54 protein-coding genes, 5 tRNA genes and 1 pseudogene (2 of these 60 running past the window's edge) are annotated in these 57,671 nt (G+C 43.3%); 25 read left to right on the top strand and 35 right to left on the bottom strand.

Annotated features, from left to right (window positions below; all coding sequences use genetic code 11):
* Positions 1-368: the 3' portion of a sterol desaturase family protein gene (locus B1L02_RS04180; protein WP_088530036.1), read on the top strand. Its footprint begins 481 nt before the window's first position; only the last 368 of its 849 coding nucleotides appear in the window; its start codon lies beyond the left edge, outside the window; it ends in the stop codon at positions 366-368.
* Between the two features lie 4 nt (positions 369-372).
* On the opposite strand, the gene B1L02_RS04175 is transcribed toward B1L02_RS04180, so the two are convergent.
* Positions 373-1,284, bottom strand: a complete 912-nt coding sequence (locus tag B1L02_RS04175; protein WP_088530035.1) for a LysR family transcriptional regulator — start codon at positions 1,282-1,284, stop codon at positions 373-375.
* Positions 1,285-1,380: 96 nt separating this feature from the next.
* On the opposite strand from B1L02_RS04175, the gene nfsB reads away from it, so the two are divergent.
* The 3 genes from nfsB (at position 1,381) to B1L02_RS04160 (ending at position 4,719) form a co-directional block, all read left to right on the top strand.
* Complete coding sequence (nfsB, locus tag B1L02_RS04170; protein WP_088530034.1) at positions 1,381-2,040, top strand: oxygen-insensitive NAD(P)H nitroreductase; 660 nt, start codon at positions 1,381-1,383, stop codon at positions 2,038-2,040.
* Between the two features lie 387 nt (positions 2,041-2,427).
* Positions 2,428-3,540, top strand: coding sequence for a M35 family metallo-endopeptidase (locus B1L02_RS04165; protein WP_088530033.1), 1,113 nt, complete (start codon positions 2,428-2,430; stop codon positions 3,538-3,540).
* A 117-nt stretch (positions 3,541-3,657) separates the two neighbouring features.
* On the top strand, positions 3,658-4,719 hold the full coding sequence (locus B1L02_RS04160; RefSeq protein WP_088530032.1) for an endonuclease/exonuclease/phosphatase family protein: 1,062 nt from the start codon (positions 3,658-3,660) through the stop codon (positions 4,717-4,719).
* Positions 4,720-4,827: 108 nt separating this feature from the next.
* Here B1L02_RS04160 and B1L02_RS04155 read toward each other — a convergent pair whose 3' ends face one another.
* The 4 genes from B1L02_RS04155 to B1L02_RS04145 all read right to left on the bottom strand — a co-directional run bounded on the left by B1L02_RS04155 (position 4,828) and on the right by B1L02_RS04145 (position 8,828).
* Entirely contained in the window at positions 4,828-6,696 is a 1,869-nt protein-coding gene (locus B1L02_RS04155) for a DUF885 domain-containing protein (RefSeq protein WP_088530031.1), read from the bottom strand.
* Positions 6,697-6,965: 269 nt separating this feature from the next.
* A complete protein-coding gene (locus B1L02_RS04150; RefSeq protein WP_088530030.1) occupies positions 6,966-7,652 on the bottom strand; it encodes a transposase in 687 nt (228 codons plus the stop codon).
* 406 nt (positions 7,653-8,058) lie between these two features.
* Entirely contained in the window at positions 8,059-8,232 is a 174-nt protein-coding gene (locus B1L02_RS23665; RefSeq protein ID WP_157757220.1) for a hypothetical protein, read from the bottom strand.
* Between the two features lie 131 nt (positions 8,233-8,363).
* Positions 8,364-8,828, bottom strand: a complete 465-nt coding sequence (locus tag B1L02_RS04145; protein WP_088530029.1) for a CreA family protein — start codon at positions 8,826-8,828, stop codon at positions 8,364-8,366.
* Positions 8,829-9,167: 339 nt separating this feature from the next.
* Between B1L02_RS04145 and B1L02_RS04140 the strand changes: the two genes are divergently transcribed.
* From B1L02_RS04140 to B1L02_RS04130, 3 genes are all read left to right on the top strand, one after another.
* On the top strand, positions 9,168-11,615 hold the full coding sequence (locus B1L02_RS04140; RefSeq protein ID WP_088530028.1) for a TonB-dependent receptor: 2,448 nt from the start codon (positions 9,168-9,170) through the stop codon (positions 11,613-11,615).
* Between the two features lie 54 nt (positions 11,616-11,669).
* A complete protein-coding gene (locus B1L02_RS04135) occupies positions 11,670-13,154 on the top strand; it encodes a tetratricopeptide repeat-containing sulfotransferase family protein (protein ID WP_088530027.1) in 1,485 nt (494 codons plus the stop codon).
* Positions 13,155-13,218: 64 nt separating this feature from the next.
* Positions 13,219-14,277 (top strand): hypothetical protein, encoded by a 1,059-nt coding sequence (locus B1L02_RS04130; protein WP_088530026.1) that lies wholly within the window; start codon positions 13,219-13,221, stop codon positions 14,275-14,277.
* On the opposite strand, the gene B1L02_RS04125 is transcribed toward B1L02_RS04130, so the two are convergent.
* Complete coding sequence (locus B1L02_RS04125; RefSeq protein WP_088530025.1) at positions 14,274-14,855, bottom strand: YqaA family protein; 582 nt, start codon at positions 14,853-14,855, stop codon at positions 14,274-14,276. The genes B1L02_RS04130 and B1L02_RS04125 overlap by 4 nt on opposite strands.
* 155 nt (positions 14,856-15,010) lie before the next feature.
* Here B1L02_RS04125 and B1L02_RS04120 point away from each other — a divergent pair, with 155 nt between their 5' ends.
* Positions 15,011-15,595, top strand: coding sequence for an ACP phosphodiesterase (locus tag B1L02_RS04120; RefSeq protein ID WP_088530024.1), 585 nt, complete (start codon positions 15,011-15,013; stop codon positions 15,593-15,595).
* A gap of 70 nt (positions 15,596-15,665) precedes the next feature.
* Here B1L02_RS04120 and B1L02_RS04115 read toward each other — a convergent pair whose 3' ends face one another.
* Together B1L02_RS04115 and B1L02_RS04110 are read right to left on the bottom strand one after the other, a co-directional pair.
* Positions 15,666-17,111, bottom strand: a complete 1,446-nt coding sequence (locus B1L02_RS04115; RefSeq protein ID WP_088530023.1) for a serine hydrolase domain-containing protein — start codon at positions 17,109-17,111, stop codon at positions 15,666-15,668.
* Between the two features lie 104 nt (positions 17,112-17,215).
* Complete coding sequence (locus B1L02_RS04110; protein ID WP_088530022.1) at positions 17,216-17,599, bottom strand: rhodanese-like domain-containing protein; 384 nt, start codon at positions 17,597-17,599, stop codon at positions 17,216-17,218.
* Between the two features lie 190 nt (positions 17,600-17,789).
* Here B1L02_RS04110 and B1L02_RS04105 point away from each other — a divergent pair, with 190 nt between their 5' ends.
* Positions 17,790-18,671, top strand: coding sequence for a LysR family transcriptional regulator (locus B1L02_RS04105; RefSeq protein ID WP_088530021.1), 882 nt, complete (start codon positions 17,790-17,792; stop codon positions 18,669-18,671).
* On the opposite strand, the gene B1L02_RS04100 is transcribed toward B1L02_RS04105, so the two are convergent.
* A complete protein-coding gene (locus B1L02_RS04100) occupies positions 18,649-19,035 on the bottom strand; it encodes an MmcQ/YjbR family DNA-binding protein (RefSeq protein WP_088530020.1) in 387 nt (128 codons plus the stop codon). The two genes, B1L02_RS04105 and B1L02_RS04100, sit on opposite strands and share 23 nt — an antisense overlap.
* 213 nt (positions 19,036-19,248) lie before the next feature.
* Here B1L02_RS04100 and B1L02_RS04095 point away from each other — a divergent pair, with 213 nt between their 5' ends.
* The 4 genes from B1L02_RS04095 to B1L02_RS04080 all read left to right on the top strand — a co-directional run bounded on the left by B1L02_RS04095 (position 19,249) and on the right by B1L02_RS04080 (position 21,602).
* Entirely contained in the window at positions 19,249-19,566 is a 318-nt protein-coding gene (locus tag B1L02_RS04095; protein WP_010375910.1) for a hypothetical protein, read from the top strand.
* Positions 19,567-19,598: 32 nt separating this feature from the next.
* On the top strand, positions 19,599-20,333 hold the full coding sequence (locus tag B1L02_RS04090; RefSeq protein ID WP_088530019.1) for a helix-turn-helix transcriptional regulator: 735 nt from the start codon (positions 19,599-19,601) through the stop codon (positions 20,331-20,333).
* 116 nt (positions 20,334-20,449) lie between these two features.
* Positions 20,450-21,004: a hypothetical protein gene (locus tag B1L02_RS04085; protein ID WP_010375911.1), complete on the top strand. Its 555-nt coding sequence runs from the start codon at positions 20,450-20,452 to the stop codon at positions 21,002-21,004.
* 310 nt (positions 21,005-21,314) lie between these two features.
* Complete coding sequence (locus tag B1L02_RS04080) at positions 21,315-21,602, top strand: hypothetical protein (RefSeq protein WP_088530018.1); 288 nt, start codon at positions 21,315-21,317, stop codon at positions 21,600-21,602.
* Positions 21,603-21,722: 120 nt separating this feature from the next.
* On the opposite strand, the gene B1L02_RS04075 is transcribed toward B1L02_RS04080, so the two are convergent.
* Positions 21,723-22,679: a GlxA family transcriptional regulator gene (locus B1L02_RS04075; RefSeq protein ID WP_088530017.1), complete on the bottom strand. Its 957-nt coding sequence runs from the start codon at positions 22,677-22,679 to the stop codon at positions 21,723-21,725.
* Between the two features lie 94 nt (positions 22,680-22,773).
* Between B1L02_RS04075 and B1L02_RS04070 the strand changes: the two genes are divergently transcribed.
* On the top strand, positions 22,774-23,181 hold the full coding sequence (locus B1L02_RS04070; RefSeq protein ID WP_010375915.1) for an MAPEG family protein: 408 nt from the start codon (positions 22,774-22,776) through the stop codon (positions 23,179-23,181).
* A gap of 87 nt (positions 23,182-23,268) precedes the next feature.
* The gene (locus tag B1L02_RS04065) at positions 23,269-24,843 is read left to right on the top strand and encodes a sensor domain-containing diguanylate cyclase (RefSeq protein WP_088530016.1); all 1,575 of its coding nucleotides are present in this window, start codon (positions 23,269-23,271) and stop codon (positions 24,841-24,843) included.
* A 3-nt stretch (positions 24,844-24,846) separates the two neighbouring features.
* On the opposite strand, the gene B1L02_RS04060 is transcribed toward B1L02_RS04065, so the two are convergent.
* Positions 24,847-25,029 (bottom strand): alternative ribosome-rescue factor A, encoded by a 183-nt coding sequence (locus tag B1L02_RS04060; protein WP_010606219.1) that lies wholly within the window; start codon positions 25,027-25,029, stop codon positions 24,847-24,849.
* Positions 25,030-25,241: 212 nt separating this feature from the next.
* Here B1L02_RS04060 and B1L02_RS04055 point away from each other — a divergent pair, with 212 nt between their 5' ends.
* Together B1L02_RS04055 and B1L02_RS25050 are read left to right on the top strand one after the other, a co-directional pair.
* Positions 25,242-26,249 (top strand): alpha/beta fold hydrolase, encoded by a 1,008-nt coding sequence (locus tag B1L02_RS04055; protein WP_088530015.1) that lies wholly within the window; start codon positions 25,242-25,244, stop codon positions 26,247-26,249.
* A gap of 248 nt (positions 26,250-26,497) precedes the next feature.
* Entirely contained in the window at positions 26,498-28,042 is a 1,545-nt protein-coding gene (locus tag B1L02_RS25050) for a basic secretory protein-like protein (protein ID WP_088530014.1), read from the top strand.
* A 60-nt stretch (positions 28,043-28,102) separates the two neighbouring features.
* On the opposite strand, the gene B1L02_RS04045 is transcribed toward B1L02_RS25050, so the two are convergent.
* From B1L02_RS04045 to B1L02_RS04025, 5 genes and pseudogenes are all read right to left on the bottom strand, one after another.
* On the bottom strand, positions 28,103-28,420 hold the full coding sequence (locus B1L02_RS04045) for a hypothetical protein (protein ID WP_088530013.1): 318 nt from the start codon (positions 28,418-28,420) through the stop codon (positions 28,103-28,105).
* Positions 28,421-28,429: 9 nt separating this feature from the next.
* A complete protein-coding gene (gene bla / locus B1L02_RS04040; RefSeq protein WP_088530012.1) occupies positions 28,430-29,152 on the bottom strand; it encodes a subclass B1 metallo-beta-lactamase in 723 nt (240 codons plus the stop codon).
* A 120-nt stretch (positions 29,153-29,272) separates the two neighbouring features.
* Positions 29,273-30,403 (bottom strand): sodium ion-translocating decarboxylase subunit beta, encoded by a 1,131-nt coding sequence (locus B1L02_RS04035; protein WP_088530011.1) that lies wholly within the window; start codon positions 30,401-30,403, stop codon positions 29,273-29,275.
* A gap of 10 nt (positions 30,404-30,413) precedes the next feature.
* Positions 30,414-32,194 (bottom strand): annotated as a pseudogene (gene oadA, locus B1L02_RS04030) (sodium-extruding oxaloacetate decarboxylase subunit alpha).
* A 12-nt stretch (positions 32,195-32,206) separates the two neighbouring features.
* Positions 32,207-32,455, bottom strand: a complete 249-nt coding sequence (locus tag B1L02_RS04025; protein WP_088530010.1) for an OadG family protein — start codon at positions 32,453-32,455, stop codon at positions 32,207-32,209.
* A 458-nt stretch (positions 32,456-32,913) separates the two neighbouring features.
* On the opposite strand from B1L02_RS04025, the gene B1L02_RS04020 reads away from it, so the two are divergent.
* The gene (locus B1L02_RS04020) at positions 32,914-33,408 is read left to right on the top strand and encodes a YcxB family protein (protein ID WP_088530009.1); all 495 of its coding nucleotides are present in this window, start codon (positions 32,914-32,916) and stop codon (positions 33,406-33,408) included.
* A gap of 74 nt (positions 33,409-33,482) precedes the next feature.
* Here B1L02_RS04020 and csrA read toward each other — a convergent pair whose 3' ends face one another.
* From csrA to B1L02_RS03990, 6 genes are all read right to left on the bottom strand, one after another.
* The gene (csrA, locus tag B1L02_RS04015) at positions 33,483-33,668 is read right to left on the bottom strand and encodes a carbon storage regulator CsrA (protein WP_010375935.1); all 186 of its coding nucleotides are present in this window, start codon (positions 33,666-33,668) and stop codon (positions 33,483-33,485) included.
* Between the two features lie 90 nt (positions 33,669-33,758).
* Entirely contained in the window at positions 33,759-34,982 is a 1,224-nt protein-coding gene (locus B1L02_RS04010) for an aspartate kinase (RefSeq protein ID WP_088530008.1), read from the bottom strand.
* A gap of 7 nt (positions 34,983-34,989) precedes the next feature.
* Positions 34,990-37,593: an alanine--tRNA ligase gene (gene alaS, locus B1L02_RS04005; protein WP_088532239.1), complete on the bottom strand. Its 2,604-nt coding sequence runs from the start codon at positions 37,591-37,593 to the stop codon at positions 34,990-34,992.
* 4 nt (positions 37,594-37,597) lie between these two features.
* Positions 37,598-38,086, bottom strand: coding sequence for a regulatory protein RecX (locus tag B1L02_RS04000; RefSeq protein WP_088530007.1), 489 nt, complete (start codon positions 38,084-38,086; stop codon positions 37,598-37,600).
* A complete protein-coding gene (locus B1L02_RS03995; RefSeq protein ID WP_088530006.1) occupies positions 38,086-38,883 on the bottom strand; it encodes a BPSS1780 family membrane protein in 798 nt (265 codons plus the stop codon). The genes B1L02_RS04000 and B1L02_RS03995 overlap by 1 nt, the downstream gene beginning before the upstream one ends.
* Positions 38,884-39,124: 241 nt before the next feature.
* On the bottom strand, positions 39,125-39,751 hold the full coding sequence (locus B1L02_RS03990) for a GTP cyclohydrolase II (protein ID WP_088532238.1): 627 nt from the start codon (positions 39,749-39,751) through the stop codon (positions 39,125-39,127).
* A gap of 160 nt (positions 39,752-39,911) precedes the next feature.
* Here B1L02_RS03990 and B1L02_RS03985 point away from each other — a divergent pair, with 160 nt between their 5' ends.
* The 3 genes from B1L02_RS03985 to B1L02_RS03975 are packed head-to-tail and all read left to right on the top strand — an operon-like array spanning position 39,912 to position 43,115.
* Entirely contained in the window at positions 39,912-41,135 is a 1,224-nt protein-coding gene (locus B1L02_RS03985; RefSeq protein WP_088530005.1) for a hypothetical protein, read from the top strand.
* Complete coding sequence (locus B1L02_RS03980; protein ID WP_088530004.1) at positions 41,135-41,557, top strand: hypothetical protein; 423 nt, start codon at positions 41,135-41,137, stop codon at positions 41,555-41,557. The genes B1L02_RS03985 and B1L02_RS03980 overlap by 1 nt, the downstream gene beginning before the upstream one ends.
* Entirely contained in the window at positions 41,550-43,115 is a 1,566-nt protein-coding gene (locus B1L02_RS03975; RefSeq protein WP_088530003.1) for a sensor domain-containing diguanylate cyclase, read from the top strand. The genes B1L02_RS03980 and B1L02_RS03975 overlap by 8 nt, the downstream gene beginning before the upstream one ends.
* A 69-nt stretch (positions 43,116-43,184) precedes the next feature.
* On the opposite strand, the gene B1L02_RS03970 is transcribed toward B1L02_RS03975, so the two are convergent.
* Together B1L02_RS03970 and B1L02_RS03965 are read right to left on the bottom strand one after the other, a co-directional pair.
* Positions 43,185-44,966, bottom strand: a complete 1,782-nt coding sequence (locus B1L02_RS03970) for a DUF3413 domain-containing protein (protein WP_223191930.1) — start codon at positions 44,964-44,966, stop codon at positions 43,185-43,187.
* A gap of 143 nt (positions 44,967-45,109) precedes the next feature.
* Positions 45,110-45,616, bottom strand: a complete 507-nt coding sequence (locus tag B1L02_RS03965) for a DUF3087 domain-containing protein (RefSeq protein WP_088530001.1) — start codon at positions 45,614-45,616, stop codon at positions 45,110-45,112.
* A gap of 168 nt (positions 45,617-45,784) precedes the next feature.
* Between B1L02_RS03965 and B1L02_RS03960 the strand changes: the two genes are divergently transcribed.
* The 3 genes from B1L02_RS03960 (at position 45,785) to B1L02_RS03950 (ending at position 47,682) form a co-directional block, all read left to right on the top strand.
* Positions 45,785-46,420, top strand: coding sequence for an energy transducer TonB (locus B1L02_RS03960; RefSeq protein WP_088530000.1), 636 nt, complete (start codon positions 45,785-45,787; stop codon positions 46,418-46,420).
* Between the two features lie 106 nt (positions 46,421-46,526).
* Positions 46,527-47,084, top strand: coding sequence for a sigma-70 family RNA polymerase sigma factor (locus B1L02_RS03955; protein WP_088529999.1), 558 nt, complete (start codon positions 46,527-46,529; stop codon positions 47,082-47,084).
* Positions 47,077-47,682 (top strand): hypothetical protein, encoded by a 606-nt coding sequence (locus B1L02_RS03950; protein WP_088529998.1) that lies wholly within the window; start codon positions 47,077-47,079, stop codon positions 47,680-47,682. Before B1L02_RS03955 ends, B1L02_RS03950 begins: the two co-directional genes overlap by 8 nt.
* Positions 47,683-47,696: 14 nt before the next feature.
* On the opposite strand, the gene B1L02_RS03945 is transcribed toward B1L02_RS03950, so the two are convergent.
* Complete coding sequence (locus B1L02_RS03945; protein ID WP_088529997.1) at positions 47,697-49,073, bottom strand: Na+/H+ antiporter NhaC family protein; 1,377 nt, start codon at positions 49,071-49,073, stop codon at positions 47,697-47,699.
* 212 nt (positions 49,074-49,285) lie between these two features.
* On the opposite strand from B1L02_RS03945, the gene B1L02_RS03940 reads away from it, so the two are divergent.
* Positions 49,286-50,134 (top strand): MurR/RpiR family transcriptional regulator, encoded by an 849-nt coding sequence (locus B1L02_RS03940; protein WP_088529996.1) that lies wholly within the window; start codon positions 49,286-49,288, stop codon positions 50,132-50,134.
* Positions 50,135-50,189: 55 nt separating this feature from the next.
* On the opposite strand, the gene B1L02_RS03935 is transcribed toward B1L02_RS03940, so the two are convergent.
* The 10 genes from B1L02_RS03935 to recJ all read right to left on the bottom strand — a co-directional run.
* Complete coding sequence (locus B1L02_RS03935) at positions 50,190-51,350, bottom strand: exo-beta-N-acetylmuramidase NamZ domain-containing protein (RefSeq protein WP_088529995.1); 1,161 nt, start codon at positions 51,348-51,350, stop codon at positions 50,190-50,192.
* A 973-nt stretch (positions 51,351-52,323) separates the two neighbouring features.
* A tRNA-Arg gene (locus B1L02_RS03930) sits at positions 52,324-52,400 on the bottom strand.
* 137 nt (positions 52,401-52,537) lie between these two features.
* Positions 52,538-52,614: transfer RNA gene (locus B1L02_RS03925), tRNA-Arg, on the bottom strand.
* 136 nt (positions 52,615-52,750) lie between these two features.
* Positions 52,751-52,827, bottom strand: a tRNA-Arg gene (locus B1L02_RS03920).
* A 136-nt stretch (positions 52,828-52,963) separates the two neighbouring features.
* Positions 52,964-53,040: transfer RNA gene (locus B1L02_RS03915), tRNA-Arg, on the bottom strand.
* A 21-nt stretch (positions 53,041-53,061) separates the two neighbouring features.
* Positions 53,062-53,154: transfer RNA gene (locus B1L02_RS03910), tRNA-Ser, on the bottom strand.
* A gap of 119 nt (positions 53,155-53,273) precedes the next feature.
* Positions 53,274-53,456, bottom strand: a complete 183-nt coding sequence (locus tag B1L02_RS03905) for a hypothetical protein (RefSeq protein WP_088529994.1) — start codon at positions 53,454-53,456, stop codon at positions 53,274-53,276.
* Positions 53,457-53,695: 239 nt separating this feature from the next.
* Positions 53,696-55,246, bottom strand: coding sequence for a lysine--tRNA ligase (lysS, locus tag B1L02_RS03900; protein ID WP_088529993.1), 1,551 nt, complete (start codon positions 55,244-55,246; stop codon positions 53,696-53,698).
* Positions 55,247-55,273: 27 nt separating this feature from the next.
* Positions 55,274-56,372 (bottom strand): peptide chain release factor 2 gene (prfB, locus tag B1L02_RS03895; protein WP_100053028.1). Its coding sequence is split into 2 segments (ribosomal slippage): positions 55,274-56,296 and positions 56,298-56,372, totalling 1,098 coding nucleotides; the frame shifts between segments, so codons are not numbered across the junction.
* Positions 56,373-56,543: 171 nt separating this feature from the next.
* Positions 56,544-57,671: the 3' portion of a single-stranded-DNA-specific exonuclease RecJ gene (recJ, locus tag B1L02_RS03890; RefSeq protein ID WP_088529992.1), read on the bottom strand. It continues 603 nt past the right edge of the window; only the last 1,128 of its 1,731 coding nucleotides appear in the window; the start codon falls outside the window, past its right edge; the stop codon is at positions 56,544-56,546.

Below are 57,671 nucleotides of genomic sequence, written 5' to 3'. Positions count from 1 at the left end.
TTTTTGTCCATACACAAACGGTTAATCGATTAGGGATAGTAGAGCGGATTTTTAATACACCTTCCCACCACAGAGTCCATCACGCCAGTAATCCTGACTATATAGATAAAAACTTTGCCGGGGTGCTGATCATTTGGGATAAGCTTTTTGGCACTTTTGTGGAGGAGCGTGAAGACACTACAATTTGTTATGGAATAAGAGGTGCAGCCCCAAAGCAGACCCCTTTAGATGCTAACTTTGCTCAGTGGCGTCATATGTTCCACTGCTTTTCACAAGCAAACACTTTCAAGAGCAAATGGTTGGCGCTATTTGGTTATCCAACCCACTTACCCGACAAGCCTAAGAATACAGCTTCAGTCAAGCCCTAGTGCGTTATTTATACCGCTCGGCCTTTTCTACAAGCGCTTGGCAGTACACTCTTAGTTTATCGCGCAGCACTCTCACGCTTGGGTTGATCATTTGCTTTGACGGGCAGATCAACCACAGCGGCTTACATTCAACGCGGTAGTCATTTAATATACTTTGCACCACGCCTTGCTCTAGTTGGTCTGCTACATCTATCGCGGAGCGCAATGAAATACCCGCTCCTTGCGCACACCAGCGCTTTACCACATCCGCATCATTACTGGTTCTACGCCCTTTAAGCACCACTTTGTAAGTTTGTTCATTTTTCGTCAGTTTCCACGTATCAAACTTACTGCCTCTGATCAAAAAGAACAGCCCTTGGTGCTCGCTCAATTCATTATGATCCTTTGGTGTGCCTTGTTTTTCGAGATATTCCGTAGAGGCACAAAGCAGCAATGGCACATCACAAATTTTAAAGCCGTAGAAGCTACTGTCTTCAGGCGCACCATAGCGCAGCGCGATATCAACACCGTCACGATAAAAGTCGAGATTGTGATCATTAAGAATAAGCTTCAGGGCAAGTTTGGGGTATTCATCAAGTAATTCGTCTAGCCAAGGAAGGAGAATATTTCGGCCAAAATCTGACGGTGCAGTTAACCTTAGCTCGCCGTAAATTTCGTTATCGTTGTCGAGCACCTGCTTTTTGCCATCATCCAATAATGCCAGTGCCTGCTCGCAAATTGGCAAGTAAGTTTCACCTTGCTTGGATAGCCTTAAGCTACGTGTAGAACGCACAAAGAGTTGAAAACCAAGTTGCTTTTCCACCCGTTTTATTGCAGCGCTCGCCGTGGCAACCTGCATGTCTAACTGCGCAGCCGCCGCACTAATATTGCCAAGTTTAGCCGTTTTCATCACGACGATTAAATCTTGCGTATTCATTTTCAAAAAATTTTTGAAACTATTTAGCTCATTATCATCTTTTTATTGATTATGTAAATCCATATTATGTCTTTAAAGCAATTTTAGGAGTCTGATATGTACACGTTACGCGATGCAATTAATAACCGTTATTCCACAAAATCCTTTGATCCTAATAAAAAAATTAGTGATTCAGATATTGACCTACTCAAGCAAGCGCTAAGACTAAGCCCGTCTAGTACCAACGTTCAGCCATGGCATTTTGTCATCGCAAGTACTGAGGCTGGCAAAACTCAAGTGGCTAAAAGCACACAAGAGAATTACAAATTCAATGAAGCCAAAGTACTAAATGCGTCACATGTTGTTGTATTTGCTGCAAAACAAAATATAGATGATGCACATTTAGATAAAGTGCTAGCCAAAGAAAGTGCCGATGGTCGATTTGAAAAAGGCTCTGAAGTAGAAGCACAAATGAATAATGGCCGTCGCTATTTTGTCGGCTTAAATCAAACCAGCGATGAAGCAATCAAAGCATGGACTGGCAAACAAGTTTACTTAAATCTTGGGCAATTTTTGCTAAGCACAGCACTACTCGGTATAGACTCTGTGCCCATTGAGGGTTTTGATGCTGGTATCCTCAGCAATGAGCTTGGGTTAACTGAGCAAGGTTTTGATGCTCTTGCTATTGTCGCGTTGGGCTATCGAGACGAAGGTGATTTTAATGCTAAATTACCTAAATCTCGCCTTGCTATCGACGATATCATTAGCGAAATCTAATCCGCAGTTCGGCACTGAAAACAGCTTGCTAGACAACGTCAGTGCCACTCCAACTTCGGTTGGAATACCATTTCAAACACCTCAATGTAAACCAATGTGAATGAAACAATAAATTCACAACTACCCTCTCTCAAGTTTTGTATTAAATTTATCCATACTTTTCAATAACATTACAGTTATTTGAAATTATTAGTAATTTTTTAATGTAAATTTTTAAGCTCTGTTGTGAAAATTATGCTTGAAACATCGAATATATTATTGTTAATTAAAAGTGAAGATTGAATTCACATTTAAAAATAAATAAATGACAACAAGTAAACTCAGTCCTTGCAACTGGTTTTGTACCTACCAGCCAAAAGACTGTAGCAACCTCAACAGGAAGAAATAATGAAGCTACTATCACGCACACTATCTACCGGGTTACTCGCAGCAGCCGTAACCGCATCCCTTAATGCTCAAGCTATGAATAAAAACCTAGCAGTAAGCGTTGATGTCGACACAAAAAGCAATGGCGATGTTATTGCGACGCTAAACATCACCAATCAGGGCAAAGGTAATCAGAAAATCTTAAGCTGGTATACAGACCTTGAAGAAGAGCATATTTTCAAAATTACGCGTGACGGTAAAGAAGTTAATTTCTTTGGTCCTCACTACAAGCGCCCGGCTCCTACTGAAGCTGACTTTATCAAGTTAAAGTCTGGCGAAACACTCACAAAATCATTTGAGCTTTCAGGCCTTTATGATCTTAGCCAGCCAGGCAACTACGAAATTAGTTATGATGTTGAGTCATTTGATCTTTTCGGTAAAAATGAAATCCCGAGCATGACTACAAGAACGATGGGTCAGCAATCGATGATGCGTGCCGATGTAGCAGAACTCAGCTCAAATTCGGTAAACCTATGGATTGAAGGCGTGGCAATGACGAAGGGCAATGTTCAGGTCAGTGCAAAGCCAACAGCAGGTGCGGCTGACTGTACTGATGGCACTTGTTTTACAGGACGTTGTAGTAACAGCGAAAAAAACAGTATTTTGTCGGCGCTTAATGCTGCGGACCAAATTACGAATAACTCCGTTGCTTACCTAAATAGCCACTCAGCAAGCAATCCGTCTACCCGTTATCAAACTTGGTTTGGCGCAGCGACAAGCAGCCGCTATGCAACCGTGAAATCTAACTTCAACGCAATCAATGATGCAATCGACAACCAAGATCTCACTTTTGACTGTAGTTGTAACAAATCATACTTTGCCTATGTATATCCGAATCAACCATACAAAGTATACCTTTGTCGCGCATTTTGGAGCGCAAATGAGCTAGGTACGGATTCACGAGCAGGCACGATTGTTCATGAGCTAAGTCACTTTAATGCTGTTGCTGGTACGGATGACATCGTTTACGGTCAATCTGGTGCGAAAAACTTAGCAATCTCAAACCCGAGTCAAGCGATTCAAAATGCTGACAGCCATGAATACTTTGCAGAAAACACACCGTACCAAAACTAAGATATCCCCCTGAACAAGTATCGGGTTTAGACAACTGTCTAAACCCGATACTATTCACAGCGATTTCAGCTAACATGAAATATACTTTCTAAATTCATCTATTTTCTGAGGAATTTCATGACTTGGGTTATCGTCGCGCTGTGTGGTTTTATCCTGCTAGCCACGTTATTACCACTTGCTAAGCATCAACACTGGAGTGTTAGAGCGATGGAGTTCCCGCGGCTTCAGCTCGCTGTTATTACCGCATTTACGCTACTGCTGTCCACTTTTTATCTTCATCTTCAAAGCGTAGCCGCCATAGCTGTCGTTTCTCTATTGGGTTGTTTATGTTTTCAGCTTTGGTGGATTTTACCCTACACCCCACTTTGGCCGGTAGAGGTAAAAAAAGCGACAACCAGTACTCACACAATCAGTTTGATCACCGCCAATGTTCTGCAAACCAATCGACAGTTTAATCTGTTATTGGAGCAAGTTCGGACACATCAACCTGATATTTTAGTCACGTTAGAAAGTGATGAGCTATGGGAGCAACAATTAGACTCATTGCTAGACATGCTGCCCTACAGTGTAAAATGCCCACAATCTAATTTATATGGCATGCACGTTTATTCTCGCTACCCGCTAGATGAGGCAGAATGTGAGTATATTGTTGAAGAAGGCGTGCCTTCGATACATGCGAAACTCAAGCTCGCTCCCCATCTCATGATCCAAACACATTTTTTGCACCCGGCACCGCCAAGCCCCACTGAGAACGAAACAGCCATTGAGCGAGATGCAGAACTCGTCGTTGTAGCCAAACGCGTCATAAATGAGCCTTTGCCAACTATTGTTACTGGCGATCTTAATGATGTTGCTTGGTCTCCAACTACGAGATTATTTAGGAAAATAAGCGGGCTTCTTGATCCTAGAGTTGGCCGAGGCATGTTTAACACTTTTCATGCACAGTACCCGTTTGCTCGATGGCCGCTGGACCATATGTTTTCGAGTCACCATTTCACGGTAGTCGATATTAAACGGCTCGCCAACATAGGGTCTGATCACTTTGCGCTCTATGCAAAACTCGCTTATCAGCCCGTCAAAAATGAAGAAGAAGCGGGACTTGAGCTGAAAAAGGAAGATATACATCGCAGCAAAGAAATTATTGAAAATGCCGTGGCAAAGCCGAATTGCAAATTATGATAGTGAATTTAAGTACGGTAAGTGTGTACGAGTGCTATAAATAGGGGTTTGTAGATAGCTTCAGCTTGAAGTCAGGATCGCTCACTGACCTCAAGCCGAAACGTGTATTTACGACTTCAGAGAATTAATCCAAGTCTTGATATCTTCTTCAACAAGCGCCATTGGCCTTGCGCCTTTTAGCAACACCACGTCGTGGAATGCTTTAATATCAAACTTATCACCTAGCTGCTGCTTAGCATGCTCTCTAAGTTCAACCAATTTGAGCATACCTAACTTATAGCCAAGTGCCTGTCCTGGCCAAGCGATATAACGGTCGATAGCAGATACCACATCACTCATCGCCGTACCTGTTGCATCAGCAAAATACGTGATCGCTTGATCGCGTGTCCACTTTTTATAGTGCAGGCCTGTATCAACTACCAGTCGAGCCGCACGATATGCTTCAGCTTGCAGACGACCTAAGTCTCCAAATGGGTCGTCCTTATACATCCCCATTTCGTAAGCCAGTAACTCAGAGTACAGCGCCCAGCCCTCAACATAACCATTAAATGAGGCATTTTGACGCATCAAACCGATTTCTGTTTGCAACATATTAAGCGCAATTTGGAAGTGGTGACCAGGGACCGCCTCATGATACGTCAAGGTTTTCATCCCAAAGCTTGGTACTGCTTTCATGTCTTTTAGGTTGATTGAAAATACCCCAGGACGACTGCCGTCAAGCGATGGGCCATTATAGTAACCACCCGGCGCACCTGCTTCCACTGCTTTTGGTATACGCTTAACTTCAACAGGTTGCGGTGGAATAGTAGAAAAATAATCTGGCGCTTTTTGTAAAATAGTCTCTATTTCACCACGCAAGAATGATAATAACGCTTCACGACCCTCATCAGAATCCGCATATAAAAATCTCGACTCTTCATTAAGCTGCTTCATCCGGTCACCAACGGTGCCTTGTGAATAGCCATTTTGCTTGAGGATTTCGTCCATACGCTTTGAAATACGCTCCACCTCAGCAAGACCAATTTGGTGGATCTCTTCCGCACTCATATCAGAATCCGCCAAATAAGTGATCTCATGCTGGTAGAATGCTTCACCATTTGGTTGGGCCCAAATACCGACATTTTCAGGCGCTTTACTCTCTAGAGCGTGCATAATCGCAGAGACATTTTTAAATTCAGGATAAAGCTTTTGCTCAACAATTTGTGTTGCCTGCGCAACATAGTCAGCAGCGGCTTTATCCGTAATACCATCAAGATTCGCAAGTTTATCTTCAAACGATGTAACCAAAGGGTGTTCTGCACCACTTGGCGCCGTGAAGTTATCTAAATAACCTAACGTGTTTGGAAATAAAACTTTTGGTAAAATTACACCTTTATTGGCATCCGCTTTTACCTTGCTTGCAACTTGCTTCGTCACTTCAACAAAGGCGTTAAGGCGCGCAACATAGTCTTTTGCATCTTGCTCGCTCTCTATTCCATGTTGGTCTTTTAGCACATTCGGAATATCAAGCAATGGGCCTGACAATTGATTGACAATGTATGGCAGGTGTCCGCCCCAAGTATCAATATAACCTGCTGAGAATCCTTTATCGCCAGCATAATAACGTGCAATTACTTCATTGACTTTAAGGTGTAATAGGTCATCAGGGTTCGCCACTCTCGATTGTAATTGTTTTAATTTATCAGCGGCTGCGTTCATATCCACCTGTAACGCCTGCATACCAACAACCGAGTAATCCGGCAGTCTATTTGCATAGTGACCATATTCACTGCTTGATAATTTGAGCGAAGTGGCAAGCGCGGGTTCGTGGTTAATAAACTGCTTGGTGTATTGTTCTACGGCTTTGTCGATTTCTGCACGAGAGAGAGTTGATTCAGTGGTTTTAGCAACAGATGCAGTCTCTGTTGCAGGCTTGTCTTGAGCACATCCGCTCAAACCTAGCACAACAGAGAGTGCTATCAAGCTTATTTTGTTCATTATTACGCCGCTCCATTAGGGTTGTTGTCAAAGCTAAAAATACCAGTGCAGATCAGACTGGCGATGGAATAGTCATACCAATTTGAGGAAGCAAATGGGTATAAGCACTTTATTCAGAAATGAGACTGTAATAAAGTGCTCACGCTATTCTCATAGATGCAACTACAAGTAACATATTTGCGCTTTTGTTACAGCTATAAAAGATAGAATCCTGCAAAATAAGTTACTTTCTTTGCAACTGAACTAACCAATAATCTGAAATAGAGTGCTTAATCTTCAAGCAACAGAGGTTCCGGTATTTCGTTATGGCCAAATGCACAATCAGCAATAACTTGCTGCACGCGACCAGATGACTTGTCAAACACAAAGCAAGCGTGCGAACTTTGCTCTAACTGTAAGCTGATGGTGATACTCAAACTTTTAGGTAAAGCTTGGGCTATCACGTCTCTTGACGCTTCTGTAAAAAGCACAGATTCATGGGTATATTGATAAAACTGCCCAAACTGCAAATCACAATGATCGCCTTGCTGTAAGTCCTTCCTATATTCATATTGGTAGAGCTTGCTGCCACAACCGGGACCAAAATAACAGGTCGTCAATGCGGTAAAATTGTAGTCCCGCACTTGCGGAATAAAACAACGCTGAGTTCCTCGCTTTGGCGTTGGATGCCAAATCTGCGCACATACTTTAAAAAATGGTCGTTTATTTTCATAAAGAACATATAGATCATCATTGTCCAACATCCCTCGGGCATGATGTTGGTAGTTACTGCTGCCCGCAACTTGTGTCGCGAGAAATTGCTTGTTTTGCGATAGCCGATACAACATTTCAGCAAGCAGTCTTAAGGTACTGTTATCCAAGCAATCAGGGCCAGTATATAAGCTAGAAACACAATTAACAAAATCACTAAAGCTAATTGCCTCATGACTATAAAAGTTATCGAATTGGCGTGCCATATTTCTTCCTTGTTTGTGAGCGTTTTAGTCAAGTGAGTGTAGAGATCACTAGCTAAAATTCGTGTTTTTTAAAACAGAAACTTGCAAATATCCGATTGCAAACTGCGCTGTTTTCTTAGTCCCTAATTAAAGCTAATGCAGACTGAGGAGAACGCAACAAATTAATTACAATTTTGGCGACAGCCAAGTTAAGACTATTAATGAGATGAGTCAGGAATGGCGGTTTAGAGTTAATACGTTATACAGAGCGTGGGAAGAGCATGAGTATATGTCATAAAAACGTCATGCAAATTTATACACTGAACAACATGAGATACAGGGACTGAGCCGAATGCTATATCTATATTGTATTTTCGTCGTTTCGAATCGAACTAATCAGCAAAACAAGATAAATCACGGCCCAAACTTACTTAGATTTCGACTCAGGAGTTACCTCGTCTTGGCTAAACATCTCAGCCTGTGTTACTTGAGAAGAGATGCTATGAGCATCGGTTGTTAACGTTAGAATAACAAACAATACTGTCATCAGTGCAAATGCAATATTGACCGTTTTCCCTAAAAAGCGTGTTTTTAACATCACGATTTCTCCTATAACTTATCACTACTAAGCTTAGTCGAAATCGTGCGCAAAAAGGTTTAATTCAAACAAAAAATAATTTATAACACGCAATTATAAAAATGTATGAGTTTACGCGCTAGCCAATAATCGAGTTAATTGGCTTTACCACTTTGGTAAGCCTGAGTCCCCCATAATGGCACTGTTGATAGGCTATGCTTAAAGCTACCAGAGGTTTCTTTTGTGGTGTAAGCTAAGTACATCAAGGTTTGGTTTTTTGCATCAAAGATCCTTCTCACTTTCATTGATTTAAAAAACACACTTTTTGATTTTTTAAATACCACTTCACCAGAATCACTTTTATCTATATTCGCTAGCATTGCAGGTGTTATTTCACTCGTTTGACGGCAAGAAATAGAGCTATCGCTAGGGTCCGAAAAGCTCAAGTTATCTTCAACACTCGCCACATGGCAGGTCACACCCGTTACAACGGGATCAACCATCGAGTCTAATTTTATATCTTTGAGCGTAAATAGACCGAGAGATACATCACCAACCTCACTGTCAGAGCAACCAAGTAACGTACAAGATGCCAACAATGCAAATATCAGCTTTTTCATTGTTTTTCCTTTAGATTATCGACGTATAAAAGAAGTATACAGAGCTAATACTCTAAGCTATTTGAAAATTTTCGCAATTCGCAGTCTTTAAAAAATAAATAACCATTCAAAAAATCAAAATAATTATTCACAAAATACGAATAAGCATGTTAGCATGCGCCGCAGTTTCAGGGTGGTTAAAATTACCTAAAGCATGTACAAACATGGCGATTCAATTTACCACCGGTTGTATGAAATTCTCTCTAAACTCGGGACAGAAATGCACCACCTGCATAGTTACCCACTTATAAAGATTGAAATTTCGTCACGTTTAATTCTTAATTTGAGGTTCCACCATCCATGAGTAAGCTCCATCCAAGCTTAGTCGCACTAGCTGTTAGTTCGAGCTTTTTTGTTGTTAGTCAATCAAAAGCAGAAGAAAGTAAAATTCAAGAAAAGTCAATTGAACGAATTCAAGTAACAGCCACTCGACGCACAGGTACAGTTCAAGAAGCACCATTAAACATTACTGCCGTCGACAGCGATGTCATGAGCGACCAAAATATTGGCGATCTTGAAGATGTAGCGAGATGGGTTCCGGGTCTGACAATCACAGAGCAAGGTGGCCGCGAGGGCTCACCTATTATTGTTCGAGGCTTGAATACTAATTCGTCGGAACGTGCTTCTGACTCAGGAACCGTGGCAACTTACCTCGGCGAAATCCCAATCAATGTCGATTTGCGACTAACCGATATCGAACGTGTAGAAGTCTTGATTGGACCGCAGGGTACGCTATACGGTGCAGGCACGCTAGGTGGTGCGATTAGAACTATGCTTAAAGCGCCAGTGCTTGACGTTATTGAGGGTAAACTCAGTGGTGACTTATTCAGTATCAATGAAAGTGACAGTTACGGTCATGAAGTGGGTGCTGTCTTCAATATGCCTGTAGTGATGGATGAATTAGCCATTCGTGCGAGCGTTAACCGCTATCACAACCCCGGCTTTATGGATTACAGTTATGTGGTTAAGCAAGCTGGCGTTTCAAACCCAGATCCTGATTGGTCCAATGCTGAGGATGTAAAAGCAAACATCAACGCAGTTGCGGATGCAAATGATGAGACCATTACGACCACACGGGTTTCTCTACGTTGGTTGGTGAGTGAGAATATCGATACCACGCTGAACTATTTTCACCAGAAGCAAGAAAATGGCGCTAACTCAATTTCACAATATCAAAGCCTTGCAGCACAGCACCCGCTTGCCGATACGATCAAACCATACGAGTCAGCCTACCGCGTGCTTGAACCTAACGAACAAGAAGACGACCTGCTTAGCCTTGAAATCAACGCCGATTTAGCGTTTGCTGATTTAATTTCGGCATCCGGTTGGTCAAGTAAAGAACAACAAGGCCAACGAGATCAAACCGATCTACTCTATGATATTTGGCCGGGTTATGCCGATTTTCCTAGTTTCACCGCGTTGACCAAAGACACCACAGATCAAGACACTTTTACCCAAGAGATCCGTTTAGTCTCTAAAGGGGATGACGCGCTAAATTGGATTGCTGGGGTATACTACAGTAAACAAGAAATTAGCTCGGACGATAGAGAGTACACGCCAGGACTCACGGAGTTTTGGGGCGATGAAATCGACAATGTTGAGCAAGACCTTGAGTATATTGCACTTACCAATGCCACCAGCAAAGAGTCAGCATTGTTTGGCGAAATTGGCTATGCATTTTCAGATGATTTTAATATCACAGTGGGCGCTCGTTTCTATCGCTATGATGTTAAAACTGAGTCAGCGGCAGAAACCCCGCTCTATTCTGGTGGCCTGCCAAGCCTCGAACAAATTTCATTTGAACAAGTCAGTGCCAAAGACAATGGTAGTTTGTTTAAGTTTAATGCCAATTACACTTGGCAAGATGGACTGCTGACGTACTTCACGGTCAGTGAAGGATTTAGGTTAGGCGGTGGCAACGGTTTGGAGTCGTGCCCAGAAACACTACCTGAGCAACAGATCATCTGTGCACTGCCGCATGAGCTTAGCTATAAACCAGATACCACCACTAACTATGAGCTGGGATTAAAATCTACATGGCTGAATAACAAGCTGCATTTTAATGCCGCATTATTCAGTGTTGATTGGGAAGATGCACAGATCTCATCTGTGACGGTAAACGGCCAAGAGATCATTACCTCTAATGCAGGATCTGCGAACTCTAGTGGGATTGAGTTGTCAACCCGCGCTATATTGAACGACCAGTGGACGGTGTACGCCACCTATTCTTATGCAAAAGCACAGTTGACTGATGATGCACCTGCCCTGTTTGCGGTATTCAAAGAAGGTGACTATCGCGCTGAAGAAATCGCGCTTTATCAGCCGTACTATGACGGTACAGATGGCGACCGCTTACCTGGCGCCCCAAAACAGCAGTTCTCATTCGGCTTAAGCTACGAGCAAGAGGTGTTCGACGATAAAATGCTTAACGTTAATTACGGAATAACAGCGCAAAGTGACGTATACACTAAAGTCGGACTCAAAGCTGACGGAGAGGTATTACCAGGATTTGCCTTGTCTAACCTCAGTGCAAAGCTTTCAAGCGAGCAATGGGCCGTCACTTTTTATGTCGACAACCTGTTTGACAAATTTGCTTTCACCTCGGTAAGGCGCGACAAATCTTGGGCTGGTGAAGCTAAATTCGCGGCGTTAAACAAAGCCTTGCCAGAGCAACAGCGTGTGTACGGACACTATGTCACAACACCTCGTACCGTTGGGGTCAAGCTTAACTACCAGTTTGAGTTATAATCAGCAAAAAACTAAAATAGAGAGTGAAGTTACCTTCACTCTCTTTACGTTGCGATGACATCATACAATCAGATCCAAAGCTATATTCAACAGCGTCAATTTCAAGCGGCACATCAGGCATTAGTCGCTCGCATCAATACCAATGCCAACGATCACCACGCGTACGCCTTATTGGCCGAATTGAATATTACACTCGGTAATCTCAGTAAAGCGCTAAAAATTTACGACAAGTGCCTAAGTTTATTTCCATGCGCTCTTTACTCCCTAAGTGCAGCCAAACTTGCGCTTTTTACCCAAGCACCATTAGCGGCAAAGCGCTATATTCTGCATTTGCTGGGCAACACACAATTGTCGGGGTCAGAGCACGATACCCTCGCAAATATCTTACTGAGATTAAACCAATATACTGACGCTGGTTGGCATTTTAACCATGCCTATACATGCTCACCACACAGTCCTGAAATCGCGCTCAACTATGCAATGCATTTAAAGATGTCTGGTGAATTAGCACAAGCGCGGACGCTGCTTGCCTCTTTAGTGCAAACAAACCCAAGTAATGCAAAGTGCCAGTTAGCCTACTCAGAGCTTACTCCTGTAGAATTAGCACCGACTCGCATCACTCAGTTAGCAACTGAGATAACAGCGCAAACTGCGCCTCTTGCATTACAACGGCTTTACCATGCGCAGGCGCTCGAATACGAAAAGCAGGAAAATTATCCCAAGGCATGGCAAAGCTTTGTGGCCAGTAAACAAGCGATAAGTACTGAGATTTCCTATTCATCTAAACAAATGACTGGCTATTTTCAAGCACTTGGCAAACTTCTAGACAAGCCTATTGATTTTGCTCCAGAGCAAACGCTTGCACCTGTATTTATCATTGGGCTACCACGCTCAGGCACCAGTTTAATGGAGCAGATCTTAGCGCAATTGTCGCTACAACCGCTGGGAGAGACCAGTATATTGCCCCAAGCACTTAGATTTTCCCGTGACTACGACAGTAATATTCAACATATCAGCCGAGCCTATGAAGAGGCTGCCGCAATTGAGCAATACCGCCTCTTCACAGCGCAGTGTTTTGCTGGTGCTCAACGTTTTGTAGACAAACAACCATTTCATTTTTTCTTTATCGATTTGCTTGCAAAGGCGTTTCCACGCGCGAAATTTGTCGTGATGAAACGAGACAGAACAGATACTTGTATCGCAAACTTCCGTCAATTATATCAAACGAATAGCCCCTTTCATGGCTACTCATACCGGATGCAAGATATTCAAGCTATGTATGATAATACTTATGCGTTTTTGCAAGATGCCGCACAAAAACATCCGACTCAAATTAAATTTGTGAATTATGAATCGCTGGTAGAAATGCCTCAGGCTGTGATGAAGGAAGTCTGTCAATTTCTCGAGTTGGATTGGCAAGACAATGCACTTCACTTTTATAAGCAGGGTTATTACTCAGCGACAGCCAGCAAAATGCAGATCAGACAACCATTGAACAATGCAAGTGTGGGCAAATATCGAAATGTATACCCAATATAGGAATATTGCGACATTACAGTGATGATGCTAACGTTAAGCAAAAGGAATACAAAACAATAACGATATGAAGCAATTACTCCCTATTATATTTCTAACTACGTTAGCGGCCTGTACGCCATCAGAAATCACCAAAACTGAGCAAGCATTCACCCTCGCTCAGCAGCAACGAAATTTAGATGCCCAACTTAACGCGCTCAGTTCACTCAATGAGTATGATAATGATAAGTGGCAAGCGTTATACCTAGAAACATTGAATGCCTCCACTTTGCTATCTGATGCACAGCATGCCTATGACAACGGCAATATTGTTGCTGCCCAAATAAAAGCTGGACAATCCAAAGGTATTAATAACTCATTGCAAGCGGATACATTACTGCGTGCGTTATCTGTAGATTATCCGCTGACTGAATTGATTGATGAATTAGTCCAATTGCAAACGACAACAAGTAAAAATGAATTATCGTTCGCCCCTTTTTTTAACCATCCTCCTAGCAAGTGGAATACTATCGAAGTCAATCAAAAGTTGCTTGCCATAAATACTAAAATAAAAACAATTAACAAGCAGATGGAAATACTGCGCAATAGCCAAAGACAAACTCAGAGTTACCAAACCGTACTAACTGAGGCTAAACGACAAAGAGATTTACTAGCTAAACAGGAATCTATTTTTTTAAGCTACTTGCAACAACAGTTCAGTGTTTTACATCAGCCGCAATTTGCAAAAATTTATCAAACAGTCGCCGAGCAACTCAATAACTTTGAAGAACGCGTGGTAGCCTCGATGATCCGCCAAGATCAAAATAAATTAATTGAGACAATGCAGCATCAAAGCGAGCTGCTGTACAACATTGATCTCATGTTAAAGCAGACAGGCTCTGCAAGACATGCTGAGTTTGAGCCTTTTTACCTTGCTTATATTCAACTGCTGAATAAGTCCAAAGATTACAGAGAGTATGCTCGGCAAGGCAAAGCAGCCCTCGCATTATTTGAGCTCGCAAGCGCCCCCAACAATTTTTATCAACAGTATCAGATACTAGTGTCAGAGCCACTAACACTGAGCGATGATTTACTCGCTTTTGCACGCTCACAAAATGAATCAAAGTTTTTGTATAAAAAATACTAGCGACTAGCTATCCACCATGCGAGTATCACAATTGCCGTTGTGAGAATAACGGCTTTTATTTTATGTTTTTTAATTAGCTTTTCAGCCTGATCACCAGCAAAGTAAACGACCGCCGCCAAGCCAAAATAGCGTAGTGAACGGGCAATACAAGTTGCAATTAGAAATTGTAATAGTGAGAATTTTGTAGCGCCTGCTGCTAACATGGCAACCTGAAAAGGTACTGGCGCAATACCTAAGGTCAACACAAACCAAAATCCCTGACTTTGCATCTGCGCTTTCACTTGCTCAAACTGAGACGGACTCGACAGCAGCTCAATAACGGAATCCCCCACTGCATCAAATAAATAGTAACCCAACGCATAACCAAATAAGGCACCAATCACACATCCAACCGTCGCCATTAACGCAATTAGCCATAGCTTTTCTCGCCTTGCTTGCATAAGCGGCACCATCACGGCTTCAAGCGGAATAGGCACTATGGTTGACTCTAAAAAAGAGGCAACCGTGATCCCTTTGAGCATATTTTTTGATTCCACTAATCGCTTGGTCTTCTGCTTCAATTCAGCCGTTAACGCCATCACACTTCCCCTAATGTTCTCAGTAATGGAGACAAGCATAGCCTAAGCTAAGTTTCTCCTTCCTGAATTAAGCAGTGCTTTATATATGCGGGTATTTGTATGTGCGGACAAATGCGGTACCCTGTTTTAGAGTGAATGGTTGGAGGGATGTTTCTGTGAATTATTTGGCGCATTTGTACTTTGCCAAACCGACTGCCGCATCGCACTTTGGCAACTTGCTCGGTGACTTTCAAAAAGGCGTGAATATACAAGCACTACCTAAACCTGTGCAACTTGGTCTACAAACACATAGACAAGTCGATAAATTTACCGATAGCCACTCGATTACAAAATCCGCTAAACAACTTTTTCCGCCCACGCGTCGCCGTTTTGCAGGCATTGCACTGGATGTGTTATATGACCACTTTTTGATTAAACACTGGCAGCAATATCACGGCACCTCGCTTGACGACTTTAAACGTCAGAGCTTTTCCTTGCTTCACGATAACTTGCACATCATGCCTGCACACATGCAACGAGTCGTTAGCGCAATGACACACAATGATTGGTTTGCCAGCTACGAATCCGTAGCAGGTGTAGGTCATGCGCTCGATAACATCGCTAAACGTATTCGTTTTCAAAACCAATTTGGAGGCAGTGAAGTGGATATAAAAAAGCACTACCACCGACTTGAATCTGGATTTCACACCTTTTTTCCGCAGTTAGTTGAGCACATACGGCAGCAATCCATAGAGTCCTAAAAGATAAAGTAAACTGTCGTCGTGACACCCAATACCAGCGACAGGCTACTCGTTGAAGTGAAGCTTCCGACTAAATCCGCTCAAAACGATATAGGCCACGCCAAATCACCGCGCTGATCTCACCTTTGTCATTCGTTTCAATGGTGACATCCGCGCCCCCTTCAAGCTCAATCAGAGTGTCTTCCTCTGTGGCAACAAACGCCATCAGATTATCGCGGGCCATATCTAAGACGTTAAATCGCGTCCCCTCTCGGGTGATTTTCATTTTAAACTGATGATCTTTATCATAAGCATACAGACCTTCCAATTGCTTTGCGCGTGCTTCAGATAATGTAATCGCAGTTATCTTTTTACTGCGTAGAAAATCCCAGCCGTAATATTCGCTGATGGCAATGCGAAGCTCACCGAACACAGTACTTGCTGAGTCGCCATTCGACATCAACACCATACCCTCTCCCTTTTCTACATATGCTTCAAAACGGTTGCTAAAGCCTTTATTTTTACCACCGTGGGTGAAGATAAGCCCTTGTTCACGCTCTTCAATCTCTGGTCCCAAGCCCCATACGTCATGATGAACTTCAAGCATTTGCTTCGCCAGCTTAGGCGTGATGGGCCCCACGGTATTGCCAGCATACGCTTGTTGTACAGCCATAATATATTTAGCGAGATCCACCGGAGTGGTCCAAAGGCCAGCCGCGGCTTGTTCTGGATAAACATGCCAGTCCCCCTCGACTTGCTCGCCTTTATCGTCAAACGCAGCACTGGCTTTTGACCATAACGTTTTCGGTAGCGGTTGCGCATAGGTGCTGTTGTGCATCCCTAGCGGAGTTAAAATTGCCTGCTGGACATACTCTTCAAACGGCATTTTTGTCACATCTGCTACGAGCAATTCCATTACGGTGTAGCCACCGCCAGAATAGCGCCAAGCTTTACCTGGCAAAGTGTCAACCGTCACTATGTCGGTATTGCCTTTACCCATTAAGACTTCAACATCCGTTGGAATTTTACTACCACGCACGTAGCCCGGAAAACCATGTTGAGTGAGCCCCGAGGTGTGAGTCATTAACTGCCTCAAAGTAACAGGATTGGCTTTGGTAAATTCGTTCGTTGGTACTTTCCAAGAGGTGAGATATTGATTAACGTCAGCATCTAAATCAACTTTACCATCTTGCGCTAACTTTAATACCGCAAGCGCTGCAACGGGCTTACTAATTGACCCTGCCTGAAACAGCGTTTCAGTGGTCACTTTACGATGTTGCTTTTTATCTGCAATGCCAAAACCCTCAGCCCACACCACTTTACCATCTTTGATCACGGCAAGGCTTAAGCCCGGCAAATGCGTTTCTTGAAGACGCGTCTGCAAATCTACAGGTTTATATTTTTGGCCTTCCAATTGCACTCTAGGTAAAAGATTTTGTGCAACTTGTTGAACTTGATTTTGAGCCGAGTCAGTGGCGAAGGATGTCTGACTTAGCAAAGACGAGCAAAATATGGCGCAGTACAATAGTTTCGACATGATATTTCCCTTGTTATTATCGTTATTTACTCACTTTACACACTGATAAATGTGCCGTGAATGAATAACAGTATAATCATGAGATGAAGAAAAATGCACCTACATCAACTTTGTGCCTGAGATACTCGGCGATTAACGGGGTAACGCTCGAAATCCTCCCAGTAATGAATACCACCTATCATCTCTTTTACTTGATAGCCCATTTTTGCGAGCTTACAGGCGGCCTTTGTTGCGCCATTACACCCAGGACCCCAACAATAAACCACGATTGGCGTAACCTTGTCATACTTAGCCATCGTCAGCTCGCTTATGTCTGCGCTTGGCATATTGACTGCGCCCTGAACATGACTTTTGGCAAAGGCTTCATTCGACCTGACATCAAATAGCACAAAATCCTGCAGTCCCGTTAACATCGCCTGATAAACATCAGCACAATCCGTTTCGCAAGCCAGCTTCATTGCAAAATACTGTGATACATCTACTTTCATCTTCTAACTCCTATTTAAATACTCTGGGTCCTAAATAATCTGAGCTGCGGATAACTATTTAACCTCACCCGAGGTCAACCACGTTACGCATTCGATCGGCGTTAATGAATTCATATATTTTGAAGGCGATGTTCATCATTTCAGAATAGGCAATCGAAGCAAGCTCATTTAAACTGGTGCTATCCAGTACGTGATTGAGTTTAGTGCAATGGAGTTTTACCATTTAAGGTCGTTTGTTGCGGTTGCAGAAGCCCAAAATCTAACAGCAGCAGCGAAACGACTGTACACCACACCACCGGCTATCAGCGCCCATATCAAAGCGCTTGAAGAAGAACTCAATACCCAGTTGTTTCACCGTTCCAGTAAAGGGATGCAGCTCACAGAACAAGGTAAGATCTTGCTAGACAAAGCTAAGTTAACGCTTGCAAGTGCAAATGATTTAATGCACACCGCAGCGCAAGCCAAAACAGTGCTCACTGGCGAGTTCAGACTTGGCTTGAACCACCCTATTGGCACCTCGAGCGAGCTTGACACACTGATAAAAACCCTCAACCAGCACTTTCCAAGTCTTTCTTTTTCGCTGGAATTACTCTCAAGTGGTGTCATCGTCGACAAACTCAGTGATGGCCTCCTTGATGGTGGAGTTATTTATGGCGAAGTACCTGCACATTTTAGCGCTGTACCGCTCACAGAAGTTGCGGTTACCACCGCTTATCCTGCATCTTGGCCCATGCCATCACATAAAGCCGAATTGGCACAGATGACGTGGATACGTATGGGAAAAGGCTGTCCTTTTGATAAGCAACTTGATCAACAGCTAAGTGAAGTAAACGCGGTAAATATTAATGCTGCGGATGAGCGCTCCCGCTTGGCTTTAGTTAAGGCAGGGCTCGGCGTGAGTTTTATTGAAGCCAACGCCATTACAGAACAAGAATTAGAGGTTGCCTTGTCTAGTTTGCTAGACTTTTCGCTCCCCGTACATTTTGTCGTGGCAAATCAAGCGCTCACAGAGCCTAAAGTGAACGCCGTGTACCAAGTCGTTTGTGCATCTATTGATGCTGCGCAAGGATAATCCCCTGCTGCTTTTTCGGCATTTTTTCGACTACAAGGCGAAATGAGTTATCCATCATCCGCTCAAGTTCTCCAGTTGGAATGGAGCCATCGAGCACCACCGTGTTCCAGAGCTTTTTATTCATGTGGTAACCCGGTAACACCGCACTAAAAATATCTCGCAGCGCTTGCGCTTCGTCAGGATCGCATTTGAGATTTACGCGCCAATGGGGATGCTCGTCTTCTTCTTTACCCATTTTACCAAGCGCCAACGTCGCAAACATTTTGTCCTTCACTTTATATACATCAACGCCTTCACCAAAAGGCTGACTTACACTGGTATAGGGTTTTGCAAGCAAGTAGTCGTGTACTTGTTTATGATCCATCTTATTCTTCTGCCCTTAGATTAATCCTGCCGCTTAGCAGTAAACCATAATACCAAGCGGCGTAGTAGCATTTATTACTCAGGTTGTGGTACCAGTCCTTGCCAAATCCTTCGTTTTACTAGGTATAAAAGGAACTGTATATTTAAACACTACTGACACTCCCTGACACAACATCGTGGTTTACTAATCTTGAACTCAAAAAGGAGAAAGACCATGCAACAAAATGTCGTAGAGATTGTAAAATTTAAATTGGCTCTTGGTGCTACAGAGAGCGACATTATGGGTGTAAACCCAGCTTTTACCGAGTGGGTAGAACAGCAACCTGGGTTACTATATCGTTCGTTGACTAAAGACAGTCAGACTGGCGAGTATTTAGATATTATTTATTGGCAATCGATGGAGCATGCAAAAGCGGTTTCAGCGCAATTCCCAACAACCGAAGTATGCCAAAGATTAACGCAATACATAGACAGCGAGAGCGTCACCATTAGCCACAGTAATGTACTCTCTCAAACGCCATGTAGCGGTTAATTAATCTGAGATTTGAATAACAAGGAAAACTCGTGCATAAATCAGAACGTCTCTTTCAGTTAGTGGATCTGCTCAAGGGTCGACGATTAGCGGTTACCGCTAAATCATTGGCCGATCACTTTACGGTATCTGAGCGTACGATTTATCGCGATATTCAGGACTTACAAAGTTCTGGCGTGCCAATTGAGGGGGAAGCAGGTGTCGGCTATATCATTGGTGACTACCCTCTGCCCCCTATGATGTTTAGCTATGATGAACTCACCGCATTATTACTTGGCAGTAAAATGGTTGGAGCATGGACGGATCCCGAACTAAGCGCACATGCAAAAGCGGCCATTGCCAAAATAGAGGCCGTGCTACCCGCTCACCTCAAACAACAGCATGATCACTCCCCTTATTTGGTTTCGAGTTTTAAACACGGACCACAACAACAATCCTTTAGCGCTACACTTAGGCTGGCCATTGCGGCTAAGCAGTGTGTACAACTTGAATATCAAGACGTTGCAAAGCAACAAACCCAGCGTATTATCGAGCCACTCGGATTGGTTTATTGGGGTGGAAAGTGGACGCTGGTCGCATTTTGTCAGCTCCGCAGTGATTACCGTGAATTTCGCTTGGACCGTATCACCGCGATACATAAAAGTGAGCGGACCTTTACCGTAAGTCCTGATAAAAACCTCAGCCATTACGTTGAACTAGTCAAGGCCAAATACGCCGAAGAAATTGCACAGCACCAATGCCAAGCGCCTGATAAAAGTAGCAACTAATTCTAAGCTCACTGCCCGATTCATATTTTGTTACTATTACTTGCGCATCTAAAACCAACCTTTTCAGACTGCACCGCGACTAATTTTGTAAATCAGACTTATCCTTCGAGGTGCTTATGAAAACCACAAAATCAATACTCATTATTTCGGTAACACTGGCTGTGAGTGCCTGCGTTGGCTACTCCAATGCAAATCCAACAGAGCCGCAAACGCAAGGTAGCTACCAGCTTATCGCTTACCAAGACTGTAACCCAATAATCAAACACACCATGGACGCCGAACAGGTGGCTGCATACAAAGCACTCAAAGCGGCAGAGCTTGATATGTCGGCTTCTGAGTTACCAATGAAAGATATTGAAGACAAGCTCGCACTGCTTAGCAAAGAAATGGAAGCCATTAGTAAAGAGGCTATACAAGAAGACGACGATCGACTTGTGATCAATAAAGCGCTACTGGCTAAACAAGAAGAAAAGGCCAAGCAGATTGAGGCTGTAATTGAAAGCCACGCTGCTAATTTTGATGCCATTGACGACTATGCCGAAAAAATCGAAGCCGCAGCAAATCGTTTTGATAAAGCTTTAAAACCCATAATCGGTGACTTAAAAGAGGTCAATATTAATATCATCGAACCCGGTGAAACCCCGAGTACCCGTTGCCTCGCGTCAAGCTAAACAAGTTGAACTGACTGAATGGAGGAAAATATTCCTCCAACTGTATTTGCTCATCACTTGCCTTACCATTTAGACAAAATGGTATGGACTTTAGCTGACAGGCGGTTTTGAGCAAAATATGGCTACTTCATGAAATGCTTTATGCGTATTAGTTCACATATAAAATGTGTTATGTTTGTTCATGCTAGCCTCAGCTGTTTAGTTATTTAACAAATTAATTATGGCTCTGCTTTATATAAAGCTAACCCACGAAAAAGAGAAGGCTAGCACGGTGTGGGAGTCATTATATCTATAGTTCGGAAGGTCGGCAGTGAATGATATTGAAAGGAATAAGTTAATCGAAACTAGCTGGGATTTGCATAGTTTGGTAGAAATTAGCTACCTTGGTAATCCCGCTACCAAAGGCGATGAAGAATGGCTAGAAAAACAGCGTATTCTATTAGCTGATATGGCCATTCATTTATTACAAACGGCTATTCAACCAGGTAACATAGAGCTTGATAAATTAAAAAATAACCTGCACTCAATTCTAACAATCACAGATCAATTTTTACCCCACTCGGGACTTAAAGAAGCAACAGAGAAACTTTACGAGTAAACATATAACACATGTCCAAGTTAGTATTGCCATAGTTAACTGTTGTCATGTTTTGCAGTTAACTATAGCGATAACAGCCAATGTTATTTATTGCACAAAGAGAAAGGTTAACACCCACTATTACGACCCTCTCACTCGATTAAGCGATTGGTTATAGTGCTTTTTGTATTGCTTCGCTAAAGCCTGACTGTCTTGGTAGCCAACCTGATTGGCTATCTGCTCCACACTCATATTGGTGCTATGCAATAGCTGTTTGGTGCGAACGAGTCGCGCAAGTCGCACATACTCAAAAGGTGTCATACTCGTGTGCTGTTTAAAACGTCGAATTAGCGTGCGTTCTGACATACAAGCCTGTTTCGCAAGGCTATGTAAGCTATGCGAAACATCTAGATTATCACTAATATGATGCTGTGCTTTGAGCAATTGCGCATCTCTATGTTGTAAAAAGCCACTGAGCTGCACAAACTCATTTTGACTCGCTTGCTCGTTTGGTATCGCCAGCCACGCGGCAATTGTTTTTGCTACTTCTGAACCCAGCACGTCGGTAATAAACCGCAGCATCAAGTGCAAGTAACTATGAGCCGCGCCCGCGGTATACACCATGCCGCTTTGCTCCGTTACCTTTTGGCTGTTGGGCTTTAAAACGGGATAATATCGTGTAAAAAAGGGCGTAAGCCACCAGCTACATGTAAATTGTTTTTGATCTAACAATCCTGCTGTGGCTAAAAATGCGGTACCGCAACATCCGGCAAGTTGATAAGTCGCGGGATGAAATTCAATACCATGCTTGTTTAATTGTGCTTTGACCTGTTGGCATTGTTGCCACAACAAAGGCTCTGACGAAAACTGGCTGCCGAGCCAGATAACGACATCAGCATCAGCCAATGCGCTAAATTCAGCATGACAAACAAATTCTAAGCCTTGACTACTCATCACCGACTTTTGCCCAGAAAGTGCAACCGTCTTCCAGCAAAACACCGTCTTACCAGCGACTTTATTTGCCACATTCAAAATATCAATCACGCCAGTTAATGCACTCGCAAATACATGTTCAGGACATAGCAAAATCACTTTCATGGCAATATCAAACCAAAATTAGTCATTATTGACACGATAAGTTAGCAATCAATCTAGTTAAAGTAAAACCTCTTTCAAACTCAGGAGCTTTACTATGTGGATCCATATTCCGATTTTATTTTTGCTTAGCCTAACGCTGTTATTATTCCTTTTGACCGCAACGAGTAGAATTCGCGCAGTCAAAAATGGTGATATTGCACTTCAAGATATTCGCTATGTCGAAAAACACGCCTTCCCCGAGCGCATAAGATTATTAGGTAATAGCTATGACAGCCAGTTTCAGCAGCCGGTTTTATTTATTGCACTACTGATACTTTTGCATATTGAGCAAATGACAGGACAATTTTGGTTTGTACTCAGTACTGTGTTTGTCGCTGCAAGATATTGGCACAGCTACGAGCACGTACTGGGCAGTAACTTACGATTAAGAACCCTAGCATTTGGGTTAAGTAGCTTTTGCTTGTTTTTTGCCTGGTTTAGCTTCTTGTTCGATAGGGTGTAAAAAGTCTCTGGTCAAAGGGTTTTTACACTGGCTAAGTTACGCACAAGTTTGTTACATTAACTACAACAATAACCTTAGGTTTTCGTTGTGCTGCAGTCTAGGTTGAATGGCGTCAAAATATACAGCAACTTTAGTGGGAAGCTTACGCTCCTACTCGCTGTTATTTACGGCGCCGTATTTTTGTTTAGCTCCTCAATTTTTGCGCTTGATGACAATTGCTCGCTCACGACCGCTCACGGCAACTCGATTTCGCTTGCTATCAATACCACGTCTTATAGCAAAATTGAGCGCGGCAACAACACCGTCTCTATAGCCTGCAATTTAAATGAGGACAGCGTTATTTCATTTGTAGATGTTGGCCTTAATCACTATCAATGGGGAGTCAATGTCCCGTCGCTAGTTAAGTTCTCACAGCCCGCATTTATCATTCCAAAAGGTAAGTACACAGCAACCTTAAGCTTAGATTCTATGCAAATTCATACGCCAAGATTTAGGCTGATGAGCGTGCCGAAATTTATTTGGGAAAGTCAAAAAACCAGCCTAGTCATGGGCGCATTTTATGGCCTTTGCTTTACCTTAATTTGCTATGTATTGATCATGGGTAGTCGCCTCAATGATCCTATATTTAGGCTTTACGGGGCTTATATCTTCTGTCTTTGTGGATTTGTATTATTCCAAGAAGGGCAATTAAATCTTTTTGTTTCATCCCAGTATAAATCATTACTCAAACACGCATATTTACTTAGTATTGGTCTCACTGTGGTTTCGGCAACCTGGTTTATGTTGAGTATCCTACTTGTTGACAAACAGTGGCCAAAACTTACGTTGTCACTTAAAAGTGCCGCGGCTATCGTGATGCTCCTAAGTGTACTTAAAATGTCCACCCAACAAGCACAATTGTCCTACTTATTTAGCCAAATAATGGCCTATATAACCCTCGTTATTGTCGCCACTCTCTTTGTGCTATCAGCTCTACAAACCAAGCGGAAAATTGGCGAAGCAAGTTTGGTTTTTGCGGCACTGAGCCTAGTATTAGTCGGTATGGTATTTCGCGTGCTTTTAGTGGGATATAGCCCATTTATGCAGCGCTATGCACTTATTTTTGCGTTTGCCATTGAGTCTTTGCTGCTTGCCGTCGCCGTGTCTAAACGCATTGGGCGGCTCAGACAGCAAAAGCAACAAGCTGAAAATGAAGCAAATTATGATCAATTGTGCGCTATTTTCAACCGTCGAGGCTGGCACAAACAAGCCAACGTGCTAGTCGAACAATTTAATAAGCGTGATGGTGTTCTGGCATTATTTTACGTTGATTTAGATAAGTTTAAGTTGATTAATGACCAATTTGGTCACGATGCTGGAGATAAGGCGCTTACCCATGTTGCGACGTTTTTATCATCAAGTATCAGAAAACAAGATATTGTAGGACGCCTAGGTGGTGATGAGTTTGCTGCCCTTTGCTTATTTGACGACATACAATCTGCAGAAGAAAAAGCACAACAGCTGCAACAACAACTCAATACCTTGCAATTTAGTCATGGGAAACAAAAGGTAGCAATTCAAGGTAGTGTCGGGCGAGCATTTGCCCAACACCCTATAACAGATATAAGCGATTTAATCGCACAAGCTGACAAGCAAATGTATCAGCAAAAAACCTTATCTTAAAGCTTAGGCTGCCTTAAGGTAAGGCTCTTGGCCTTTGTGCTTTACGCTACGTTGATAACTACCTTTGCCTTTTTTGCTCTTTTCAACTTTCGCCTTAAACAACGGGCTTGTTACCAACGCTTTTAGTGCGTTGTCTTTAATTTCACCACGCTGATGCGCATGCTGAAGTTTGCTTTTTTTAGTCATGACTTACTCCAAATAAGAATCATATAAATTGATAGTGTTGATGCATAATTTCCGACCATCAACAAGCGCGAATATTAACCTAAATGTTTTAAAGCGCAATGGTATTTAGCAATAAATTTTCGTCTTTTTTGACTGCTATTTTAAAGTTAAGTTCATACCTACGCTCTATACTTAAATGCAGCCCTTTCAAGTCAAGCTAAACATTCGCGACAATGACCGATATCAAGATTGCAACCGGGATCAGCATACATTATCAGGACGAGGGAGCGCCTCACGCCCCTGTCATTATTTTGATAATGGGTCTTGGGGCACAAATGACAATTTGGCCAGATGAATTGTACTTTGGGCTAGTCAATAAAGGTTTTCGGGTGATCCGTTTTGATAATCGCGACACGGGATTATCGAGCCACTTGGACCATTTAGGTTCACCGAGTGTGATAAAAACCATGCTGAGTAAAAAACTTCCCATCCGCGCTTCAGTTCCCTATACCCTAGAAGATATGGCCGAAGATGTTGTCGCTTTGATGGCAGGACTTAAGATTAAACGCGCCCACCTTGTTGGTGCTTCTATGGGCGGGATGATTGCACAAATCGTTGCCGCTAAGCATAAAAAGAAAGTGGTAAGTTTGACCTCAATTATGTCAACCTCAGCGTATCCCAAGTTTACCGCAGCAAATGTAAAAGTCATGCTGCAACTGGCAAAAGCACGGCCAAAGTCAGACTGCCACCAATCAGCCATTCAATACAATATAAAACTCAATCAGCTGATCGGCAGTCCCGCCTACCCTCAAGACGAAGGGACGCTACATCAACAAGCCAAACACAGTATTGAACGCGCACATAACCCGCAAGGATTTAAGCGTCAGCTTGCGGCGATTGTCGCAAGCCAATGTCGCAAGCACACGCTGGCAAAGATAAAAACGCCTACACTTGTGATCCATGGTACCGACGACCCTATTTTTCCCGCGGCCGCAGGCCAGCAAACCGCCGCTACTATTCGCAAATCCAAACTAAAACTGGTCAATGGGATGGGCCATGACTTCCCTCCAATGCTCATGCAAAAGATTGCTAAATGGGTGGCAAAGCATGTGACTAAAGCTGAGCGAAAGCGATTACAAAAGAAACAACGCAAACAAAATGCAGCCCAAGAGACTGCGAATAAAAAAATCCCGAAAAATCAATCAAACACACTCCAACCCAACTCAGATAACAATAAATAACATCTCTAACATTACGCCCTGTAAAGCCTGATGGTGCTAGCCTTCGCATCGTGATTTAACCTAAATTCGGAACGCCAATTCTGCCCTTATCGTTAAATTAAAGTAAATTTTCATTTGACAAACGTACATAAAAGCAACAACAATTAAACCGTTCCAAATCCATTTGGGCGCAAAAATAAAATAACCATGGATACAACATCAACCGATATCTGCCCACAAAAAAGTGGAACGATACAAAAGAGGTCAACATGAACATCACTATAGCTAAAACGCGATTCCAACGCTCTCTTATAGCAACCGCTTTGGTGAGCTTGGGCTTAAGCTCTGCGCACGCAAACAGCGATCTGACAACTGCCAATGCCGCTGCTATCAGCGTTTCTGGAGAAAACCAACCCTATGAAGGCAAAGTCAACGCATTTGATAATAACCACTACAGCAAGTGGCTTACTTTTTCAGCTTCCGGTTGGATAAGTTATGCGTTTAGCGAAGCGGTTAATTTAACAGCTTACACCCTCACTTCCGCGAACGATGCGCCACAAAGAGATCCTAAAAATTGGACGCTTCAAGGCTCTCAAGACGGTCAAGTGTGGTTCACTATAGATTCGCAAAACAATCAAAGTTTTGCTTCGAGACATCAAACTAAACAGTTCAATGTCAGTGCCAATCAAGCGTACCGCTTTGTGCGCTTAAATGTCACCGCAACGCAAGGTGCCAATCTGTTACAGCTTGCAGAAATAGAATTTATCGGTGCTCCGGCAAACGATGGTACAGCGCTGCCATTTAACCGAAGTGGCAGCGTTACCCCTGGCCAATGGGCGCATTTTGGGCCATTTAAAAGCTCAGCACCTATCACAGCAACCTTGACCGGCAGCGGTGATGCAGATCTATACCTAAAAGCAAATAGCCAACCGACCACCTCAAGTTATGACTGCCAAAGTATCAATGATGCCAGCTCCAACGAGCGCTGTGATATAAGCTCAAACGCACCGGTTTATGTCTCTGTACACGGTTTCCAAAGCGCCAATTATGAATTAACCGTCAGTAGCGATAGCACACCACCAAACGACACGTGGCAACGTCCGGAAGTAAACTTTGTTGATGTAAATCCCGAAACACAAGGCTCAGCATTATTTAAACGGATCATACCAAACCCAGCTGCACACATGGCCGAGCGCTGTGTGGATGTAGCAAAACTGCTATACCGCGACGCCAGTGAATCCCAGCGTTTTAGAAAATTGCAGTTTGAGCTGAGAGCCAAAGATCATTGGGGTAAGGATTTCGTTGCCTACAAGATGGGACAAGACGGCTCGGGTGAGATGACTATCGTCGTGAGCACCGCGCACTTAGAGCGTATTTATCGCGATAATAATAACAACGATGCCGTGATCCGTGATGAGATCGACGGCATTTTATTCCACGAAGTCACCCATGGTTACAATAACTCGCCGCTGACTCATGACGGCTATGGTGATGGCAAGGCAAACTGGGCTTACACCGAAGGTCTAGCTGATGCAGTGCGGATCGGTGCTGGTTTTCATAAATCTCGCTCACCAGATATCATCAACGCTAAACGCTGGCTTAGTGGCTACACCACAACTGGGTTTTTCTTGCATTACGTCAAACAACAGCACGACTCAGAGTTTATCTACAAGTTTAATAAAGCGGCGAAAGATATGGGCAATTATACCTGGTCATTCGATGCTGCATTTCAACACATCTTGGGCCGAAGTGTTGAAGATGTTTGGAACGAATATGTCGCCTTTATCCAAAATGGCGGACAGCTGGAGTATTAATTTTTAAATAGTAACTCTGCCACGTAAAAGAGTCTAAGAGATTCCTTTACGTGGTATTCGTTAATTTTGTGACGCCTGCTCATGGGACATTGTTTTCAATTTAATCGCAAGGCCACAGGAGAAGTATATCTTCACCACTCCAACAATGATCAAATGAAAGTTCGGGTGGGAAAGCAAATCTAAGTCATAGAGATAGGCTGCTTTTATTGGCGCGTCGCCATTTTCTATCACGGCGACTAGCCAATGATAGATTGCAATCCCCTCTTTGATCACCCCAAGCACTATCAAGGCTACACCCGTCAAAAACAACAAGCGACAATACCACAGTGCAGTTTCTAAACCCGGACAGCGTAAATTACGAAATGGAATAAATTTCATGCCAGTCCTTTATTTACCTTTTGATTGCTCGATTTTGATTAACTCAACGGTATGGTGCAACAAAGATAAATCCCCTTCTTTACCATGTCCAGGGACAACCATGTTTATTTCCGGATATCGGCTCAATACATTGTGTATAGATGCTTGCCACTCATCAACCGAAGCATCCTCCAAGTTACCTAAATTTTTACTCGCCACACTTTTCACAAAGCATCCAGCGAATAAAGTTTTAGATTGTGGCAGCCACACGACAATATTGTCTTTCGAGTGCCCTGCACCTGGGTAATAGGTTTCAACGACACCTGGCTTAATCGCTGATGAGGCTTGCGGCAAATTATGTGACGCGATTGTGCTGTGTTTTTGGGCTAATAGATGGTTAGTTTGGGCTGATGCATAGGTTGGGATCTGATGTTTATTTAATACCACTAGGCCACCGCTTGCATCTTGATGGTAATGCGTGACCACCGCCCCTTTAACATTGAGCTTGCGGTCCTCAGTCCATAAAAGCAGCGCTTCTGTGTCCTGCTCGGTCCAAGGTGTATCAACAATATACGCATCTTGACCGTCGACCACAACCAGCCCAGAGCCTGCCACTAACCCCCAAGGCTCAACTTGTAGCGAAGATTCATGTTTATAAACATGCTCTGCAATCGGCGTTACCACTAAAGTCGATGTTTCCGCTGCACCTGCCACGCAGGGTAACAAGAATAAGAAAGTAGCTAAAAACTTCACCTGAAGTTGTTCGTGTTAATTAAAAGTGACGAAAGACTATCAAGTTCAAGAATATAAAGTCCAGCAATAAAAATGCGCGGCAATCTAAAATCGCCACGCAAATGGTTGGAGAAGTGCAAATTAACCTACAAGTGCAAGCAAAATACCAGCAGCAACCGCGCTGCCCAATACACCCGCTACGTTGGGGCCCATCGCGTGCATCAACAAGAAGTTATGCGGGTTACTTTCAAGGCCGACCTTATTGACCACACGCGCAGCCATTGGTACTGCGGATACCCCTGCGGCACCAACCAGTGGATTAATGGGTGTATCGCTAAACTTATTCATGGTTTTAGCCATTAATACACCAGCTGCGGTACCAATTCCAAAAGCTACAGCGCCTAATGCTAGAATCCCCAGCGTTTCAACGGTTAAGAATTGATCTGCCGCCAGCTTTGAGCCAACCGCCAACCCGAGAAAAATAGTGGTGATATTAATCAACTCGTTTTGCGCCGTTTTACTCAAGCGGTCTACTACACCACACTCTTTCATCAAGTTACCCAAGCAGAACATGCCAACCAAAGGTGTTGCAGCGGGTAAAAACAGTATCGTCAGCCCCAGCACCGCCAGAGGGAATAGGACTTTTTCGGTTTTTGATACATGGCGCAGCTGCGGCATCGCAATCTGACGCTCTTCTTGCGTCGTGAGTGCTTTCATGATTGGTGGTTGAATGATTGGTACCAACGCCATATACGAATAGGCCGCCACCGCAATGGCCCCCAGTAACTCTGGCGCAAGCTTAGACGCGAGGAATATCGCAGTTGGCCCATCTGCACCGCCAATAATGGCGATTGCAGAGGCATCTTGCAGGGTAAACTCAAAGCCCGGAATGTAGTTCAGCAAGATAGCCCCAAACAAAGTGGCAAAGATCCCAAATTGAGCTGCGGCACCAAGCAACAGCATTTTGGGGTTGGCTATCAAGGCACTAAAGTCTGTCATCGCGCCAACCCCCATGAAGATCAGCAAGGGGAATACCCCGCTGTCTATACCAATGTAATACACGTAGTACAAGAGTCCGCCAGGATCTGCAAGTCCAGCAACAGGAATATTCGTGAGTATGGCGCCAAAGCCAATGGGCACCAATAGTAACGGCTCAAAGCCTTTGGCGATCGCAAGATACAAAAGTCCGCAGCCCACAGCCATCATGCAAAGTGCAGGCACGGTGAAGTTGGCAAGCCCTGTTGCTTGCCATAAATTAAGTAACCCTTCCATCACGACATCCTTATGCTAAAGACATGATGGCATCGCCAGCACTGACGGAGTCGCCTTCAGAGACGAGTAGCTCTGCAACTTGGCCACTGTGTGTTGCACGCACCTCGGTTTCCATTTTCATGGCTTCCATGATGAGCACCACATCGCCTTCTTGCACTTCATCACCTGCGCGCACCATAAGCTTAAAGATGTTGCCAGCAAGTGGTGCATTCAGAGTTTCACTGGAGCTCACCGAGGTTGATTGCGGGATAAGCTCACTGTCTTTAACTTGTACTTCTTTCAACTCACCACCTGGCGCAACCACCACATCGTATACTTTGCCATCCACTTTTACGCTATAACGCTCAGGTGCCGATGAATTTGCTTTAGTGGGCGCCGCTGCAGCTTTTTGTTCTTTGCTTTCAACAAGCGTTGGTTTTGGCTCAAACGCATCTGGGTTATTCCGATTTTTCAGGAATTTAAGGCCAATCTGAGGGAATAACGCATAGGTAAGCACATCATCAATGACCTCATTTGCCAACGTAATTTGCTCCTCTTTTGCCGTCGCGACTAGCTCGCTTTGTAAACTATCTAGCTCAGGTTCAATTAAGTCGGCAGGACGGCAGGTAATAGGCTCTGCGCCTTCAAGCACTCGCTGTTGCAAAGCTTGGTCGACTTGCGCAGGTGTCGCCCCATATTCGCCTTTCAGCACGCCAGCCGTTTCTTTAGTTATAGACTTGTAACGCTCACCGGTAAGTACGTTTAGTACCGCTTGCGTCCCGACTATCTGTGAGGTTGGTGTTACGAGCGGCAAGTAGCCAAGTTCTTTACGAACACTTGGAATTTCTTTTAGTACTGCGTCAAGCTTGTCTCCTGCACCTTGCTCTCGCAATTGGTTTTCCATGTTCGTTAACATGCCACCAGGCACTTGTGCAGATAGAATACGACCATCTACCCCTTTTAAGCTGCCCTCAAAAGCGGCATATTTCTTTCTCACTTCACGGAAATAGGCTGCTATCTCTTCAAGCTCAAGCAGATCAAGCCCAGTATCACGTTCTGTGCCTTCAACAATCGCCGCGATAGTTTCTGTTGCGCTATGGCCATAGGTCATACTCATCGAAGAAATCGCCGTATCGAGCATATCGATACCCGCATCGATGGCTTTTTGATAAGTTGCTGTGCTGAGTCCTGTGGTTGCATGACACTGCATTGCGATAGGAATAGAGACGGACGCTTTAAGCCCAGAGATTAATTTTTCGGCGTCATAGGGTTTCAGTAACCCAGCCATGTCCTTGATACAAATAGAATGACACCCTAAGTCTTCAAGCTGCTTAGCTTGCGTGAGCCACATTTCCAGCGTATGAACTGGGCTTACGGTATACGAAATCGTCCCCTGCGCATGGGCGCCTACTCTGATAGCTGCTTTGATAGCCGTTTCTAAGTTGCGTACGTCGTTCATTGCATCGAATATTCTAAATACATCCACCCCGTTATGGTGGGCACGTTCAACAAACTTTTCGACAACATCATCAGCATAATGACGATAGCCTAACAGATTTTGGCCACGCAGTAGCATTTGCTGTTTGGTTTTTGGCATCGCAGCTTTCAGCGCACGGATCCGCTCCCAAGGATCTTCGCCTAAGTAACGAATACACGAGTCGAAGGTAGCTCCCCCCATGATTCAACGGACCAGTAACCCATATTGTCGAGCTTCTCGGCGATAGGAAGCATATCTTCCAAGCGCATTCTGGTGGCGAGTAATGACTGATGCGCATCGCGCAGCACTAGTTCGGTTAGCTTTAACTGTGACATGCAAAACCCCTCTTAATTGTTTTTCCTGTAGGCTGCAACGGCAGCGCCAATGGCTGCAATATGTGCCTGCGGCACACTCTGTGACGATGTTGCTCTGGTTGTTTTTGATCTTGTGGTATTTGGCTCTACTTCTTTAAATTGAGCGGCAAAGTTGGCCAATAGTCGCATCGCAAAAATCAAAATGGACAGAAAAACAAAAACCCCAACCATACCGGTCAGCATAAGATTTCCTGCTTGCAGTAACTGCGCTCCAATATCCATTATTACCCCTTACTTGCTGTTTGGTTTTCCTGTTCGATGTTAACTAACTGGTATAAACCTTCGCTTTTTGTAGATATTTATTCACCTTATAACAAAAAATGTTCCACTGTAAAGCTCGCTGTAAATTGGTATTACCAAAACACTTAACTTAAAAACAATCAATGAGTTAGCTAGAAAAGTACTAATAAATATGGGAAATTAACATAATAAATATGAAAAATATTCAAAATAGCGCCAACTAATACTGAGATTTTAATGAACATAGAATGGATTTGTGATTATGCAAGGTAAGTTGTAAATTGGACTGACCAAAATCTAACGTTTACGTAAACGTCACCTTGTATGGCGCGTATTTCGCTGGATATAGTAAAGGGGAGCTGCAAACAATTTATTCGCGTTACAGCTTTTCCAATATAGATTGGTATAATAAGGGTAAATTTTTACCAAAACGATCATCTATGTCGCCCCTTGAACAAAATGAAAATTTATCTTTTCAAAGTCAATTTAAGTTAGATAAAGCTTACTATCGAGAGTGCTTTGAAGAGTCTGAAGCCAATGGACTTGCTGTTAAACCAAAATATGGCTTGCTTGTACTGCTAATTGCACTGGGGCTATTTGCTATTTATGGTTTGCAGGAGCACTACGTCGGGAACTTTCTTATTCTACTGGCAGTGGTTGAGTGCGTCGCTTTCTACTATCGCAAAGCTTGGTGGGTAATAAGACAGTCGTATTCTCGCGCGGCGGGTAATATAGTTGAAGTTTCAATCACTAGAAGTGGCATTAGCACCAAAGCGACACATGCCGAGTTTTCTTACCCATTTGACGACTTAGATAAACTCGTTGAAACAACCAGAGGTTTTTTGGTGTTTCACCAAAACAAACCGAGCTACATCAGTAAAGCGGGACTTAACGAAGAAGCGATTGCTTTTTTGTCTGAGCAAAGCCAGAAATAAGAAACCCCGCAGTGGCGGGGTTTTTATACCAGTTAACACGTGTTAACTGGCATCGTAATTCAGTATTTGGTCAATTACATATTGCCCGGGCTAGATTTCTCAGCCTGAATTCGCATGTAAATTTCTTCACGGTGAACTGAAACATCTTTAGGCGCATTTACACCAATACGTACTTGGTTACCTTTAACACCTAGTACTGTTACAGTCACTTCATCACCAATCATCAGGGTTTCACCTACTCGACGAGTTAGTATTAGCATTCTCTTGCTCCTGTTATTCCAAAATTTAAAAGATTCCGCGTCAAATCCATTTTAAATAAAAGTTCCCAGAAAAGTAAGCAAAAACTTCTTTTACTCAGTACTTTCCAATTCGAATTTGGCATGTAAAGCCCGTACAGCTAGCTCTAAATATTTTTCTTCTACTAGTACCGAGATTTTTATCTCTGATGTAGATACCAATAGAGTGTGAATATTTTCTTCGGCCAATGCCATAAAAAAGAGGCCAGCAACACCTGAATGAGATTTCATCCCGATGCCAACCGCTGAGATTTTTGCCACGTTAGCATTAACCTCTACCGTTGCGCCACCTAAATTTTGTGCATGTTGCGCTAAAACTTCTTCCGCCAGAATACAATCATTTGTGTGCACAGTAAAAGCATAGTCTATTTTTTTCTCACTGTGGTTCAAATGGTTAATCATATCGATTTCGATATGATGCTCACCGAGAAGAGAAAGCATATTGGCAAAGTTACTCGGTTTTGCATCTACATTTTTCACTAAGATAAGTGCTTCGTCTTTAACACTCGCTACCCCAGAGACCACTTTGGTGTTTTTCATCTTACCTTCCTCATAGCTAATTAAGGTGCCGTTATCAGGAGAAAACGAAGAAAGTACACGAAGCGGTACATTATATCGGCCGGCCGCTTCAACCGAACGGATCTGCAAGACTTTAGCGCCAACACTTGCCAGCTCCAACATTTCAGGAAAGGTAATATGTGATAAACGCCTCGCATGTGGCTCTATTCGCGGATCAGTAGTGTAAACACCGTCTACATCGGTATAAATTTGACACTCGTCCGCTTGCAAAGCGCCAGCGATTTCAACTGCTGAGGTATCTGTACCACCGCGCCCCAGCGTGGTGATATTACCTTCCTCATCACGCCCTTGAAATCCGGCAATAATGGTTATCCGATTATGCTCAAGCTCTTGCTTTAAGCGGGTAGTGTCAATTTCCATGATCCGAGCTTTAGAGAACATGTTATCAGTTTTAATGCCAACCTGATCAGCAAGTAAGCTCACTGCAGAGTGCCCACGTTTAATAATGGCCATCGCCAATAACGCGATAGAAACTTGTTCGCCGGTGGTGATCAACACATCTAGCTCACGAGAACTCGGACGTGCATCGATTTGTTGAGCAAGGGAAATAAGGCGGTTTGTCTCGCCTGACATTGCAGACAACACGACCACCACTTGGTGGCCTTGTTGTTGTGTTTTGATAACGTGTTCGGCAACCGCCTCGATACGCTCTATTGAACCGACCGAAGTGCCGCCAAACTTTTGTACAATCAGCGCCACTTGCTGATTACTGCGTTACTTCATTTAACCAAGTAGGAACACTGTTTAGTGCTGCATCTAGGTTTTCTGGTTGTGAACCACCAGCTTGCGCCATATCAGGACGACCGCCACCTTTACCACCGACTTGAGAAGCCATGTGATTAACTAGTTCACCTGCTTTTACCTGACCGACTAGGTCTTTCGTTACACCAGCGATTAGGCTTACTTTATCGCCATTTGCTACACCTAGCGCAATAACACCTGAGCCAATCTTGTTCTTTAGGTCATCGACCATGCCGCGTAGTGCTTTAGACTCGGTTCCTACAACATTTGCAACGAGTAATTTAATCCCATTCACTTCCATTACAGAGTCAAGTAGCGTTGCGCCAGCAGCACTTGCTAGTTTGTCATTTAGCTGAGCAACTTGCTTTTCAAGGCCTTTTGACTTTTCAAGTAGCGCAGATACTTTTTCTAGCACTGATGAAGTATCACCCTTAACCAAAGCCGCAATTTCAGAAAGCACTTGCTCTTGCTCATTAACATAAGCGATGGCATCAGCTCCCGTTACCGCTTCAATACGGCGAACGCCAGCTGCGATACCGCCTTCTGAGACAATCTTGAATAGACCAATATCACCTGCGCGTTTCACGTGTGTACCACCACAAAGCTCAATTGAGTATCCACCGATTGAGACGACTCGAACTTCATCGTCATACTTCTCGCCAAATAGCGCCATCGCACCTTTATCTTTGGCAGCATCGATATCCATCAACTCAGTTTGCAAAGCAAAGTTACGGCGAATTTCTGCATTCACAGCATCTTCTACTTGTTGCAGCTGTGCTTTAGTGACACCTTCAAAATGCGAGAAGTCAAAACGCAAACGATCTGGCAGTACCAATGAACCTTTTTGAGTAACATGGTCACCCAACAAATCGCGCAGTGCTTTGTGTACCAAGTGCGTTGCAGTGTGGTTTTTCTTCACTCGTTCGCGACGCTCTGCGTCAATACGCGCATCAGCTTTATCGTTAACACCTATGCGGCCAACCACATGACCATGGTGCGCAAATGCATTACCTAACTTTTGCGTATCCGTAACCACAAACTCGCCGTTAGCCACTTTGAGTACACCTGTATCACCAACTTGGCCGCCTGATTCAGCATAGAAAGGCGTGCGGTCAAGGATAACCACACCTTGTTCACCATCTTCTAACGTATTTGTGTGTTGACCTTCTTTAAAGATTTCAACCACAGTGCCGGTATAGTGCTCAGCGTCATAGCCTTTAAAGTCAGTGTTTTTATCAGACTTCAAGCGCTCGTTGTAATCTGCACCAAACTTGCCAGCCGCTTGCGCTTTTTTACGTTGCTCTTCCATACATGCTTGGAAGCCGCGCTCGTCGATCGTCATAAAACGCTCACGTGCCACATCTGCCGTTAAGTCTGCAGGGAAGCCGTAAGTGTCATACAGTTTAAACACTAAATCGCCTGGAATAACGTCGCCTTCAATACCAGCTAGACTTTCTTCTAGAATAGTTAAACCACGGTCTAAGGTTTTACCAAACTGATCTTCTTCGATACGCAATACTTTTTCGATAATCGCTTGTTGCTTCACTAGTTCAGGGTAAGCTTCACCCATTTGCTCAGCAAGTGCAGCAACTAACTTATAGAAGAATGCCCCTTTTGCACCGAGTTTATTACCGTGGCGAACTGCACGACGAATGATACGACGTAGCACGTAACCACGACCTTCATTCGATGGCATGACGCCGTCAGCAATAAGGAACGCACACGAACGAATGTGGTCAGCAACCACACGTAGTGATTTATCTTCTAAATCTTGAGCATCTGTTACTTTTGCAGCTGCTTTAATCAGCGCTTGGAACAGGTCAATCTCATAGTTTGAATGCACACCTTGCATAATTGCAGAGATACGCTCAAGACCCATTCCGGTATCAACCGACTGCATTGGCAGCGGTTCCATTGTGCCGTCTGCATGACGGTTGTACTGCATGAATACTAAGTTCCAGATCTCAATGAAGCGATCACCGTCTTCTTCTGGTGAGCCCGGAGGTCCACCCCAAATGTGCTCGCCGTGGTCATAAAAGATTTCAGAGCATGGACCGCAAGGACCTGTATCGCCCATTGACCAAAAGTTATCCGCCGTCGCAATGCGGATGATCCTGTCTTCAGGAACACCTACTTGTTTTGACCAGATATCAAATGCTTCGTCGTCTTCATGGTAAACCGTGACTAGCAGCTTTTCTTTTGGCAGCTTAATCACATCCGTTAAAAAGCCCCAAGCAAACTTAATTGCGTCGGTTTTAAAATAGTCACCAAAGCTAAAGTTACCTAACATTTCGAAGAAAGTGTGGTGTCTTGCGGTGTAACCTACGTTTTCAAGGTCATTATGTTTACCACCAGCACGAACACAGCGCTGTGAACTGGTTGCTCGAGTATAAGGGCGTTTTTCCGCGCCCAAGAAGGCATCTTTAAACTGCACCATTCCTGCGTTAGTGAACAGTAAGGTGGCATCATTACCCGGAATTAACGAGCTTGAAGGCACCACTTGGTGCTGTTGTTTAGCAAAGAAATCTAAGAAGCTTTGCCTGATTTGTGCGGTAGTCATATGCTGCATGTGATCATTCACCCTTTATTTCTTCTTGCTCTGCTGCAGTCATTGCAGCTTCAATTGCAAAATCTATTTCATCAAAACTAAACCCACGATAACTCATGTAGCGCACGCGCTTAGTTTTTTCTTTATATTCTATCGGTTGTGCACAAAGACCGTACTTTTTTTCATAGGTTTTTGCGGCTTGCATGTACCAATCAATTTCACGCTCTGCGATTAGCGCATGCAAAGTCTCTCGACTCACACCCTTTTGCCCCGCATCCATTAATACGCGCTTTTCTCCAAGTCCTTTCGCAATCTGCCGATTTAAAAAGCTTTCGGCATAACGGTCGTCATTAACGTAATCGAGCGACTTAAGCCAAGACACCAATTGCTCCGCGACTTCTGCTGTTGCCCCTTTTTGCAGTAGCTTTTGTGTTAATCCCGACTCAGAGTACTCTTGTCTCGACAACAACCAGACTGCATAGTTTTTTAGCTTTTTAACTTCTTGCTCATCCATTAGGCGTCAAAACGCCCTGAATCAGATTGAGAGGTGTTAGCTCCGTCATCGTTTTTCGTCTTTTCAACGATAATTGGCATAAACATCGCCTGAAACGAAACAAAAAAGCCGATCATAGCAACTGGCATGATAATAATGGCCGGGATCATCGACAGCGGTATAGACGCAACGATAAGCGCTGCGACGACTAAACCGTAAATACTCAGCGCTGCCATATTATGATAAAAAGCGGCAAGCGAGCACTTCATTGCGTGAAAAATGCGCTTTTCACCTTGGAAAAATACCTGTGGCACCACAAAAGCAAAGGCCATCATAATGACCGATTGCGCAATCACAAATACTGCAACTTCGGCAAAACTAATATTGCTAGTAATAAGCCTGATAAGTTCATTTGGATCGGTGTTTGGACCTACACTCTCAAGCGCAGTCGCCACATCACTAAACAGCACGCCAGCAACCATTGTCAGTAACAGCGCCCCAGCCATTTGATAAATACCCACTCGGAACAAGTTTAATCGGCGGCCTTTTGCTGCAAAAGGCTCAAAAATGTCTGCCAACTTTATTGGTTTATTGATCTGTTTATTGATAACGGCAAGATAGAAGCCTGCACTTAAGAAAGGACCAGACAAGGCAGCGATAATATGAAAAATAGGTGCGAACAGGGGTAATAGACTTACTACCGCCATAAAAATGTACATCAGCATGAAAGTCATAGGCTGGGTTTTGAAAATTGCCCACCCGGCTTTTAGCCACTGCACGCCCATGCTTGCTTTGAATGTTCTAATTGGTGTCGACATAGTCCACTTAATTTAAGCTATAACGTCTTTGATTATACTGATTACCGCGTCGAGTGAAAAGGCATGAAAGGCGGATTTGTCAGCGCTTTTTAGCATATTTTAAGCAAATACTGGCGGTAGACGTAACCTACTTGGACATCTTAAGTTTGAAGGGATAGGAAAGAGAATAGAATGTTTGATATGACAAGCCAACCGAAGCACTTATCTAGTCGGCTTGTTATGATAAGCATAGACGCTTAGGCTAATCCGCTTTTGATATCTTTTTGATATCCAGCATGTGTGCTCCGTGTTGGATCTTCGTTTTTAGATACTGTTCATTACCAGAAACCCCAGCCTTAACATGCGCCTGAGTGCCAACTACCTCATCGACGGTAATGCCCGCTTCTCTTAACGCCTTTAGCTTTCTTGGGTTGTTCGTCATTAACTTAACGTGGTTTAATCCGAGCGCCTGAAGCATCAACACGGCATCAGAGAAATCTCTTAAGTCATCTTCAAAGCCGAGGTGATTGTTTGCCTCGTAAGTGTTCATCCCTTGTGATTGCAATACGTAAGCATCGATTTTATTGTACAGCCCAATGCCACGACCTTCTTGGCGCAAATATAACAAAATGCCGCCTTGTTCATGCATCGCCTCGATACATTCATTTAACTGTTCGCCACAATCACAACGAGAAGAATGAAAGACATCGCCGGTTAAGCACTCAGAGTGCATACGAATTAGGGGAATTTGCTGCTGACTGTCTGCGCTATTAAATACCAGCGCAACATGTTCTTGGCCATCTTTTAGCCCTGAAAAAGAAACTATTTCTGCAGGGATATTACTATGCTGCCCTACATTCAGCCCGACTCTCGCTCTTACTTCTGCCACGTCTAAATCTTGCCTAATGTGATAATATAACAATATGCTACCATAACTGGGATATGGTGTCTCTAAGTTCATTATACAAGGCCAAGGCGGACATCGCATTGGTAAATGTCAAAATTCGAACTAGGCTATATAAAAAGGAAAGTAAAAACGTATATATCTCATGCGCTCTGTTTTTATTTGTTTGCTGTTTTTAACTACATTCAGTTATGGCTCTGACATCGATTTCAGTGGCTTTGCTACGCTTAAAGCGGTTAAAACAGATTCCCACACCGCCAAAATCAGAGAGTCCATCTCGCAGCCAACAGGTGTGGCCAAAGATGAACTCGACTTTTCATTTTCTTCTCTGGGATTACAAGCCGAGTGGCATGCAAGTGATAATCTTGAGCTCGTCGGGCAGCTGCTTTTGAAAAAACAGCAAAATAGAGAAGTAAACAACGCTATTAAGCTTGCTTTCTTACGCTATAATTTAAACTCAAACTGGCAAATCCGTGCGGGTCGTACTGGTTTAGACTTTTTCCTGATGACCGAGTATCGAGATATCGGTTATTCAATGGATATGGAACACCCTCCTGTCGAGTTTTATTCTATTATTCCTCATCAGAACTTGGATGGCGTAGACCTTCAGTATCGCGTGCCTCTAGAACAAGGTATCGCAAGTATCAAAGCTTATTGGGGACGATCCGAAGCGCCAATCTATAGCGATATCGACTTTTATTGGAATGTAGAGCTCAAGTCTATCGTTGGTATAGTCGCGCAATACGAAACGTTAAACTGGCTGTTTAGAGCCAACTACACAACGACTAAATCCGCCAATGAGCATGAGCAGCAAAAGTTATTGCGTGATGCTTTAGATCAGGTTCCATTGCAAATTTGGCCGACCAAAAATGAACTGATTGATTCTTTATATATTATTGATAAGCGCTTTACCTACAGTGCGCTCAGCATGAGATACGATGACTCAGACTGGCTAATACAAAGTGAAATATCGTTAACAGACTCAAACTCTAACATCCTCAGCCATCTCAAGGCGGGATATGTTACCTTAGGCAAACGCTTTGGCTTAGATACTGTCTCTTTTACTTATTCTGTCGCTGAATCAGATAATGAGACAATGATTGAAGCTGGACCATTAGCCCCATCACCGGAATTACTATATCTCTATGAAGAAGCCTCAACATACTCTGGCTTTTATCAATTGGATCAGAACAGCACCTCTTTAACATGGCGGCGCGAACTCAGCCCAACACTCGCATTGAAGTTAAACTGGAAACACACTTCCACAAATCACCTACCCAGTGCTTTCTACCTTCACAATATAGAGCAATTTAGTGACCCAGACCTTTCGTTTAACACCTTTACGCTTAGCTTTAATTGGGTGTTCTGATGAAAAGGTTACTTATTGTTGTTTTTTTCCTGATTTCTTATCCGATCTCAGCAACCGCCGATATTGCCGTCGTCGTCAACAAAGATAACCCAACCGATTCTATATCACAGCGTCAACTTATCGATATGTACATGGGAAAATACGTTGCCTTTCCTAACGGTGATATAGCCGTGACCTATGACTACGAAAAATCACACCCACTAAGAGGCCCTTTTTTTTTAGCACTGACAGGGCGCAACGAGAGCCAAATCAACGCCTATTGGTCGAGAATAAAATTCAGCGGTAAAGTTTCTCCCCCACAGTCATTTTCTTCACCATCAGCTATACTTGAAAATATAAGAAATACGCCAAATGCAATCGGCTACGTTCCAGCGGACTTTGTGACGGGTGATGTGAAGGTAATCTATCAAATCTATGACTAAGTATGGGTTGATCGTGCGACTGGCACTCGTGCTTGTTGTCTCGACTTTTATTTTTTCAATGCTTTACGCTAAGTTGTATCACGACCATATTTTTGAGCGTGAACTTCGGCGCTCTAATACTATTATCGGGCAAATCGGCCAAACCGTTTCGTCTTCTTCCTCTATTGCTACTTATCTCAATGACAAAGACCTTGCTGTAGAGGTCATTAATGGCCTAGTCAGTAACGACGTTATCTATTCAGCTGCAATAAAAAGTGAAGAAAAGTGGCTCGCTCAAAGCGTAGGATTTAAACCGCAAAATGCCACCATTGTTAAGCTTAATCATCCATTTTTATTGAGTGAAATCGTTGGTGAGATCTATATACAACCAAACTCTGTTTTTATCGAGCAAAGTGCTAGAGATATCGCCCGCTCAAGTGTTCAAACCTTGTTGGTCGTCATTATCCCTATCTTAATCATATTCACTGTAGTTACGCATTTCATAGTTACTAAACCTCTGAGTAACTTAAGCAGTCAAATTGCTAGAGTTATTCCCGGGACGCCTTTGAATTTAGTCGTGCCAAAAGGACATAGAACGAGTGAAATCGGCGATATTGCGAGTAATGCCAACCAGCTTATCGCAAAAACCGCTTCCATGTTTGAACAAGAGCGGAAGTTGCGAGCGGATATTGAAGTACTTGAGAAGCGCTTTAGACTCATGTTTGAACGCTCATCTTCTCCAACTTTACTCGTAAAAGACAAAGGTGAAGTGATCTTAGCTAATGATGCAGCTTGTGATTTACTTGCAGGCATGGCGATTGACCTTGATGAATATTTTCCTGAGAGTTTCGGTCGCTACTGCAAAACACCGGATATTCTCTACACTTTTACGGAGCATACGTTAGAGCTTAATCAGCCAACTCAGTCAGAGTTTGAGTTTATTAACCCCTTGACCGAGCAACCTGTTTGGCTAAGTGTCATTATGCTTAGAGTGGAAAGTAGCGGACAATTCTACTTACAGGTGTTTTTATCGGATATCACGCTGAGAAAAACCGTGTTTCAAGAACTCAATAAAAAGGCTAACCGTGATAAGCTAACTGGCCTTTACAATCGCCATGGTACTGAAATCAAGATCAACGAATGGTTAGATAACGAAATCCCATTCAGCTTATTTATTCTTGACTTAGATGAGTTTAAACCCATCAATGATATTTATGGGCATAACGCAGGTGACGCCATGTTAAAACACATAGCCACCCAAATTAGTACTCAGGTTAGAGAGCAAGATGTGGTTTGTCGCTGGGGAGGAGATGAGTTTTTGATTGCCTTGCACTGCGCTAAACAGGAAAAATTACAACGCATAGCTGAAAACTTACTTGAGGCAATCAACACCGAGATGATTTGGCAAACGCCAGAAGGGAAACCGCTTCCACTACGAGTTGGCGCGAGCATCGGTATTGCAAGCTACCCAAGGGATGCCGTTGAGCTAAGCCAATTAATTGAATGTGCTGATGTCGCCATGTATACGGTTAAAAAAGATAAGAAAAACGCTTTTCAGTTCTACTCGTTAAGCGCTTAGTTATTATATCTCGGGTTAGTGTGTACTGATGCACAAAGCGGCCCACCAGCACACTTAACCCACCTTTATCTACTGAAAGTGACTGATCTGTTGCATCGCCTCTTGAATATATTCAAAATTTGGCTCGTGCTTGGATGGCTTGTTAGTTTTATCAAGTGTCTCATAGATTCCCATGGGCGAGACTTCTACAATTTGCTGCTTACTCACAACCGCATATTTATTGTAGCTGCTAAGTAGTAACCAATTTCTCTCTTTGACTGGTCCGGTTAAGTTATAACCCGTAATATAATTTTCAGGCGTGTTTTTGACCCCTAAGTATTCACTCATCAACCTTGGTACCACATCTAAGTGACTGGTTATTGCGTTTGAGGCTTGCCAATGTTGCCACTTTTCGCTTTTTGGCCCAACAACAATAAACGGCACCTTTATCTGTGGCTCAGTAAAATTACTATTGTGTCCCCAGTAGTTAAGCTTGTTGTCATTAAGCTCTTCACCATGGTCTGACGTGACAATCACAAGTGTATTTTCGATATCAAGCTGCTCTAGTACAGTTGCAGCGAGGCTATCTACATAATGGGCACTGGTCAAATAACGATTTAGAATTGGCTTTCTATCATAGTCGTTGTCCAATAACATATGGTTGATGGGTCCGTGCATCGGCTCAAATCCAGCTTCATAACCTTCAGGAACTGCGTAACCATGTATTGCATCATAGAAAATAAAACTAGATGAAGGCTTATTTGGATCTCGCTTTGCATACCAAGAAGACCAGTTTATAGTGACCTGCTTATCTCGTGCTAATACATCATCGCCTTCTGTATGCGTTTTTAGACCCTCAACGCGAGCAAAAACGGTTTCATTAAACTCGGGACGAATAAGTTGTGCAGACGAAAATACCCCAAATTGATAACCCAAATCGCGCATTCTGTCCATTAATAGTGGGGTTGCTCGATTATTGTAAATGTCCTGCCAAGCGGTGCCAGGCAAGCCATAAAACAGCCCTGTAACCCCTGTGCGTGTAGAATTACCAGTGGAGAAGTGTTGATTGAAGGTCACTCCCTGTTGTGAGAATCGCCAAATATTGGGAGTAACTTGCTCTTTGAAAGCATCATACCGCCATGAATCCAGTACCACAAAAACAATATCGAGAGACTTTTCAACTTGCTCTACTTCAATATGTTGTAAAGGATAATTAAACTGCCCCTGATGCAATGACATTGATTTTTGTTGTGCTAGTGCCTCCTCGTCAACAAAACCATATTTCCGCATGAAGGAATTTGCTGTAGCAGGTTTAAAAAATGGCAAGTACTTGCTGAACCCTGTGATCGGTTGATATATCGTCGCACTCGCCCAAGCATGAATTGTATTGCTCGCCAACAGTGCAATAACGGTTACACTGGTAAATTTTCGACCAAAGCGCAACTTCATCACGGCACGGGGCTTACTCAGCCACGTTGACAGGTAAAACTGGAAGACAAATATTAAAACAAAAATAGCAATTGCTTGAGCCCATGCAATTGGTGAGAACTCAATAACTTGCCCTGCAAGCAACATATCGACAATAACGCCGTTGATATTAAACTTGTAAAGCTCAAAGCACAAGCTATTTGCAATCAGTGCTACGAAAAACAATGCATAAAATAAAGCAAGACATGCGGATCTCACTTTATTTGACTGTAACCATACTATCGGCATAGCGACAAAACTCACTAAAGCTGTGAGTAAAGCCATATGGCTCCACGTTGATACAGAAACGTAAAATAATGTCAGTCCTTTATAATCGACAGGATTGGTATTGACAACATTATGGTAATTAAGATTGAAAAAAAAGAGTTGATAAGAACCAACCAACCGAACTGGTGAAACCGATGACGCAATAGCACAGTCTAGCTTGTTCCTCTAATAGAAAAATAGACTATTATATTACCGTTCTGACACATTAGTGTCACATTAAAAATTGTGAAAAAGTTTAACGCCGAAACATACCTGCTTTGTTAGTACTTTTTCAACATGGTTTCTTTATAGTTTTCTGCTTTTATTTCAACTTGATACTTGTTAGCCAGTGAATCTAGCTCTGCTTGCCACATCGCCAAATCATCCATCGTTATGGTGTTATCGTCCAGCTGCCACAGTTGACGAGACCCCGCATAGCTATACTGAATCGCTGTCATCGCATCCACATCCCCCTGCTGTGCAGCCTGTTTTAACTTCGCCATTTTACGGGTGATTTTGTTCAATGATTGTTTTAAATCCCACACATAACTAACTTCGGTCATAAAGGGGTGCGCTTTATGCTTTTTGAGTACAAACCCAATGACAATGCTGGTCACTAGCACGCCGGTTAAATTCCAATGAAAGTGGCTGCCATCTGAGTCAGGAAATAATTGGATTAATAACTGAGCAATCCCTAAACTACCGACTGTTAGCGCCACAACGCAAGCGACAATAACCTGATTTAAATGTTTGCGATAACGCGCCTTGTTGATCTCAACTAACTTCATAACAACCTATGATCACGAAAAATTAAATAATGTACTCTGTTCTTCGTGCATTGTAATCCATGGCCTGTAGCCAAACCAAGATACATATCAAAAAAATCTAAAAACTTTCACCCCGTTTCAGTTACCCAAACGTTCTATTTACGAAAACAACATAACGGGGATAAAATCATGACGACAGTAGCCACTCTTCAACAGCCTAATTCAGCAATTCCCAAACTCGCACTATCACTCGTTGGCGCAGTTATTATTACTTTTACCACCTTTGGCTTTATGCAAAAGTTAGTTTCACAAGAATTAACACGCCCTATTGTCGATGTAGAAGTATTTGATCTTACTATTGCAACGGATAGAGAGGACTCTCCAGTAGAAGAAAAAAGGGTAATGCCTGAACCACCAAGACCAATGATAGCTCCGGTTAGACCGACTGAAGATATCGTTGAAACAGGTAACAATCTGCAAATTAGTAGCGAGACGCCTAGCGTAGATTTAGGTAAATTCACTAATACAATGACGTTGCAGTTCTCCACTGATGGGCAAGCGACTCCACTTGTTAGAAGCAATCCTAGCTATCCGCCTGCGGCTGCGAGAGAGGGAGTGGAAGGTTGGGTAGAAATGGAGTTTGCCATTTCTCCACAAGGCGAAGTAATTGATGTTAAAGTGACAAATGCGGAGCCTAAACGAGTATTTGAGCAGGCAGCTGTAAGAGCACTGAGGAAATGGAAATACAGACCACTTATTGTTGATGGAAAGCCACAACCGCAGTACGCTCAGCGCGTTGTATTAGAATTTACATTGGAACAGTAACACCTACTGACACGTAATCAATTTGAGAGACTGAGTCACGAAGTAAACCTCTTAATTTAGCAAATTGAATTAGGGTCTGTTGGCCCATTAAGACTTAGGATTGCCTATGCTGAGTAGCTTGAAAATGTGGTGTGCTCGCACCACCAGCAACGTAGAAGATCCGCTTTATGAATATGCAACAACGGGTAAAGTAAAATACCTAGAGCAAGTCATTGAGCGCTATCAAAGTGATTTATTTCACTTCCTAAAAACCCAAACACAGGCGGCGTCAGCAGAAGATATATGCCAAAAAACATGGCTAAAAGTCATCGAAAAGAACAGCGCTTATCGACAGCAGGGTCATCCCAAGGCTTACCTGTTTCAAATTGCGCGTAACTTATTGGTCGACTCAATCAGAGCATCGGATAAATTGTCGGAGCTTACGGACAATAAAGTGGGTACCACAAGCACCTATGAGTTTACTAAAGTCTCTGAACAATCATGGCTATATCAGCAAATAGCGACGCTTCCCTTCTTACAAAAAGAAGCATTAAGCTTACAGTTAGAAGGATTTAGCTTAGCTGAAATAGCACAGATTGTAGGGGCCGCCCAAGAGACGGTGAAAACTCGAATTAGATATGCAAAAGAGACAATTAAGTCTCAAGTGAGTGAAAATAATGAGTAATTCAGATGAGTTTGATGTCAAGCTGAGAACTGCTTATCAAGCAAATAAGCAAGCCAAGCCGCTAACCCTAGCTACTCGAGTTAAGGTGCGACTGGTTAACTTTGCCCATCATTATTTAGGTCGTGTAGAAACTTGGCAGTGGAGTGCAGTTACTTGTTCACTCGCTTTACTTTTCACCTTTTGGTATCAGAATCAATATCTTGATATTAATAAAGAATATAACTCAAATGCACATTTCGTAGGCTACGGAGATTTTCAACATATCGAAACACATGAGCTACAGCAAGGCCAGTATCTCGCCCGTATAGATGAGCAGAAAAAAGTGCTGGACGCTAGATTTGAGGCAGCAAAGCAACAAGTTCAAGAACAGCGTTATGGTCGACTAGTGGCGATTAACGATGATGCTTGGTTAATTGAAGAGTGTAATACTCATACTCTTATCGAGTTAAAACAGAGCCTACTTAATGTAATGCCACAGCCAAAAACCAGTGTTATCAATTTTAATACGCCAGTTATGCTTGCACTGTCGACCGCCAACAAAGGGCAAATTATTGCAATTGAAAGTATGGGACAAAACCAAGTTTTGGCTTGCCCCTAAGAAGGCTCTAACTCTTAAATCATGATAAGACTGGCGATAAAGAAGCAGATAATTGCTAATGCGCCTCCCACCAATGCGTAAGGCAATTGGGTTTTGACATGAGTCAGTAAATCACATCCTGATGCCAGTGCCGATACCGCGCTGGTATCTGAGATCGGTGAGCAATGATCGCCAAATATTCCGCCACTTAAGATAGCACCAAGCACAAGCGCTGGCGGCAAGCCTAGCGCTTGAATAAGTGGCACACCAATCGGTATTAATATGGCAAAGGTGCCCCATGATGTACCCGTTGTAAATGACATGATGGCACCAGTAATAAAGAGTACTGGCACTATCAAGTAAATAGGCAAATAGTCACCAACTAAAGACGCAACAAAAGTCCCTGTTCCGAGCTCTTTTAGACTTGCACCTAAAGTCAAGGAGAGTAACACAATGCTAACCAATGGCAGTAGCTCCCCCATCCCCTTAAAGCCAACATCCATCAATTCGTGATGACTAAACCTCTTACCAGTCAAAAGCAGTAGGTACGCAACCATTGAAGCTAAGATTGTGGCATAAAGTACTGATTTAGAGCCGCTACCATTTGCCAATACACCATCGCCTGTCCAAAACATAAACCCAATCATACTTACAATCAGCGTTAATAAAGGGAGCAGCATATAACGCGACTTGGTGGCGCTCGGCCCACTACTTATTTCAGCCGTGTGGTGTTTTAACTCTTGCTCTGCGGCCTTCATCGGTCCATGAACTTTATCAAACACAATCGTATAGAAAACAATTAACAGCGCAATAATCGCATAAAAATTAAACGCGACACTACCCCATAAAATACTCACTGCAGACTGCTCAAGTTCGTAGTTACTCAGCAGCCCAAGCACATAAGCTCCCCAGCCATTAAGTAGGATCAAAATGCATACAGGTGCGCTGGTACTATCGATAATATAAGCCAAACGAGCACGGCTCATTTTAAACTTATCAAATAGTCCCCTCGCAACAATACCAGAGGTTAGTACACTCATATTTGACTCGATGAACACCGCCGTGCCAGTAAACATCGTCAGCAAGCCAACCTGACGTTTACTCTTAGCGACGCCTCGATTAAGCAGCACATTCACCGTCGCTGCAACCCCACCGGACTCTCGGATGTAGGCGAGCAATGCACCTATCACTATGCTAAAAATCAAGATCCGGCTGTTACCTGCCGATGTTGCAACCTCAATAACACGTTCAATACTGCCTACGAATGTGCCGGCAACTAGCGACTGCTGACCATATAAAGCCAATAAAAATTCGGAAGAAACTAGCGCTAAAATCAAAGCGATAATCACTTCTTTACGCCAAAACACGACTGCAATTGCAATCAAAGGTGGCAAAATCGAGTACCAAGCCATATAGTTTAATCTATAAATTCAAAACACTTAGCTTAAGTTAAGCGGTTTAAAACACCAAGTCTTTGCGACTAAATTAAATTTAAGTCAACATTTAACCCCAATACTGGTACAATGAGTGTGTTTTGTGCAATGATATTCCTTTTTGGTCTATCGTAACGTTCCAATTGAACCTATAATATGGACAGAATAATTTAGTTCGGATTGAGTATCGTATGTCTACATTTGTCAAAATAAAAGCACTTCGCCCATCACTATCGAATAGTGAAGCAAAGCTTGCTGACTTTACCTTGAACTCGGGCGATAAAATCCGTGCGCTTTCCTCCGTTGAGCTGGCACGCGAAGCCGGTGTCAGCCAATCTAGCGTCGTAAAATTTGCCCAAAAGCTGGGTTATAAAGGATTTCCAGCATTTAAACTTGCCGTTGTTGATGCGCTCAACGAGCAAACAGATACCAGTGCAGCAATTGATGAGTTAATTTCCAGTAATGACTCCATCGAGTTAATCGCAGATAAATTACAACTAAAACAGCAAAATGTTATTTCCGAAACTCGAAAACTTAACTCAGCAAAACAGTTTGAGAACGCAATTCAGTTGGTGAAAAACGCACGAAAAGTCATCGTGTGTGCACTTGGTAGTACCTTCACGATGGCCCAAGATTTAACTTGGAAACTCCAAAAACTTGGTATTCCCGCGATTGCTCAGGTTGATGAAATAAGCGCCTCTAGCTTTATTGCAACGATGGGGAAAGATGATCTCTTTATCGTGATCAGCAATACAGGAACCAGTAAGAGCTTGCTAACCTTGACTAATCAAGCACTGGATAACGGCTGTAAATGTCTTGCCATTTCACGTTATGGTAGCCACGCTCTCGCGGAAATGGCCGATGCAATACTGTATTGCATCAACGAAGGGGAGCCACTTAAGCATTCAGGCATGCTGTCTCGTACTTCTCAAGCCTACCTGATTGATGTTTTATTCACGGCACTTGCACAATCAAACCTGCATTGGCAAAAACGCGTGGATAAGGCCAATGAAAACATGCAAGTATTGCGTAGCGAGTAAGACTCAAGCCACTAACGGCAGACTCGTGCTGCCGTTTACCTCTAGCAAAAACCCGTTACGATCTTGGGTATAATAAATACTTTTTTCGCTGCATTAAGAAATCTTGTACATCCTGCTGCCACAGTTGTCTCAGCTCAGATGCCGATTGACCAGACTCAATGGCTTTACGAATTTTATCCGTGCCTGCAAGCTTATCGAGAAAATCAGGCGACTGAAAAAACACTTTATTTTCGCGCTTGAATTGTCCGTACGCCGCAACAAACCAAGTTAGATCAAAACCTCGTACATTACTGTTTCTTAAGTCCTGACCAAACGCAGTCACACCATTTAATTTAGGATTGGAAGCCGCACCGAGCACTGGTCGAGGAGTGAACTGAAACTCGCCCAATTTCGGATCTGGGTAGCCAAAAACTTGAAATGGAAAGTCCGTTCCACGACCGACAGAAATAGGGGTCGCTTCAAAAAAGCAGAGTGATGGATACAAGTAGATTGCTTGTTGGTTTGGCAGGTTAGGGCTTGGTGGTATCGGCAGTCTATATTGAGTGTTACCACTATAATTTCTCATTGGAAATATACGTAGCTGTAGCGCTTTCTCCGAAGTTAACCAACCTTCTCCTTTAATCATTGCTGCCAGTTCGCCAACGGTCATACCATGCAATACGGGAATGGGATGCATACCAACAAAAGAGTGAAACGACTTTTCTAACAAAGGGCCATCAACATATGCAATATTTGGATTTGGCCTATCAAAAACCCAAAATTCAATTTTTGCTTCGGCTGCGGCTTCCATCGCAAGGTGCATCGTGCTGATGTAAGTATAAAAGCGTAACCCTACATCTTGAATATCAAAAATAAGCACATCAATATCTTTAAGCTGTTCAGATTTTGGCTTTTTGTTACTGCCATAAAGCGAAATGATTGGTAGCCCAGTTTTCACATCTTGTGCGTCATCAACTTTAGCACCCGCATCATGATTACCACGAAAGCCATGTTCCGGTGCAAAGACCTTTTTTACATCCACTCCCATATTAAATAAGTAATCAACTAGATGTTGATCTTCAACACGAGATGTTTGGTTTACGATTAATCCAACGCGCTTGCCTTTTAGCACAGGTAAATATTCATCTGTGCGCTCTGCACCTAAGGTAAGCGCCTCAACAGTTAAAGGAACACAACAAAAAATAATCAGCAAACAAACTCTGAGTGATTGAAACATATAACGCTTTCTCTAAATAAATACGCGATTAGGGTATCAGCCAGAGAAAAAATGAAAAGTGTTTCGGGGGTTTAATCATGCAGTCGTGAGCCTCCGAGCGTCGACGTACTCAACTTTCGTAACATATCGCAGGGTAAACCTGCTCCTACACGAGATGTTTAGGCACAAAAAAACCGACTTCCGTCGGCTTGTTTATCTCTTTATTTTACCACTCAAGGATAAGTAGTAGATGCAGGACGTGTATTGTGGAGAGTGAACTTCCGACCGTCGTCATATTCAACTTTCGTAACAGATCGCAGGGTAAACCTGCTCCTACACGAGATGTTTAGGCACAAAAAAACCGACTTTCGTCGGCTTGTTTATCTCTTTATTTTACCTCTCATGGATAAGTAGTAGATGCAGGACGTGTATTGTGGAGAGTGAACTTCCGACCGTCGTCATATTCAACTTTCGTAACAGACCGCAGGGTAAACCTGCTCCTACATGAGATGTTTAGGCACAAAAAAACCGACTTTCGTCGGCTTGTTTATCTCTTTATTTTACCACTCAAGGATAAGTAGTAGATGCAGGACGTGTATTGTGGAGAGTGAACTTCCGACCGTCGTCATATTCAACTTTCGTAACAGTTCGCAGGGTAAACCTGCTCCTACATGAGATGTTTAGGCACAAAAAAACCGACTTCCGTCGGCTTGTTTATCTCTTTATTTTACCACTTGAGATAAGTAGTGGATGCAGGACGTGTGTTGTGGATAGTGAACCTCCGCCCGCCTATTTTTACCTTCATTTATTAACCACTTGAGGAAAAGTGTCGGACGCAGGACGTATATTGTGGAGAGTGAACTTCCGACCGTCGTCATATTCAACTTTCGTAACAGATCGCAGGGTAAACCTGCTCCTACACGAGATGTTTAGGCACAAAAAAACCGACTTTCGTCGGCTTGTTTATCTCTTTATTTTACCACTTGAGGAAAAGTGGCGGACGCAGGAGGATTCGAACCTCCGACCGCCTGGTTCGTAGCCAGGTACTCTATCCAGCTGAGCTATGCGTCCGTTATGAATGTATAGTTTTCCAACTTCTTTATTATTTAACCACTTAAGAAGAAGTGGCGGATGCAGGACGTATCTTGTGAAGGTGAACCTCCGACTTCCTGTTTCCTACCTTTATTATCTAACCACTTAAGGAGAAGTGGCGGACGCAGGAGGATTCGAACCTCCGACCGCCTGGTTCGTAGCCAGGTACTCTATCCAGCTGAGCTATGCGTCCGTTATGAATGTATAGTTTTCCAACTTCTTTATATTTAATCACTTAAAGAAAAGTGCTGGACGCAGGACGTATTTTTTGAAGGTAAACCTCCAACCGCCTGTTTCCTACCTTTATTATTTAACCACTAAAAGAAAAGTGGCGGACGCAGGAGGATTCGAACCTCCGACCGCCTGGTTCGTAGCCAGGTACTCTATCCAGCTGAGCTATGCGTCCGTTATGAATGTATAGTTTTCCAACTTCTTTATTTTTAACCACTAAAAAGAAAAGTGGCGGACGCAGGACGTATTTTGTGAAGGTGAACCTTCGACTTCCTGTTTCCTACTTTTATATTTAACCACTTAAAGAAAAGTGGCGGACGCAGGAGGATTCGAACCTCCGACCGCCTGGTTCGTAGCCAGGTACTCTATCCAGCTGAGCTATGCGTCCGTACAAGACAACCATTAAAAATGGCGGAGAGGGAGGGATTCGAACCCTCGATAGGGCTACAAACCCTATACTCCCTTAGCAGGGGAGCGCCTTCGGCCACTCGGCCACCTCTCCGTCTTGTGGGGCGTATAATATAGGTTAGAAAAAATATGTCAAATACTTTTCTTGTAAAAAAGCACTGAATGGTGATAGATTGTGCAGTCTGCTTAGTTACTCGGCACTAACACCAATTTTTACTCATTTTGTAGAGGGTTAGGATCGCTATAGGCATTTCTAAATGCGCGTTGTTGACGCAAAACTTCGTCCAAAAATGCTTCTTGATAACCAAGCTGCTGAAATTCAGCAATACAAGCCCGATAATATAAAATTCTCGCTTGCTCGTGCTCATCGACATCTTCAAACTCATTATTGCTCATTTTATTTGGATTCCCTATTCGTTATTTTTCACGCAAAATTAGAACTTGAAAAAGATTAGCCAGGAAATTTGGATAATCTAGTTTCAAAAGAGAAACAACCGTGATTATCAAGACAAATTAGCAATAACTACATAATAAGAATAAGTATTTAAAAATACTGTGAGATTTATCTTACGCAAATAACAGAAAAGCGCCATAAGGCGCTTTTCTAGATGTATTTTCAAATTACGTGAAAATACTTACTGTTCAGCTTGTACTTCAGGACGCATGTGTGGGAACAAAATAACGTCTTTAATAGTCGGTGAGTCCGTGAACAACATCACTAGGCGATCAATACCAATCCCCTCACCTGCTGTTGGTGGTAAACCATGCTCTAGCGCACGGATATAATCCGCATCGTAGTGCATTGCTTCATCGTCACCTGCATCTTTTTCTTCCACTTGGCGAGTAAAGCGCGCAGCTTGATCTTCAGCATCATTAAGCTCAGAGAAACCATTTGCAAGCTCACGGCCACCCACGAAGAACTCGAAGCGGTCTGTGATAAATGGGTTTTCATCGTTACGACGCGCCAGCGGAGACACTTCCCAAGGATATTCAGTGATGAACGTCGGTTGGATAAGTCTGTGCTCAGCGACTTCTTCAAAGATTTCACATAGGAACTTACCTGGGCCCCATACGCAGTTTTCAGGGATTTTAACGTGAACTTTCTTAGCGTATGCTTTTAGTGCTTCAAAGTGGTTTTCTGGGTCTTTGAAGATTTCAGCTTGTGCTTCGGCATCTGGGCCATATTGTAAAATAGCATCAGCCATAGACAAACGCTGGAACGCACTACCAAAGTCATACTCAATCGTCTCTGTCACTTCGCCTTCAGCATTCTTCACAGTATTAATAACTGTAGTGGTGCCTAACACATCTTGTGCCACGGTACGTAACATGTCTTCAGTTAAGTTCATCAAATCATTGTAATCCGCGTATGCTTGATAGAACTCAATCATAGTGAATTCTGGATTATGACGCGTTGATAAACCTTCGTTACGGAAGTTACGGTTGATTTCGAATACACGCTCAAAACCACCAACCACTAGACGCTTAAGGTATAGCTCAGGCGCGATACGTAGATACATATCAATATCTAGTGCATTGTGATGCGTTACGAATGGACGTGCAGACGCACCGCCAGGAATAACCTGTAGCATCGGCGTTTCCACTTCCATAAAGTCACGCTCAGCTAAGAAACGGCGAATACCTTCAATCACCTTTGAACGAATACGGAATGTTTCGCGCGTATCCATGTTAGTGATCAAATCAACATAACGCTGACGATATTTCGCTTCTTGGTCAGTCAAACCATGGAATTTTTCAGGTAGTGGACGTAGCGACTTAGTCAGTAGTTCATACTCAACCATGTCTACGTATAGATCACCTTTACCTGATTTATGAAGCGGACCTTTAACACCAACGATATCGCCGATATCTAACTGGCCATACTTCTCTTTTAGATCTTTTTGTACATCTTTTGAAGCATAAGCCTGAATGCGACCTTTCATGTCTTGCAACACTAAGAAAGGACCACGTTTCGCAAGCAAACGACCCGCAACAGAAACATGATGATCAAGCTCTACTAGCTCTTCCTTCGATTTATCACCAAACTTAGCTTGTAGATCTTGTGTGTAGTCTTCGCGGCGGAATGAGTTCGGGTGGCCATTTGCAGGGCAATTTTCCCGGATCGCATCTAGCTTGCCACGACGCTCAGCAATAAGTTTATTTTCGTCTTGATTGTGATCTGTCATTGTTTAGCTCTTAGTTTAGCTTGTGGATTAAAGGCCTGATTTCAGGCTTGCTTCGATAAATTTGTCTAAATCGCCGTCTAATACGGCTTGGGTATTGCGATTTTCAATACCTGTACGCAAATCTTTAATACGTGAATCATCTAGCACGTATGAGCGGATTTGGCTGCCCCAACCGATGTCAGATTTTGCATCTTCTTGGGCTTGTTTTTCAGCGTTTTGCTTTTGCAGTTCTAGTTCAAACAATTTCGCCTTTAACTGCTTCATCGCTTGATCTTTGTTCTTGTGCTGCGAACGGTCATTCTGACACTGCACTACCGTGTTGGTCGGTAAGTGTGTAATACGTACCGCAGATTCGGTACGGTTAACGTGCTGACCACCCGCGCCCGATGCACGATATACATCGATACGAAGATCTGCAGGATTAATATCGATTTCGATATTGTCGTCAATTTCTGGGTAAACGAATACAGAAGCAAACGAAGTATGACGACGACCGCCTGAATCAAAAGGACTCTTACGTACTAAGCGGTGTACGCCCGTTTCTGTACGAAGCCAACCGTAAGCATATTCACCCGTGACTTTAACTGTCGCGCCCTTAATACCAGCAACATCACCATCAGTCGCTTCAACGATTTCAGCTTTAAAGCCTTTCGCCTCAGCCCAGCGCAAGTACATGCGCAGCAACATGTTACACCAGTCTTGAGCTTCAGTGCCGCCAGAACCTGACTGTAAGTCGATGTAGGCATCGTTAGCATCCTGCTCACCAGAGAACATTCGACGAAACTCTAGTTTTTCCAGTTGCTCAACCAGGCCGTTGACTTCTTGCTCTGCTTCAGTGAATGTTTCTTCATCTTCGGCTTCCACGGCAAGTTCAACTAGACCTTCAGCATCATCAGCACCAGCCACAAGATTGTCGATGGTTTCAACAATCACTTCTAAATTTGATTTTTCTTTGCCCAGTGCTTGGGCTCTCTCCGGCTCATTCCATACAGCAGGATCTTCTAATTCGGCATTAACTTCTTCTAAACGCTCTTGCTTTAGAGCGTAGTCAAAGATACCCCCTAAGAAGCTCTGTACGTTCGCGAATTTCCTTGATTTGGTTAATCACAGGATTCACTTCAAACATTTACCATTACTCCAGAACTAAATTTGTCGGTTTGTGAATTCACAAACAGGCCTGACAACGGGCCAGACCATAGATTTAAGCGACCAATAGTATCAAATAATAACCGCGCTTAGCATCCTTTTAAGTGAGAATTTTGGGAGTTTTTTACCAAACTCAGTGCCGACATCTCTGTTAATTCGATTGCGCTTGAAGTTCACGCACGATGAGCTGCAAGTTATACTTACCGCGGAACTCATTGATATCTAGTTGGTAAGCAAATAATGCATGGGTTGCCTGGAGGTTTGGCCACGCTCGAACATCAACGTTAAATGCTATCGCATCAACCAAACGGCCTGAGCGGTGCTTCAGTACAAGTTTTAGATGTTTGTCACCAACAATACGTTGCTGCACTAATTCAAATACATCCTGAAAGACTGGCTCACTAAATTGCTGCCCCCACGGGCCCGCCTGCTGTAACTCAAAAGCAAAATCCATGGTAAAGCAATCACCCGGTAGTTCACCGTCCGTCAACAGAATGCTTTGCTTTGCTTCTTCGCTCAGCGTCGCACTGACATTTTGTTCAAATGCCTGTTTAAATAGCGCAAATTCAGACTCTAGAATGGTCAGTCCTGCTGCCATCGCATGACCACCGAACTTTACAATTAGCTCTGGATGCTGAGTATTTATGGATTCCAATAGATCTCGCATGTGTAGCCCTTCAATGGAGCGGCACGAGCCCTTGATCTCACCATTGTCACCCTGTGCAAAAATAATACACGGACGATGGTATTTTTCTTTTAAGCGTCCCGCCAGAATACCTATCACACCTTGATGCCAATCATCTTGATACAAACACAAGGCGTCTGGTACTTCTTGGCTTTTAAGTACCAAGCGCTCCAATACCGCTTGCGCCTCTTGCTGCATACTCTGCTCAATCTCGCGGCGTTCGATATTTAGACTATCGAGCTCGGAAGCAATACGGCGAGCTTGATTTAGATCTTTTGATAACAAGCAAGCAATACCTAAACTCATATCGTCAAGACGGCCCGCGGCATTGAGTCTTGGCGCTAACGCAAAGCCAAAATCACTGGCACTTAATCTTGCATTATTACGGTTAGAAACTTCAATAAGCGCTTGGATCCCTGGTCGCGTTTGACCACTGCGGATCCGTGCAAGCCCTTGATATACCAACGTGCGGTTATTCGCATCCAAAGCCACAACGTCAGCCACGGTTCCTAGGGCAACAATATCTAATAATGCCGCCAAATTTGGCATCGCGATATTTCGCTCCACAAAATAGTTTTGCGCCCGTAAGTAATG

The organism is Pseudoalteromonas piscicida, assembly GCF_002208135.1.
In the GTDB taxonomy this organism is placed as follows: Bacteria; Pseudomonadota; Gammaproteobacteria; order Enterobacterales; family Alteromonadaceae; genus Pseudoalteromonas; species Pseudoalteromonas piscicida_A.
Note: the sequence above shows the minus strand (reverse complement) of the source record. Positions and strands in the feature narration are given on the sequence as shown.

Excerpts from the sequence above, each read along its gene's own strand:
- B1L02_RS04175 (WP_088530035.1), bottom strand. The coding sequence starts at position 1,284 with ATGAATACGCAAGATTTAATCGTCGTGATGAAAACGGCTAAACTTGGC.
- nfsB (WP_088530034.1), top strand. The coding sequence starts at position 1,381 with ATGTACACGTTACGCGATGCAATTAATAACCGTTATTCCACAAAATCC.
- B1L02_RS04165 (WP_088530033.1), top strand. The coding sequence starts at position 2,428 with ATGAAGCTACTATCACGCACACTATCTACCGGGTTACTCGCAGCAGCC.
- B1L02_RS04160 (WP_088530032.1), top strand. The coding sequence starts at position 3,658 with ATGACTTGGGTTATCGTCGCGCTGTGTGGTTTTATCCTGCTAGCCACG.
- B1L02_RS04155 (WP_088530031.1), bottom strand. The coding sequence starts at position 6,696 with ATGAACAAAATAAGCTTGATAGCACTCTCTGTTGTGCTAGGTTTGAGC.
- B1L02_RS04150 (WP_088530030.1), bottom strand. The coding sequence starts at position 7,652 with ATGGCACGCCAATTCGATAACTTTTATAGTCATGAGGCAATTAGCTTT.
- B1L02_RS04145 (WP_088530029.1), bottom strand. The coding sequence starts at position 8,828 with ATGAAAAAGCTGATATTTGCATTGTTGGCATCTTGTACGTTACTTGGT.
- B1L02_RS04140 (WP_088530028.1), top strand. The coding sequence starts at position 9,168 with ATGAGTAAGCTCCATCCAAGCTTAGTCGCACTAGCTGTTAGTTCGAGC.
- B1L02_RS04135 (WP_088530027.1), top strand. The coding sequence starts at position 11,670 with ATGACATCATACAATCAGATCCAAAGCTATATTCAACAGCGTCAATTT.
- B1L02_RS04130 (WP_088530026.1), top strand. The coding sequence starts at position 13,219 with ATGAAGCAATTACTCCCTATTATATTTCTAACTACGTTAGCGGCCTGT.
- B1L02_RS04125 (WP_088530025.1), bottom strand. The coding sequence starts at position 14,855 with ATGGCGTTAACGGCTGAATTGAAGCAGAAGACCAAGCGATTAGTGGAA.
- B1L02_RS04115 (WP_088530023.1), bottom strand. The coding sequence starts at position 17,111 with ATGTCGAAACTATTGTACTGCGCCATATTTTGCTCGTCTTTGCTAAGT.
- B1L02_RS04110 (WP_088530022.1), bottom strand. The coding sequence starts at position 17,599 with ATGAAAGTAGATGTATCACAGTATTTTGCAATGAAGCTGGCTTGCGAA.
- B1L02_RS04100 (WP_088530020.1), bottom strand. The coding sequence starts at position 19,035 with ATGGATCATAAACAAGTACACGACTACTTGCTTGCAAAACCCTATACC.
- B1L02_RS04095 (WP_010375910.1), top strand. The coding sequence starts at position 19,249 with ATGCAACAAAATGTCGTAGAGATTGTAAAATTTAAATTGGCTCTTGGT.
- B1L02_RS04085 (WP_010375911.1), top strand. The coding sequence starts at position 20,450 with ATGAAAACCACAAAATCAATACTCATTATTTCGGTAACACTGGCTGTG.
- B1L02_RS04075 (WP_088530017.1), bottom strand. The coding sequence starts at position 22,679 with ATGAAAGTGATTTTGCTATGTCCTGAACATGTATTTGCGAGTGCATTA.
- B1L02_RS04070 (WP_010375915.1), top strand. The coding sequence starts at position 22,774 with ATGTGGATCCATATTCCGATTTTATTTTTGCTTAGCCTAACGCTGTTA.
- B1L02_RS04060 (WP_010606219.1), bottom strand. The coding sequence starts at position 25,029 with ATGACTAAAAAAAGCAAACTTCAGCATGCGCATCAGCGTGGTGAAATT.
- B1L02_RS04055 (WP_088530015.1), top strand. The coding sequence starts at position 25,242 with ATGACCGATATCAAGATTGCAACCGGGATCAGCATACATTATCAGGAC.
- B1L02_RS25050 (WP_088530014.1), top strand. The coding sequence starts at position 26,498 with ATGAACATCACTATAGCTAAAACGCGATTCCAACGCTCTCTTATAGCA.
- B1L02_RS04045 (WP_088530013.1), bottom strand. The coding sequence starts at position 28,420 with ATGAAATTTATTCCATTTCGTAATTTACGCTGTCCGGGTTTAGAAACT.
- B1L02_RS04035 (WP_088530011.1), bottom strand. The coding sequence starts at position 30,403 with ATGGAAGGGTTACTTAATTTATGGCAAGCAACAGGGCTTGCCAACTTC.
- B1L02_RS04025 (WP_088530010.1), bottom strand. The coding sequence starts at position 32,455 with ATGGATATTGGAGCGCAGTTACTGCAAGCAGGAAATCTTATGCTGACC.
- B1L02_RS04020 (WP_088530009.1), top strand. The coding sequence starts at position 32,914 with ATGTCGCCCCTTGAACAAAATGAAAATTTATCTTTTCAAAGTCAATTT.
- csrA (WP_010375935.1), bottom strand. The coding sequence starts at position 33,668 with ATGCTAATACTAACTCGTCGAGTAGGTGAAACCCTGATGATTGGTGAT.
- alaS (WP_088532239.1), bottom strand. The coding sequence starts at position 37,593 with ATGCAGCATATGACTACCGCACAAATCAGGCAAAGCTTCTTAGATTTC.
- B1L02_RS04000 (WP_088530007.1), bottom strand. The coding sequence starts at position 38,086 with ATGGATGAGCAAGAAGTTAAAAAGCTAAAAAACTATGCAGTCTGGTTG.
- B1L02_RS03995 (WP_088530006.1), bottom strand. The coding sequence starts at position 38,883 with ATGTCGACACCAATTAGAACATTCAAAGCAAGCATGGGCGTGCAGTGG.
- B1L02_RS03985 (WP_088530005.1), top strand. The coding sequence starts at position 39,912 with ATGCGCTCTGTTTTTATTTGTTTGCTGTTTTTAACTACATTCAGTTAT.
- B1L02_RS03980 (WP_088530004.1), top strand. The coding sequence starts at position 41,135 with ATGAAAAGGTTACTTATTGTTGTTTTTTTCCTGATTTCTTATCCGATC.
- B1L02_RS03975 (WP_088530003.1), top strand. The coding sequence starts at position 41,550 with ATGACTAAGTATGGGTTGATCGTGCGACTGGCACTCGTGCTTGTTGTC.
- B1L02_RS03965 (WP_088530001.1), bottom strand. The coding sequence starts at position 45,616 with ATGAAGTTAGTTGAGATCAACAAGGCGCGTTATCGCAAACATTTAAAT.
- B1L02_RS03960 (WP_088530000.1), top strand. The coding sequence starts at position 45,785 with ATGACGACAGTAGCCACTCTTCAACAGCCTAATTCAGCAATTCCCAAA.
- B1L02_RS03955 (WP_088529999.1), top strand. The coding sequence starts at position 46,527 with ATGCTGAGTAGCTTGAAAATGTGGTGTGCTCGCACCACCAGCAACGTA.
- B1L02_RS03950 (WP_088529998.1), top strand. The coding sequence starts at position 47,077 with ATGAGTAATTCAGATGAGTTTGATGTCAAGCTGAGAACTGCTTATCAA.
- B1L02_RS03945 (WP_088529997.1), bottom strand. The coding sequence starts at position 49,073 with ATGGCTTGGTACTCGATTTTGCCACCTTTGATTGCAATTGCAGTCGTG.
- B1L02_RS03940 (WP_088529996.1), top strand. The coding sequence starts at position 49,286 with ATGTCTACATTTGTCAAAATAAAAGCACTTCGCCCATCACTATCGAAT.
- B1L02_RS03935 (WP_088529995.1), bottom strand. The coding sequence starts at position 51,350 with ATGTTTCAATCACTCAGAGTTTGTTTGCTGATTATTTTTTGTTGTGTT.
- B1L02_RS03905 (WP_088529994.1), bottom strand. The coding sequence starts at position 53,456 with ATGAGCAATAATGAGTTTGAAGATGTCGATGAGCACGAGCAAGCGAGA.
- lysS (WP_088529993.1), bottom strand. The coding sequence starts at position 55,246 with ATGACAGATCACAATCAAGACGAAAATAAACTTATTGCTGAGCGTCGT.